40 protein-coding genes and 1 riboswitch (1 of these 41 only partly in view) are annotated in these 44,750 nt (G+C 63.6%); of the genes, 23 read left to right on the forward strand and 17 right to left on the reverse strand.

The genetic code is table 11. From position 1 onward, the window contains the following. The 3 genes in view from nadB to OK352_RS07325 are tightly spaced (at most 25 nt apart) and all read right to left on the reverse strand, a layout consistent with a single transcriptional unit that may run on beyond the window. On the reverse strand, positions 1-18 hold the beginning of the coding sequence (gene nadB / locus OK352_RS07315) for an L-aspartate oxidase (protein ID WP_265140783.1). Its footprint begins 1,689 nt before the window's first position; 18 of the gene's 1,707 nt are visible here — the first part of the coding sequence; its start codon is at positions 16-18; its stop codon lies off the left edge, out of view. Positions 19-20: 2 nt separating this feature from the next. After that, positions 21-1,301 carry a quinolinate synthase NadA gene (gene nadA, locus OK352_RS07320; RefSeq protein WP_265140784.1) on the reverse strand — a complete coding sequence of 427 codons (1,281 nt, stop codon included), beginning with the start codon at positions 1,299-1,301 and terminating at the stop codon, positions 21-23. A gap of 25 nt (positions 1,302-1,326) precedes the next feature. After that, complete coding sequence (locus OK352_RS07325) at positions 1,327-2,022, reverse strand: NUDIX hydrolase (protein WP_265140785.1); 696 nt, start codon at positions 2,020-2,022, stop codon at positions 1,327-1,329. A 310-nt stretch (positions 2,023-2,332) separates the two neighbouring features. After that, positions 2,333-2,420: riboswitch (glycine riboswitch) on the forward strand. A gap of 137 nt (positions 2,421-2,557) precedes the next feature. Between OK352_RS07325 and gcvT the strand changes: the two genes are divergently transcribed. From gcvT to gcvP, 3 genes are all read left to right on the forward strand, one after another. Next, positions 2,558-3,691, forward strand: a complete 1,134-nt coding sequence (gene gcvT, locus OK352_RS07330) for a glycine cleavage system aminomethyltransferase GcvT (RefSeq protein WP_265140786.1) — start codon at positions 2,558-2,560, stop codon at positions 3,689-3,691. 5 nt (positions 3,692-3,696) lie between these two features. Then, entirely contained in the window at positions 3,697-4,071 is a 375-nt protein-coding gene (gene gcvH, locus OK352_RS07335; RefSeq protein WP_265140787.1) for a glycine cleavage system protein GcvH, read from the forward strand. A 65-nt stretch (positions 4,072-4,136) separates the two neighbouring features. Next, a complete protein-coding gene (gcvP, locus tag OK352_RS07340) occupies positions 4,137-6,986 on the forward strand; it encodes an aminomethyl-transferring glycine dehydrogenase (protein ID WP_372338086.1) in 2,850 nt (949 codons plus the stop codon). A gap of 53 nt (positions 6,987-7,039) precedes the next feature. On the opposite strand, the gene OK352_RS07345 is transcribed toward gcvP, so the two are convergent. The 3 genes from OK352_RS07345 to OK352_RS07355 form a co-directional block, all read right to left on the reverse strand. Continuing rightward, on the reverse strand, positions 7,040-8,653 hold the full coding sequence (locus OK352_RS07345; RefSeq protein WP_265140788.1) for a solute symporter family protein: 1,614 nt from the start codon (positions 8,651-8,653) through the stop codon (positions 7,040-7,042). After that, the gene (locus tag OK352_RS07350; RefSeq protein ID WP_265140789.1) at positions 8,650-9,021 is read right to left on the reverse strand and encodes a DUF485 domain-containing protein; all 372 of its coding nucleotides are present in this window, start codon (positions 9,019-9,021) and stop codon (positions 8,650-8,652) included. Before OK352_RS07350 ends, OK352_RS07345 begins: the two co-directional genes overlap by 4 nt. A 112-nt stretch (positions 9,022-9,133) precedes the next feature. Beyond that, positions 9,134-9,910: a CPBP family intramembrane glutamic endopeptidase gene (locus OK352_RS07355; RefSeq protein WP_265140790.1), complete on the reverse strand. Its 777-nt coding sequence runs from the start codon at positions 9,908-9,910 to the stop codon at positions 9,134-9,136. 64 nt (positions 9,911-9,974) lie between these two features. On the opposite strand from OK352_RS07355, the gene OK352_RS07360 reads away from it, so the two are divergent. The 5 genes from OK352_RS07360 (at position 9,975) to OK352_RS07380 (ending at position 17,437) form a co-directional block, all read left to right on the forward strand. After that, positions 9,975-11,759 carry an ABC transporter family substrate-binding protein gene (locus OK352_RS07360; RefSeq protein WP_265140791.1) on the forward strand — a complete coding sequence of 595 codons (1,785 nt, stop codon included), beginning with the start codon at positions 9,975-9,977 and terminating at the stop codon, positions 11,757-11,759. 372 nt (positions 11,760-12,131) lie between these two features. Continuing rightward, entirely contained in the window at positions 12,132-13,739 is a 1,608-nt protein-coding gene (locus tag OK352_RS07365) for a peptide ABC transporter substrate-binding protein (protein ID WP_265140850.1), read from the forward strand. 131 nt (positions 13,740-13,870) lie between these two features. Beyond that, positions 13,871-14,797 (forward strand): ABC transporter permease, encoded by a 927-nt coding sequence (locus tag OK352_RS07370; RefSeq protein WP_265140792.1) that lies wholly within the window; start codon positions 13,871-13,873, stop codon positions 14,795-14,797. Next, on the forward strand, positions 14,790-15,728 hold the full coding sequence (locus OK352_RS07375) for an ABC transporter permease (RefSeq protein ID WP_265140793.1): 939 nt from the start codon (positions 14,790-14,792) through the stop codon (positions 15,726-15,728). Before OK352_RS07370 ends, OK352_RS07375 begins: the two co-directional genes overlap by 8 nt. Further along, complete coding sequence (locus OK352_RS07380) at positions 15,725-17,437, forward strand: dipeptide ABC transporter ATP-binding protein (RefSeq protein WP_265140794.1); 1,713 nt, start codon at positions 15,725-15,727, stop codon at positions 17,435-17,437. Before OK352_RS07375 ends, OK352_RS07380 begins: the two co-directional genes overlap by 4 nt. 46 nt (positions 17,438-17,483) lie before the next feature. On the opposite strand, the gene OK352_RS07385 is transcribed toward OK352_RS07380, so the two are convergent. From OK352_RS07385 to OK352_RS07405, 5 genes are all read right to left on the reverse strand, one after another. After that, positions 17,484-18,002: a PH domain-containing protein gene (locus OK352_RS07385; RefSeq protein ID WP_265140795.1), complete on the reverse strand. Its 519-nt coding sequence runs from the start codon at positions 18,000-18,002 to the stop codon at positions 17,484-17,486. Positions 18,003-18,219: 217 nt separating this feature from the next. Continuing rightward, a complete protein-coding gene (locus OK352_RS07390; protein ID WP_265140796.1) occupies positions 18,220-19,935 on the reverse strand; it encodes an ABC transporter family substrate-binding protein in 1,716 nt (571 codons plus the stop codon). A 109-nt stretch (positions 19,936-20,044) separates the two neighbouring features. Further along, positions 20,045-22,105 carry an ABC transporter ATP-binding protein gene (locus OK352_RS07395; protein WP_265140797.1) on the reverse strand — a complete coding sequence of 687 codons (2,061 nt, stop codon included), beginning with the start codon at positions 22,103-22,105 and terminating at the stop codon, positions 20,045-20,047. Beyond that, positions 22,102-23,022, reverse strand: a complete 921-nt coding sequence (locus OK352_RS07400; protein WP_265140798.1) for an ABC transporter permease — start codon at positions 23,020-23,022, stop codon at positions 22,102-22,104. The genes OK352_RS07395 and OK352_RS07400 overlap by 4 nt, the downstream gene beginning before the upstream one ends. Before the next feature lies 1 nt (position 23,023). Next, positions 23,024-24,007 (reverse strand): ABC transporter permease, encoded by a 984-nt coding sequence (locus OK352_RS07405; protein WP_265140799.1) that lies wholly within the window; start codon positions 24,005-24,007, stop codon positions 23,024-23,026. 501 nt (positions 24,008-24,508) lie between these two features. Between OK352_RS07405 and typA the strand changes: the two genes are divergently transcribed. The 8 genes from typA (at position 24,509) to OK352_RS07445 (ending at position 31,391) form a co-directional block, all read left to right on the forward strand. Then, complete coding sequence (gene typA, locus OK352_RS07410) at positions 24,509-26,416, forward strand: translational GTPase TypA (RefSeq protein WP_265140800.1); 1,908 nt, start codon at positions 24,509-24,511, stop codon at positions 26,414-26,416. Between the two features lie 53 nt (positions 26,417-26,469). Beyond that, a complete protein-coding gene (locus OK352_RS07415) occupies positions 26,470-26,910 on the forward strand; it encodes a hypothetical protein (protein WP_265140801.1) in 441 nt (146 codons plus the stop codon). A gap of 1 nt (position 26,911) precedes the next feature. Next, positions 26,912-27,646: an AzlC family ABC transporter permease gene (locus OK352_RS07420; RefSeq protein WP_265140802.1), complete on the forward strand. Its 735-nt coding sequence runs from the start codon at positions 26,912-26,914 to the stop codon at positions 27,644-27,646. After that, positions 27,643-27,954, forward strand: coding sequence for an AzlD domain-containing protein (locus OK352_RS07425; RefSeq protein WP_265140803.1), 312 nt, complete (start codon positions 27,643-27,645; stop codon positions 27,952-27,954). Before OK352_RS07420 ends, OK352_RS07425 begins: the two co-directional genes overlap by 4 nt. Before the next feature lie 41 nt (positions 27,955-27,995). After that, on the forward strand, positions 27,996-28,454 hold the full coding sequence (locus tag OK352_RS07430; protein WP_265140804.1) for a DUF6113 family protein: 459 nt from the start codon (positions 27,996-27,998) through the stop codon (positions 28,452-28,454). A 35-nt stretch (positions 28,455-28,489) separates the two neighbouring features. After that, positions 28,490-28,813, forward strand: a complete 324-nt coding sequence (fdxA, locus tag OK352_RS07435) for a ferredoxin (protein ID WP_265140805.1) — start codon at positions 28,490-28,492, stop codon at positions 28,811-28,813. A gap of 7 nt (positions 28,814-28,820) precedes the next feature. After that, positions 28,821-29,945, forward strand: coding sequence for a succinyldiaminopimelate transaminase (gene dapC / locus OK352_RS07440; RefSeq protein ID WP_265140806.1), 1,125 nt, complete (start codon positions 28,821-28,823; stop codon positions 29,943-29,945). Positions 29,946-30,083: 138 nt separating this feature from the next. After that, a complete protein-coding gene (locus OK352_RS07445) occupies positions 30,084-31,391 on the forward strand; it encodes a citrate synthase (protein WP_372338084.1) in 1,308 nt (435 codons plus the stop codon). A 326-nt stretch (positions 31,392-31,717) separates the two neighbouring features. Here the strand turns inward: OK352_RS07445 and OK352_RS07450 are convergent, their stop codons facing one another. Next, a complete protein-coding gene (locus tag OK352_RS07450; protein ID WP_265140807.1) occupies positions 31,718-34,273 on the reverse strand; it encodes a penicillin acylase family protein in 2,556 nt (851 codons plus the stop codon). 42 nt (positions 34,274-34,315) lie between these two features. Continuing rightward, positions 34,316-35,278 carry a 2,3,4,5-tetrahydropyridine-2,6-dicarboxylate N-succinyltransferase gene (dapD, locus tag OK352_RS07455; RefSeq protein WP_265140808.1) on the reverse strand — a complete coding sequence of 321 codons (963 nt, stop codon included), beginning with the start codon at positions 35,276-35,278 and terminating at the stop codon, positions 34,316-34,318. 72 nt (positions 35,279-35,350) lie between these two features. On the opposite strand from dapD, the gene dapE reads away from it, so the two are divergent. From dapE to OK352_RS07470, 3 genes are all read left to right on the forward strand, one after another. Then, positions 35,351-36,433 carry a succinyl-diaminopimelate desuccinylase gene (gene dapE, locus OK352_RS07460; protein WP_265140809.1) on the forward strand — a complete coding sequence of 361 codons (1,083 nt, stop codon included), beginning with the start codon at positions 35,351-35,353 and terminating at the stop codon, positions 36,431-36,433. Positions 36,434-36,440: 7 nt separating this feature from the next. After that, complete coding sequence (locus OK352_RS07465; RefSeq protein WP_265140810.1) at positions 36,441-37,643, forward strand: hypothetical protein; 1,203 nt, start codon at positions 36,441-36,443, stop codon at positions 37,641-37,643. 82 nt (positions 37,644-37,725) lie between these two features. Further along, on the forward strand, positions 37,726-37,896 hold the full coding sequence (locus OK352_RS07470; protein ID WP_166989201.1) for a DUF3117 domain-containing protein: 171 nt from the start codon (positions 37,726-37,728) through the stop codon (positions 37,894-37,896). A gap of 90 nt (positions 37,897-37,986) precedes the next feature. On the opposite strand, the gene OK352_RS07475 is transcribed toward OK352_RS07470, so the two are convergent. Continuing rightward, positions 37,987-38,616, reverse strand: a complete 630-nt coding sequence (locus OK352_RS07475) for an O-methyltransferase (RefSeq protein ID WP_265140811.1) — start codon at positions 38,614-38,616, stop codon at positions 37,987-37,989. Positions 38,617-38,699: 83 nt separating this feature from the next. On the opposite strand from OK352_RS07475, the gene OK352_RS07480 reads away from it, so the two are divergent. From OK352_RS07480 to OK352_RS07490, 3 genes are read left to right on the forward strand one after another with little or no spacing between them, the layout of a single operon-like run. Continuing rightward, positions 38,700-39,074 carry a twin-arginine translocase TatA/TatE family subunit gene (locus tag OK352_RS07480; protein ID WP_265140812.1) on the forward strand — a complete coding sequence of 125 codons (375 nt, stop codon included), beginning with the start codon at positions 38,700-38,702 and terminating at the stop codon, positions 39,072-39,074. A gap of 37 nt (positions 39,075-39,111) precedes the next feature. Continuing rightward, positions 39,112-40,341 (forward strand): MFS transporter, encoded by a 1,230-nt coding sequence (locus OK352_RS07485; RefSeq protein ID WP_265140813.1) that lies wholly within the window; start codon positions 39,112-39,114, stop codon positions 40,339-40,341. A 9-nt stretch (positions 40,342-40,350) separates the two neighbouring features. Continuing rightward, positions 40,351-40,950 (forward strand): class I SAM-dependent methyltransferase, encoded by a 600-nt coding sequence (locus OK352_RS07490; RefSeq protein WP_265140814.1) that lies wholly within the window; start codon positions 40,351-40,353, stop codon positions 40,948-40,950. Between the two features lie 4 nt (positions 40,951-40,954). Here OK352_RS07490 and OK352_RS07495 read toward each other — a convergent pair whose 3' ends face one another. Genes OK352_RS07495 through OK352_RS07505 form a run of 3 tightly spaced genes read right to left on the reverse strand, consistent with a single transcriptional unit; the run spans position 40,955 to position 43,902 of the window. Beyond that, a complete protein-coding gene (locus OK352_RS07495; protein WP_265140815.1) occupies positions 40,955-42,124 on the reverse strand; it encodes an Mrp/NBP35 family ATP-binding protein in 1,170 nt (389 codons plus the stop codon). Beyond that, complete coding sequence (locus OK352_RS07500; RefSeq protein WP_265140816.1) at positions 42,105-42,632, reverse strand: DUF1003 domain-containing protein; 528 nt, start codon at positions 42,630-42,632, stop codon at positions 42,105-42,107. The genes OK352_RS07495 and OK352_RS07500 overlap by 20 nt, the downstream gene beginning before the upstream one ends. Then, positions 42,625-43,902, reverse strand: coding sequence for a magnesium transporter MgtE N-terminal domain-containing protein (locus OK352_RS07505; RefSeq protein ID WP_265140817.1), 1,278 nt, complete (start codon positions 43,900-43,902; stop codon positions 42,625-42,627). The genes OK352_RS07500 and OK352_RS07505 overlap by 8 nt, the downstream gene beginning before the upstream one ends. 76 nt (positions 43,903-43,978) lie before the next feature. Here OK352_RS07505 and OK352_RS07510 point away from each other — a divergent pair, with 76 nt between their 5' ends. Continuing rightward, entirely contained in the window at positions 43,979-44,473 is a 495-nt protein-coding gene (locus tag OK352_RS07510) for a YflT domain-containing protein (protein ID WP_265140818.1), read from the forward strand. Positions 44,474-44,750: the final 277 nt, after the last annotated feature.

Below are 44,750 nucleotides of genomic sequence, written 5' to 3' on the forward strand. Positions count from 1 at the left end.
GACGATCACGTGCGACATTGTCAGGCCTTCGGCTTCGCGGCCAGCATCCGTTCGAGGGCGAGCCGAGCTGGCTCCGCGACATCGTCCGACACCTGAATGCGGTTCTCGACGACGCCGGCGACGAGCTGCTCGAGCACCCACGCGATGTAACCCGGGTGAATGCGGTACATCGTCGAGCAGGGGCACACGATGGGGTCGAGGCAGGAGATGCGGTGTTGCGGATACTCGGCGGCCAAGCGCTGCACCAGGTTGATCTCGGTTCCAATCGCGAACGTCGTGGGCTCGGTGGCACCCGCGATGGCCTTGGTGATGTAGTCGGTCGAGCCGTACTCATCTGCGGCATCGACGACCTCCATCGGACATTCGGGATGCACGATGACGCGGACGTTCGGGTCGTCCCGCCGGGCTTCTTCGATCTGGGCGACGGTGAATCGCTTGTGCACTGAGCAGAAGCCCTGCCAGAGAATCACGCGTGCGTCGTCGAGCTGCTGCTCTGTGTTGCCGCCGAGCGGGCGCGCCGGGTTCCACAGCGGCATCTGCTCAAGGTCGACGCCCATGTGCTTCGCCGTGTTGCGTCCCAGGTGCTGATCGGGAAAGAACAGCACACGCTGCCCGCGCTCGAATGCCCACTCGAGGACGGTCTCGGCGTTTGAGGATGTGCAGACGATGCCGCCGTTGCGTCCGCAGAAGCCCTTGATCGCCGCCGACGAGTTCATGTACGTGACGGGAATCACCGGGACTCGGCCCTCGGCGTCTGGCTCGGTGCCGTAGACCTCGGCGAGCTGCTCCCAGCATTCTTCTACCTGGTCGATCGATGCCATGTCGGCCATGGAACAGCCGGCGGCAAGGTTAGGCAGGATCACGCGTTGGTCTGCGCCCGAGAGCAGATCGGCAGTCTCGGCCATGAAATGCACTCCGCAGAACACGATGGCCTCGGCATCCTGTCGCGCTTTTGCCGCATTCGCGAGCTGAAAGGAATCGCCCACGTAGTCCGCGTATTGAACAACCTCATCGCGCTGATAGAAGTGGCCGAGAACGACGACGCGGTCACCGAGGGTCTGCTTGGCAGCGCGGATCCTGCCGTCGAGCTCGGCATCGCTTGCATCACGGTATTCCTGCGGAAGCTCGCCCTGGCGCGGCGCGGTCGTGGGGATCGTGTCGTCCATGGATGCGCCGGGCCCGTAGCCGGGTGAGGTGTCAACGTCCCACGGCGCGGTCAGCAGGTCAGTCGTGCAGACCGAATCGGGGGAGTCCGCCGTAATGTCGCGGATCGTGAGGTCGACGGATGCTGTTGTCGTCATGACTGTGTCCTTCAGTGTGCGGCCGTCATCGGCCAGTCAAGGGCCCGTTGTCGGCGAGCTCGATGGAGTGGTTGTGGCGGTACAGCCTCGCGGGTCTGTGTCGGCGTCCCGTGCGAAACTCGTCTGTCGCCACAACTTGTCCTGTTGCCTCGATCTGACGGCGGAAGTTCGCGGGGTCGAGCGTGCGCTCGAGGACGACCTCGTGCACTTCGCGTAACTCCGAGAGCGTGAACGTTTCGCCGAGCAGGGCGGCAGCGATGCGGGAGTATTCCATCTTGTTCCGCAGGCGCCACAGAGCGTATTCGATGATCTGGTTGTGGTCGAAAGCGAGGTCCGGAACGTCATCGGCGGGAAACCACCGGACGTTGTCAGACTCGACGCCTGCACTTGCGACATCCGCATGCACGAGTGCCCAGTAGACGATCGACACGGTGCGATCGTCGGGCATCGTCTGGTCATGCGAGCGGTCTGGCCGGCCGAAGGCGTAGAGCTGTTCGAGGTAGCGCGGGGTCAGCTGCGTCGTCTCGTGGAGGTTGCGGCGGGCGGATGCTGCGAGATCCTCGGTGGTTCCGAGGGGGCCGCCGGGCAGTGCCCAGAGTCCCTTGTGGGGTGAACGCACGCGTCTCACGAGAGGCAGCCAGAGAACCGGATGCTGTGACTCGGGGTGCGGGCGCAGGGCGAAGATCACCGTAGAAACGGCCAGCGTGATGGATTCTCCCACGGTCACCTCCTGTTTGAGTCAATATGACCTTTACTTGACAATCATCTTAGTGTCATTTCGACCTGAACGAGAAACTCGTGTGACCGAGGCGACGTAACATTGCCGACAGCTGGGCAGCAATAGCGCCGGTGAGAACGGATATCACGCCTCCTGCAAATTTCGTGCTGAGGTGGCCGTCGCTCACCACCCCAGATCGTCCACGAATGCACATCAACGCCGATCGCGTTGGATTCCACGCCTGCCTGCCGCTCATGATCGAGTTTCAGAAGCCGGCAGGATAAGCTATGCGTGCAACCGAATACTGGGCCGTACGCACGATGCGGGAGAGCTCGACACGTCGAGCACCGAAGGAGCAAGCCTCCCCGCCAATCTCTCAGGTTTCATACCGCATCGATCTGGCCACTCTGAAAAGCGGAGCCTCGGCTCCCGCCCATGGTGAAAGCCGCTCGACAGCGGCGAAGCTCTCAGGCCTACGACAGAGGGGGAGTTCCCACACACCATTGCGCATCACGCGCACGGCGACATTGGAGAGCTCGTGCCCGACAAGAATCAGACCGACTCACACGCGGAGTCCCCGCGTCCCAGCCCGTTGCATGCCACCCACGAAAAACTCGGCGCCACATTCACCGACTTTGCCGGCTGGCAGATGCCGGTCCGCTACTCAAGCGACCTCGCTGAGCACAAGGCAGTGCGCGCTTCCGCCGGAATCTTCGACATCTCTCACATGGCCGAATTCACCGTCACTGGAACAGAAGCGGGAGAGTTTCTCGACGTCGCTCTGGCCGGCCGACTCTCGGCACTCAAAGTCGGACGGGCAAAGTACTCGCTCCTTCTGACAGAGACGGGCGGCGTCATCGACGACGTCATCGTCTACCGCCTGCGCGACGACGAGTACCTGATCATCTCGAATGCGGCAAACAGGGATGCTGCCCGCTCGGCGCTGCAGGATCGGACGCAGGAATTCGACGTCGGCGTGTCAGACGTCAGTGACGACTACGCTCTCATCGCGGTCCAGGGCCCTCACGCTGAGAAGATCCTGTCGTCGACGTCAGGCATCACCGATCTCACCACGCCCTGGGACGAACAGCGATACTTCGCCTGGGCCTCTGCCTCGTTCGATGGTGCCCCGCTTCTGCTCGCCCGCACCGGATACACAGGCGAAGACGGATTCGAACTGCTCGTTCCCGCAGCCAGAGCGACCGCTTTGTGGGCCGCCGTCTCGACAGCCGGCGACCCATACGAGCTTGTTCCCGCCGGCCTCGCCGCCCGCGATTCGCTGCGCCTCGAGGCCGGTATGCCACTGTACGGACACGAACTGTCTCGCGACACGAAACCAGCGCAAGCGGGACTCGGCCGTGTTGTCGTGACGGCGAAAGAGCGGTTCGTGGGCCAGCGGCACGTCGAGCCCGCTGCCGACGCCCGCGTTCTCGTCGGCCTCACCTCTGAAGGGCGTCGCGCCGGTCGCGCCGGTTACCCCGTGATCGCGGGTGACTCCGAGGTGGGCACGGTGACAAGCGGCATCCTGTCTCCGACGCTCGGGCACCCGATCGCGATGGCGTTCGTGGATCCGACGCACTCCGATCCCGGCACCGAACTCGACATCGACGTGCGCGGCAAGCGCATCCCCGCAACAGTGACCACCCTGCCTTTTTACTCACGGAAGAAGTGACAACCATGACCGACACCAGCGCACTGTCCTACACCGACGACCACGAGTGGCTCAAGATCGAAGGATCTTCCGTCACCGTCGGCATCACCGATTACGCCGCCGAGCAGCTGGGCGACGTGGTGTTCGTGGAACTCCCCGAGGTCGGAGACGACGTCGAAGCCGGCACCGTCGTCGGTGAGATAGAGTCGACGAAGTCCGTCGGCGAGCTCTTCGCCCCCGTCACCGGCACCGTCACAGCCGTCAATGACGCCGTTGTCGATGACCCGGCACTCGTCAATTCCAGCCCTTTCGACGATGGATGGATGCTGACGATCGAGGCTCCCGAGCTGCCCGAGGGCCTGCTCGACGCCGACGCTTACGCAAAGCTGGTGAGCGAGTGACGCACATCAGCGGCGATGTATTCGCCGACCGCCATATCGGACTCGACGAGACGGCTCGTCAGCGGATGCTGTCGGCACTGGGCTTTGAGAGCATCGACGACCTGGTCAGCTCGGCGATCCCGCCCGGCATCCGGGTCGACGAGAGCCTCACCAGTCTGATTCCGGATGCTGCAAGCGAGCAGGAGGCCCTCGCAGAGCTTCGTTCCCTTGCGGGCAAGAACACGGTGCGCACCAGCCTGATCGGTCAGGGGTACTACGACACGATCACCCCGGCGGTCATCACGCGCAACGTGCTTGAGGACCCCTCGTGGTACACCGCATACACGCCGTATCAGCCGGAGATCTCACAGGGGCGGCTTGAGGCGCTCATCAACTTCCAGACGATGGTGAGTGACCTCACCGGGCTCGACACCGCGAATGCATCGATGCTCGACGAGGGAACCTCGGTCGTCGAGGGGATGCTGCTGGCCCGCCGTGCGTCCAAATCGAAGTCAAACGTCTTCGTTGTCGACACCGACGCCTTCCCGCAGACACTCGCACTGCTGCGTGCCCGCGCGGCGGCCGTCGGCATCGACCTCGTCGAAGCCGACCTGCGCACGGAAGCAGAGGTGCCAGAGCACTTCGGCATCTTCATGCAGTATCCGGGCGCATCCGGAGAGCTCTGGAACCCGGCATCCGTCATCGAAGCCACGCACGCGCAGAAGGGCATCGCCGTCGTCGCCGCGGATCTGCTTGCCCTGGCGCTTGTCACCTCGCCTGGAGAGCTGGGCGCCGACGTCGCCGTGGGAACCACGCAGCGTTTCGGCGTTCCGATGGGCTTCGGCGGCCCGCACGCCGGGTACATGGCGGTGCGCAAAGGGCTCGAACGCCAGCTGCCCGGCCGTCTCGTGGGCGTCAGCAAGGATGCCGCGGGCCAGCCCGGGTATCGCCTCAGCCTGCAGACGCGAGAGCAGCACATTCGCCGTGAGAAGGCGACGTCGAACATCTGCACGGCGCAGGTCTTGCTTGCGGTCATGGCCGCGATGTACGCCGTCTATCACGGTCCCCGCGGCATTCGCGGCATCGCGCAGTCGGTTCACGCGAAGGCTGTTGTGGCGCAGCGTGCGCTGCTCGAACATGGCGTTCGGGTGTTGACCGAGCACTACTTCGACACGCTCACCATCAGCGTGCGCGACGCGGATGCGGTTGTCGTCCGCGCCTCCGGTGACGGCCTGCTGCTGTATAAGGTCGACGCCAAAACCGTGCGCGTGAGCTTCGATGAGGTGACAGCGCAGGACGACCGGATTATCGCGTCCATTGTCGAGGTGTTCTCCTCTGAATACGGCGACCCTCTCCCGGTCCCCGAGCAGTCGGGAGCCCGACAGGGCACCGAGACGGCCCGCGGCATCGCGCCCACCGGGTTCGTGCAGTACCCGGATGAGCTGACCCGCACGAGCGAGTACCTGACGCACCCGGTCTTCAGCTCGTACCACTCCGAGACCGCGATGATGCGCTACCTGAAGCGTCTCGCCGACCGTGACTACGCGCTCGATCGCGGCATGATCCCGTTGGGCAGCTGCACGATGAAGCTCAACGCGGCAACCGAGATGGATGCTGTCACGTGGCCCGAATTCGCGGGTCTGCACCCGTTCGCTCCGGCCGCCGATGCCGCTGGTTCGCTCGAGCTGATCGCGCAGCTCGAAGGCTGGCTCGCCGACGTCACCGGATACGACACCGTTTCGCTGCAGCCCAACGCCGGAAGCCAGGGCGAGCTCGCCGGTCTTCTCGCGATCACGGGTTACCACCAGGCGAACGGCGACGCGCAGCGGACGGTGTGCCTCATCCCCTCGAGCGCACACGGCACGAATGCAGCATCCGCCGTTCTTGCCGGCATGACCGTCGTTGTCGTCGCGTGCGACGACAACGGCAACGTCGACCTGGAGGATCTGCGGGCAAAGATCGCGACACACGCCGACAAGCTCGCGGCGCTGATGATCACGTACCCGTCAACACACGGCGTGTACGAGCATGACGTCGTGCGCATTACGCAGGCCGTGCACGACGCGGGCGGGCAGGTGTACATCGACGGTGCAAACCTCAACGCTCTGCTCGGCTACGCTCGCTTCGGCGACTTCGGCGGAGACGTCTCGCACCTCAACCTGCATAAGACGTTCTGCATCCCGCACGGCGGAGGTGGCCCCGGCGTCGGCCCCGTCGCAGCCAAGGCCCACCTCGCCCCCTACCTGCCCGGGCATCCGATGGCACAGACCAACGACCACTCGGGCCTGACGCACGACGGCGGGCCGGTGTCTGCTGCGCCGTTCGGCAGCCCGAGCATCCTGCCGATCACGTGGGCGTACATCCGCATGATGGGACTCGAAGGCCTCACTCGCGCCACGCGGGCTGCTGTGCTCAGTGCCAACTACATCGCGGCGCGGCTGCGCGACCATTTCCCGGTGCTGTACACGGGAGACAACGGGCTCGTCGCGCACGAGTGCATCCTCGACCTGCGCCCCCTCACCAAGCAGACAGGCATCACCGTCGACGACGTCGCGAAGCGGCTCATCGACTACGGATTCCACGCGCCGACCATGTCATTTCCCGTCCCGGGCACTCTGATGGTCGAACCGACCGAGAGCGAAGACATCGACGAGCTCGACAGGTTCATCGAGGCGATGATCGGCATCAAAGCCGAGGCGGATGCTGTCGCCGCGGGGGAGTACCCCGCAGACGACAACGTGCTCGTCGGTGCGCCACACACGGCAGAGGCCATCGCGGCTGCCGACTGGCAGCATCCATATTCACGCGAGCAGGCCGTGTATCCGGTGCGCTCGCTGGTGCGCACGAAGTATTGGCCGCCCGTGCGGCGTATTGACCAGGCGTACGGCGACCGCAACCTCATGTGCGCGTGCCCGCCCGTCGAGGCATTCGCCTAAGAGACGTGTGGCCGGCGAAACGTTGTTTCGCCGGCCACGTACGCGGAGTCGAGTCAGTGCTCGACAGCCTTCTCTGCACCATGTCCGGTGAGAGAGCGCACCTCCATCTCTGCGGCGATCCGCGGCTCCTCCGCCGTCTTCGACGTGATTGTGCCGAGCCAGCCGAGAGCGAACCCGAGCGGAATCGAGACGATCCCGGGGTTCTGCAGCGGGAAGATCGCGAAGTTCGCGTCGGCGAACACCGCGGTCTCGGTTCCTGAGAACACGGGAGAGAGAACGATCAGCAGCAGAGCGGACCCGAGACCTCCGTACATGCTCCACAGCGCGCCACGCGTCGTGAAGCGCTTCCAGAACAGCGAGTAGAGGATTGTCGGCAGGTTCGCACTCGCGGCAATGGCAAACGCTAGTGCGACGAGGAATGCGATGTTCTGCCCCTGCACGCCGATGCCGCCGATGATCGCCAGAACCCCGATCACCACGACGGTGATCCGCGCAACGCGGACCTCCTTGCCCTGCGACGTCTTGCCGCGCTTGATCACGTTCGTGTAGATGTCATGCGCGAAGGATGTCGCCGCGGTGATCGTCAGCCCCGCCACGACGGCGAGGATCGTTGCAAACGCCACGGCGGCGATGATGCCGAGCAGCCACGCGCCGCCAAGCTCGAAGGCCAGCATCGGCGCCGCTGAGTTCACACCGCCCGGTGCCGCAAGGATCCGATCGGCGCCCACGAGGGTCACAGCACCGTAGCCGAGCACCAGCGTGAACAGGTAGAACAGCCCGATGAGCCAGATCGCCCAGACGACGCTTCGGCGGGCTTCCTTGGCGGTCGGAACCGTGTAAAAGCGCATCAGCACGTGGGGGAGTCCGGCGGTCCCCAAGACGAGCGCCAGAGCGAGCGAGACGAAATCGAGCTTCGACGTCTCCGTGACGCCGTACTTCATGCCGGGCTCCAGGATCTCCGGACCGGCAACAGCTGCCGCGTTGCCCAGAAGTTCAGAGAGGTTGAAGCCGTTGAGCGCGAGAACCCAGACCGTCATGACGGCGGCTCCGGCGATCAGCAGAGCGCCCTTGATGATCTGCACCCACGTGGTGCCCTTCATTCCACCGATCAGTACGTACAGGATCATGAGGGTGCCGACAACGGCGATCACGATCGACTGGCCGACTTCCTCGTGGATTCCGAGAAGCAGCGAGACCAGACCGCCGGCTCCGGCCATCTGCGCCAACAGGTAGAACAGACATACGGCGAGCGTCGAAAGGGCGGCGGCCATGCGCACGGGACGCTGCTTGAGGCGGAAGCTCAGCACGTCGGCCATCGTGAACTTCCCCGTATTGCGGAGCAGCTCGGCGACGAGCAGCAGGGCGACGAGCCAGGCCACGAGGAACCCGATGGAGTACAGGAAACCGTCGTACCCGTTCACCGCGATAGCGCCGCAGATTCCGAGGAAGGACGCTGCCGAGAGATAGTCGCCCGCGATTGCCGTGCCGTTCTGGCCGCCGGAGAATGACCGCCCGCCTGCGTAGTAGTCGGCCGCTGTCTTGTTGTTGCGGCTGGCACGCAGCACAACGATGAGCGTGATGGCGACGAATGCGGCGAAGATGCCGATATTGAGAAGGGGCTCACCAATGGTTTCGGTGTCTGCTGCTGCTCGTACGAGAACACTCATGAGTGCGCCTCCTCGTGCTCGCCGGAGTCCGCGCCCTCGATGTCAGAGCGGATGCTCGTCGCCAGGGGATCGAGCTTCCGGTTGGCGTAGCTGACGTACCACATGGTGATCCCGAACGTCGTTACGAACTGCGCGAGCCCGAGGATGACTCCCATGTTGATATGGCCAATCACGGGTGTCGACATGAAGTCGTGCGCGTAGTCGGCGAGAAGTACGTACGCGAAATACCAGACGAGAAAGGCGACGGCGAGGGGAAAGGCGAAGCTGCGATGACGTGACCGCAGCGTCCTGAATTCTTCGGATGCCTGAATTGCCTGGTAATCGATCGTCGCCTGCGTATCGCGTGGCGGGTCGGTTGCTGGAACCATGATCCTCCTTGATCATGTGCACCCGTTTGTCGGGCGGCACAACAATGTGTCGTCCACGGAGACTATCGAACCCCCCGTTCGGGGGGAAGACCCAATTTCGAGATCGATCAGATCAGAACACACCAGGAAAAAGTGCCACGGCGATCGGGTATCCAATGAACGAGACGAGATCGAGCAGGAAATGCGCGACGACGAGCGGGGCTACACGACCGAAGCGCGTGTACATCCAGCCGAAGACGATACCCATTGCAACGTTCCCGACGAACGGCCCGAACCCCTGATACAGGTGATAGCTGCCACGCAGCACTGCGGCAGCGCCGATGATCACCCAACGATTCCAGCCCAGCTGCCTCAACCGAGTGAAGAGATATCCGATCACGATCACCTCCTCGACGAGCGCCGCGCGCAACGCCGAGAGCACGAGAACGGGGATGCTCCACCAGTAGTCACCGAGTCCGGATGCCTGGACGGCCACAGTCACGCCCAAGAGACGCCCCGCCGCATACAGGGCGATTCCGGGGATTCCGATCGCCGCGAAGAGTGCAACACCCCAGCCGATGTCCCGGCCGGGACGGCTCACGTCGAGCCCGACGCGTGCGAACGCGGATGCCTGTGGCCGCCACAGCAGATAGAGGGCGAGCGCGACGGGGGCGACGCCGAGGGCGATCCCGACGATCTGGTACGTGAGGTCGACCCATTCGTCGGTGCTCTGCGACGTGTTGAGCGCCGCTGACTGGTCGGCGAGTGCTGCCTCGGCAGCGACCCGCCTGATGATCGTGAGGACCGAATAGATGGCGGATGCTCCCACAGAGAGCGCGAGAACGATAACGATCTCCCACCACAGCTGCGAGCGAGTCTGGTCGGGAGAATCCAGTGAGGGAGTGGTCATTCCGTAAGCGTCCATCCAGGGTCGTGGGCTGGCGCCAGTGTAGCGTTTTCAGCAGGGAGGACGAATGCGACGACACCGTTCGATTGCAGCATGCGCGATGCTGATCGCTGCCGCCATCAGCGTCTCTGGGTGCGCTCCAACCGGGCCGGACAGCGCGTCGTCAGTCACGATCGGAACGACTGATCGATTTTCGTCATACAACACCACGACGTCGGCGGGATCAGCATCCGGAAACGCCGACGTGACGGCGATGACACTGTCGAATTTCACAGCGTACGACGAGAGCCTCGAAATCGTCGAGGATCCCTCATTCGGCAGCATTCGAAAGATCAACGACGACCCTCTCGTCGTGCAGTACTCACTCAGCGACTCGGCGTCGTGGTCAGACGGAACGCCCGTCGACGTCGCCGATCTGCTCCTCGACTGGGCGGCGCACTCCGGAGCGCTCAACACGGAGGGCTTCGACCCGGCCGATTACCACTCAGCGCTCTCAGACGACAGCTCGGCGAGTCTTCCGGATGACACGGTGTACTTCGACTCCGGGACGAGACCGGACTCAGGGCTCGGGCGCGCTCCTGGCCTCCCGCAGATCAGCGATGACGGCCGATCGATGACCATCACGTACGACGAGCCGATCACCGACTGGCGCATCGCGCTCCCCGCGCCGCTTCCCGCTCACGTCGTCGCGCAGAGCGCGCTCGGCGCCGAATCCGCCGAGGCAGGAAAGAGCGCGATCGTCGACGCCATCACGAACGACGACACGGCTGCGCTCTCACGGGTGTCGTCATTCTGGAACACCGGCTTCGCCCTCGACAACGTCGAGTCGCCCGAGGACGTATATCTGTCGAGTGGTCCGTATGTCATCGACTCGATCGACGCGGAGACCGGCGTCACGCTGTCGGCGAATCCGCAGTACGACGGCGATCGCACTCCCTCGATCGCGGCCGTCACGATGCGGTATCTCGACGGACCCGCCGACGAAGTCACCGCGCTCGAGAACGGCGATGTCGATGTGATCTCACCGCAGGCGACGCCCGACGTCGCCGATCAGCTGGGGGACGTGGGTGGAATCACCACGCTGACGGGCGTCGTGGCGAGCTTTGAGCATATCGATCTGCAGTTCGGATCGTCAGCACACGACACATTCGATGACCCACTCGTGCGCGAGGCCTTTCTCATGACGCTTCCCCGTGACGCCATCGTCGACGATCTCATTCGCCCCATCGTCGGCTCGCGCGCGACAACGCGGGACTCGTTTGTCTTCACGCCGGGAGAGCCCGGGGCTGATGTCTCGAGTGAGGGAACCGCTTTCGAGCAGGTGGACATCTCGGGTGCGAAAGCGCTCCTCGCTGAGGCGGGGGTGTCGGAGCCCGAGGTGTGCATTCTCTATGCGGCGAACAATCCACGTCGTGCCGCGGAGTTCTCTCTCATTCAGGCGTCAGCGGGCAAAGCGGGATTCCGTGTGTCCGACTGCGGAACAGAGAAGTGGCGCGACCTTCTCGGTGTGCCGGGAAAATACGATGCCGCGATCTTCGCGTGGGAGTCATCGAGCGTCGGTGTCGTCGACTCCGAGAGCCGGTACGCGACAGGTGCGCGCAATAACCTCAACGGCTACTCCAACGACACCGTCGACGAGCTTTACGCGCGGCTCGCCACGACGGCGGATGCTGCTGAACGCATCGAGCTTCTCAGCGACGTCGATGAGCAGCTGAGCTCCGACTTCTACGGGGCTCCGCTGTACCAGTTCCCCTCCATCACGGCATTCGATCCTGACCGGGTAGCGGGCGTTGAACCGCGCGTGATCGCGCCGCAGCTCACGTGGAATATCTGGGAGTGGCAGACGCCGTGACCTGGCGGTGAGCGACCACTGGCCCGCATGGGCGGGCATGATGCGCTGGAAGTCATTTGGAGATGACACACCGGCCGATTCGGACACGAGCGTGCTCTCGGCCAGCTTGCCACGGGAGCATGGAGGTCATTCGCGTGAGGTCCGTTTCCGAACGAAACATCTTCGGGCACTCCCGCCAGACAAGCAACGAACCTGCATGAGACACAAAATTCTTTCAAATTCATGGAAGAGGGGTAACATTCCCGTCGGTGCGCGTTGTGCGCACCTGTCTGTAGCGCCTAGTGTCGTGCTCGTACCTTGCGGCAGTGCGGCCAAAATGCGCTGCGGCATTCACCCTGCACAGGAGGAAACGTGAGAAATACGACGTCGCGGATGCGTCGCCTGCTCACCGCTACAGCGGTGGCCAGCGTCGCAGCGCTCGCGCTCGCCGGCTGCTCAAATGGCGGCGGCGAAGGCGGAGGATCGAGCGATGACGCTGCGATCATCACAGTTAACAGCACTGAGCCCCAGAAACCACTCATTCCTACCAATACGAATGAAGTCGGTGGCGGCAAGATTCTTGACTCCATCTTCGCCGGGCTGATTTACTACGATGTCGACGGTGCCGTGCACAATGAGGTTGCCAAATCGATTGAGACCGACGACAGCGTTGTGTGGGACATCACGCTCAATGAGGGCTGGACATTTACAAACGGCGAAGAGGTTACGTCAAAATCGTTCGTTGACGCCTGGAACTACGGTGCTCTTCTCAGTAACGAGCAGCTGTCGTCCTACTTCTTCGAAGACATCGAGGGCTTCAGCTGGGAAGAAGACAGTGAGCTCACCGGACTGAAGATTATCGACGACTACCATTTCACTGTGACTCTGAGTCACCCGGCGTCTGACTTCGGTCAGAGGCTCGGCTACTCGGCGTTCTATCCGCTTCCGTCCGTGGCATTCGACGATATGAAGGCGTTCGGCGAGAACCCGATCGGCAACGGTGTCTACAAGCTCGCAGGCGACGATGCATGGCAGCACGACGTCAAAATCGACCTTGTGAAGAATGAGGATTATAAGGGCGATCGGGAGGCACAAAACGGCGGCATCACCATGAAGTTCTATGCGAACATGGACGCAGCCTACGCGGACCTGCTGTCGGATCAACTGGATGTGCTCGATGAGATTCCAGCCTCATCATTCGGAACCTACGAGAGCGACCTCGGGGACCGCGCCGTCAACCAGCCGTCGGCAGTCTTCGAGTCATTTACGATCGGCCAGTTCCTCGATCACTTTAAGGGTGAAGAGGGCAAACTTCGTCGACAGGCACTGTCGATGTCGATCAATCGCGATGAGATCACCGACGTGATCTTCGAGGGCACGCGCACGCCAGCTAGCGACTTCACGTCGCCGACGATCGATGGCTGGAGTGACTCGCTCGACGGCGCCGAGGTTCTCGAGTTCAACGAGAAGAAGGCGCAGGAACTCTGGGCACAGGCCGATGAGATCAGCCCGTGGGAAGGCACCTTCAAGATTGCGTACAACGCCGACGACAACCACCAGGCGTGGGTTGACGCTGTGTGCAACAGCATCTCGAATGTTCTGGGCATCGACGCTGCTGGCGACGCCTACCCGACGTTCTCTGAGATGCGCACGAAGATCACCGATCGCGAGATCACGACAGCGCACCGCAGCGGGTGGCAGGCCGACTACCCCGGCCTTTACAACTTCCTCGGTCCGCTCTATGGCACGGGGGCCGGGTCTAATGACGGTGACTATTCGAGCGAAGAGTTCGACTCGCTGATCAAGGAAGGCATCAGCTCAACTGATCCAGAGGTCGCAAACGAGAAGTTCCAGGAAGCACAGGAAGTTCTTCTGGAGGACCTTCCTGCGATCCCGCTCTGGTATGAGAACGTCGTCGCCGGGTACTCGACTCTCGTCGACAACGTCGAGTTCGGCTGGAACTCCGTTCCGCTCTACTACCAGATCACCAAGAAGGCATAACACCACCTGACAACGTGTGGGGTGGCGCAGCACGGTCTGCGCCACCCCACACGCAAGCCGACTACGACAAATCCTTCGAAACGGCAGTTAAAAACCAATGACCCTACAGCGAACGGCAGAGTGAGCGCAGCATGCTCAGATACATCCTGTTGCGAATCCTTCAAGCCGTCCCCGTGTTTTTCGGAACGACGTTCCTCATCTACTTCATGGTCTTCGCGATGCCCGGGGATCCCATCCTGGCAATGTTCGGCGACAAGACCCCGAATCCCGCAGTGCTTGAGGCTCTCAGAGCTCAATACAACTTAGATAAGCCGTTCATCGTGCAGTACCTGCTGTACATCGGTGACATCTTCCAGGGCAACTTTGGCATCAGCTATTCTGGGCGCGAGGTCTCTGAGATCCTCGTCAGGACGTTCCCCGTCACGCTCAAGCTCGCTGTCATGGCTGTTGTACTTGAGCTGATTCTCTCGATATCGATCGGCCTTTTCAGCGGCATCCGCAAAGGGAAGTTCTTCGACAACGCGATGCTCATCATCAGCCTCGTGCTGATGTCTCTGCCGATCTTTGTCATCGCTTTTCTTGCGCAGTTCTTTGTGGCAATTCAATGGGGGTGGGCGAGCCCGACTGTCGGAGGAAACACAGCGTGGTGGAACATGCTGCTTCCCGCGATCGTGCTGGCGTTGAGCCTGTACGCAACGAGCATGCGCCTGATGCGGGGATCGACAGTGGAGACGCTCGGCAACGACTTCGTGCGTACGGCATATTCCAAGGGCCTCGGCCGCAGGCGGGTGATTCCCGTGCACGTGCTGCGTAACTCGCTCATTCCTGTCGTCACGAACTCGGCGACGAACTTCGGCATTCTGATCGTCGGGGCTACCGTGACTGAGGGGATCTTCAACGTTCCCGGCGTCGGGAACACGCTCTTCCAGGCGATCGTGCGCGGGGAGCGTCCGACCGTCGTATCATTCGTCACCGTTCTCGTGATCTTCTATGTATTTCTCAACATTCTCGTAGACCTTCTCTACGCGGTGCTCGACCCGAGGATTCGCTATGTCTAAGCAAATACCGCACTTCGTCGCTCCCGTCGACTCGACTCCCGTCGCCGAGGTCGACTCCGTGAAGCTTGGCGATAAGCCGGGCAGTCTCTGGCGAGACGCCTGGCGCTCTATGCGCCGACGTCCGCTCTTCTACGCCTCAGCCGTGATCGCCCTCGTCTTCATCGTGATGGCGGTGTTTCCAACACTGTTCACCCAGGTGTCTCCGACACAGGGATGCTCGCTGCAGTACAGCAATGCGGGGCCGCAGGGCGATCACATTCTCGGCTTCACGCGACAAGGTTGTGACATCTGGGCGCGCATTGTTTGGGGAGCGCAGACCTCGCTTGCCGTCGGAATCATCTCGACGGTGCTGGGCAGCTTCCTCGGAGTGCTCTTCGGCATCTTCGCCGGGTTCTACGGCGGCTGGATCGATTCTGTACTCTCGCGGGTCGGCGACATCTTCTTCTCGATTCCTTACATTCTGGCCGCAGTCGTCGTGATGTCTGTGCTCTCCGAGCACCGAAATGTCTGGACGATTTCCCTGGCGATCGGCGGTTTCGCGTGGGCATCTGTCGCGCGCATCCTTCGCTCGGAAGTTCTGCGCGTGAAAAACCAGGATTACGTGATGGCGGCGATCGCTCTGGGACGTTCGCGTTTCACCACGATGATGTCGCATGTGCTGCCTAACTCGCTCATGCCGGTCATCGTCGTGACAACACTGAACCTCGGACTTGCCATGGTCGGTGAGGCGACACTGTCGTTCCTCGGTGTGGGCATGGACGCGTCTGTCATGTCATGGGGCAACGACATCAGTGATGCCCAGACGACGCTGCGGACCGCCCCAATGGCACTGATCTACCCGTCGATCGCTCTGACCGTCGCTGTGCTGGCATTCATCATGCTGGGCGAAGTCCTGCGCGACGCCCTCGACCCGAAAGCGAGGACGCGATGACCGCCTCAGAACCCCTCCTCAGCATCCGCGATCTCACGATCGGATTTTCGACGCAGAACGGCTTCGCTGAGGCCCTTCACGGAGTGTCATTCGACGTGATGCCCGGTGAGACCGTCGCGATTGTCGGCGAATCCGGGTCGGGGAAGTCCACGACCGCCCACGGCATCATCAATCTGCTTCCCGAGAACGGGAAAGTCACGGGCGGGGAGGTGCTCTTCGAAGGATGCGACCTCGTGAAGCTGTCGAGGAACGAGATCGAGAGCGTTCGCGGGCGTGAAATCGGCTTCGTTCCCCAGGATCCGATGTCAAACCTCAATCCGGTGTGGTCGATCGGCTTCCAAGTGAAGGAGACGATCCGGGCAAACGGCATCGCGACGTCGAAGCGCGACGTCGAGAAGCACGCGATCGATGTTCTCAAGCAGGCCGGTCTCGATGATGCCGAACGGCGGCTCGGTCAGTTCCCGCACCAGTTCTCCGGCGGAATGCGTCAGCGCGTGCTCATCGGCATGGGGCTTTCCGCCACTCCGAAGCTGCTGATCGCCGACGAGCCCACGTCAGCACTTGACGTGACCGTACAGCGGGTGATTCTCGATAACCTCGCCGAACTCACCATGCTGAACAACACGGCAGTGCTCTTCATCACCCACGATCTCGGTCTTGCGGCCGAGCGTGCCGAAAAGCTCATCGTGATGTACAAGGGCAACATCGTTGAAGCGGGAGACAGCCGCGAGATTCTGCAGAATCCGCAGCATCCGTACACCAGGCGACTCGTCGCCGCGGCGCCCAGCCTGGCTTCACAGCGTATTCAGGCTGCCGTTGAGCACAAGACCGTGGACGAGCCCGGTGGCGAGTTCGACCTCGCGCTCGCGGCCGAAGAACGAGTACACGAGATTGACGCCGAGAAACACGACAGCACCCCGGTCATCGAGGTGACGAACCTAACGAAGACATTCAAGATTCGACGGGGAAACTTCAGATCCGAGAACTTCACGGCGGTGAACAACGTCAGCTTCTCCGTCGCGAAGGGCACGACGACGGCGCTCGTGGGGGAGTCCGGCTCGGGCAAGTCGACGATCGCGAAGATGGCACTCGGCCTCGAATCGATTACGAGCGGAAGCATCTCGATCGAGGGCGCCGACCTCGCGTCAATGAAACGTTCGGGGTTGATGACACTGCGCCGCCGGATGCAGCCGGTGTTCCAAGACCCGTACGGCTCACTCGACCCAATGCGGAATATTGGCGACATCATTGGTGAACCACTGCGGGTACACAAGTTCGGAACGGCCTCAGAACGCTCTCAGCGCGTACGCGAGCTGCTCGACCAGGTGGCATTGCCTCAGGAGCTTTTCAACCGGTACCCGAACGAGTTGTCGGGCGGCCAGCGCCAGCGCATCGCCATTGCACGTGCTCTCGCGCTCAAGCCAGACATCGTGGTTCTTGACGAGGCGGTCTCGGCACTTGACGTCTTGGTGCAGGCGCAGATTCTTCAGCTGCTCGCCGAGCTGCAGTCTGAGCTGGGGCTCACGTATCTGTTCATTACGCACGACCTCGCCGTCGTGCGTGTGATCGCCGATAACGTCGTCGTCATGCAGAAGGGTGAGATCGTCGAGACAGGGCCGACAGACGAGGTGTTCGGCAACCCCCGCGAGGCGTACACCCAGAATCTGCTCGATGCGATTCCGGGTGCGAACATCGAACTCGCTGTGTGACTGATTCCGCGTCCGGACTCTCTTTCCGGCGCCGTGCCAGGGACCATCAGAGAATGAGGGATGCTGCGACAGCGGCGATGATCGCCACAGCAACGATGGCCAACCCGCGGACGTGAACGCGATGCGAGATCGTTTCGTCCGGGGCACTGTGGCCTTCCCAGTCGCGCCGGATCGCTTCGATCTCGTCGCTGAGGTCCGTTGACTGTGCCGCACGCATCCCCATCGGCCGGCTCGGCACAGAGAACAGGGTGATGACGTTGCCCTCGGTGGTCTCGACGAGCAAGAGTCGTCGCGTGCGAATAACCTCGACCTTGCTCCACGGGATCACCCAGGTGGTGAAGGGACCGACGCAGGTGAGACCTGAGTGATCGGCGGTCAGCCGGGGGAGTGCCAGGCACAGAGCGAGGGGAGCAACGATGGCGATTGACCAGAGGACCGTCAGCAGGGCGATTCCCCAGAAGCCGCGCACCGCGGCATCCACGGTGAGAAAAGCGGCGAGAATCGCGACGACGATGACGAGGCCGATGCTGAACGATGATCGATACGTGACTGAGCGTTGCGGCATCCGACCAGGTTATCGCGCTCGCCGCCCTGTGCGCTGTGAGAGGCGTCTCGCCGTGCGGCGTGGCATCTTCTCTTTCTTGCCGTAAAGGGGAAGCGCTGCCACAGGGTCGGCAGCGGACTGTGCACGAGGCTTCCGCCAGAGTGTGCGCAGTGAGCACACGCGAAAGCGGGGCCGGTGGTTTATCCACCGGCCCCGCCTTTCTCAGTGCGAGACGTGCCTACTTCTCCCAGCCCACGTTCTCAACGGGTGTGACGCCGAAGAGGTCGAGGCCCACATAGGGCTCGGGGGTCAGGTTGGCAAGGCCCTCGGTTGCTGCGGTGATCGTCGGACCGTTGTAGAGCGGGAAGATTCCCCAGGTCTCAGACATGATCTCTGATTCCATCTCCATGGCCTTCTTGGTCTGCTCCTCGGAATCCGTGATCGACTCAAGGTCCTCGTGGATCTTGGTGTCGATCTCTTCGGTTCCGGTCGCCGACAGGTTCAGGCCGCTGTCTGAGCAGTACATCTGGCAGAACCAGGCGGCACCGAACGGGTCAGACGAGGTGAAGCGCAGCGACATGATGTCCCAGTTCTTCGATGTATAGTCCGTCGAGAAGTCCTGAGGCGAACGGACGTCAATGTTGATCTCGAAGCCGATCTCCTTCATCGACTGCTGGATCGACTGCGCGAGTGCCTTCTGCGTCGGGTCGTCGCTGAAGATCGGGTAGGTGACCGACAGCTCAACGCCGTCCTTTGCACGCACACCGTCATCGTTCAGCTCCCAGCCGGCCTCGTCGAGGATCTTGTTCGCCTCGTCGGGGTTGTACTCCCAGCCAGCATCCACAACAGAGTTGGTGAAGTGCGGCTGGAACGAGTACAGAATGAACGAGCCGCCCGGCTCCTCTTCGTAGCCGAGACCGTTCCACGCGATCTTCATCTGCTGCTCGACGTTGAGGCCCATGTAGAAGGCCTTGCGAACCTCAAGATCCTTGAACTGCGGCTTCTCAGAATCGACCTCGAGGAGGGTGTTCGCCGTCTGCTGGGCGCGGTAGATCTCGATGCCGTCCATGTCCTGCACCTGCTCGAGGCGGTCCTTCGTGGCGACGCCGACTGTGTCGATCTCGCCGTTCTTGAACGCGTTGATCGATGCCGAAGCGTCAAGGCCGCGGAAGGTCACCTCGTCGAGAAGAGGCTCATTGCCCCACCAGTTCTCGTTCGGAACAAACGAGACAACCTGCCCCTTGGAGTCGAACTTGTCGATCTTGTACGGGCCAGCGCCCCACTCAGCGTGCGGCTCTTCGATGAAGCCTTCGTTGAAGATCTCCGGCGTGTTGACGTGCGGGTTGAGAATTCCGGTGAGGAAGACCATCTGCGGCCAGGCGAACTCGCCGTCGAACGTCACGACGACGTCCTTTTCGGTCTCGCCCTGCTCTACCGACTTGATCTCCTTATAGCCGTCCGTCGCGTTGGGTGCGTAGCCCTCTTCGGAGGAACGGTTGGCGATCCACGTCGTCTCGAACGCCGTCCAGTCGATCGGCGAACCGTCGTTCCACACGGCATCTTCATTGATTGTGCCGTTGATGACGGTGTTGCCGCCCTCTTCACCGATCTCCCACGAGTCGAGGTACGAGGGGTTGGGGTGAGGGGTGCCGTCTGGGTCCATCAGGAAGACCTGCGGTGTGTACCACGAGGCAAGACGCGTCGTATCTGCGCTCGCGTCGCCGTGGAAGGGGTTCATCTGGGGCGTGATCTCGTTGATCGCGAAAGTGACGTCCCCACCCTTCTTGAGGTTCTCGCGAGGCTGCGGATTGTAGTCCGCCTGCGAGGTCTCGACCTTCTTCTCGTTGCCTCCGGTGTTGTCTCCACCGGTGTCGCCCGACGCACAACCGCTCATGACGAGTGCGAGGGCGCCGCTGACGGCAGCGATGCTCATCAGCTTCTGGTGCCTTTTCATGGTGCTCCTTTGTTGCCTTTCGGCTCTTTCAGGGTTGAGTGCAGACTATATCCAGTTAGGGGTCATAAACTGCAGACCCTGCTGAAATCGCGAAAATGTGTCGTAACTGTTATCGCCAGTGGCAGGCGTTGACGTGCACACCTTCGGTGCCTGTTAGCTGTGGCTGCTCAGTTTCGCATCGGCGCTGACCCTCGGGGGTGAGCGTTTGATACAGCGGGCACCGAGAGACGAAGGCACAGCCTTCGCGCCACTCAGTGGGGCTGGGAAGGTCGCCCTCGAGGACGATGCGTTCGCGGGTGCGCTCGATGTCGGGATCGGGAACGGGAATCGCAGAGAGCAGAGCCTGCGTGTACGGATGCTGTGGGTTCTCGAAGACCTCGTCGACGTCACCGTGCTCCACGAATGCGCCGAGGTACATCACAGCGACACGATCGGCAATATGCCGCACGACCGAGAGATCATGCGCGACGAACAGGTACGACAGTCCGAGCTTTCCCTTGAGCTCGTCGAGCAGATTGATCACACCGGCCTGGATCGAAACGTCAAGCGCGGAGACCGGCTCATCGAGGACGACAACCTGCGGATTCGTCGCGAGAGCACGGGCAATGCCGATGCGCTGGCGCTGACCACCCGAGAACGCGGACGGGAAGCGGGCGCTGTGCGATGGATCGAGCCCGACGAGGTCCATGAGCTCATCGACCCGGGCATCGGATTCCGCTCGCGAGCGTCCGATGGCGCGCAAAGGCTCGGCAATCACATCCGCAACGGTCATGCGCGGATCGAGAGCGCCCATCGGGTCCTGGAACACGATTTGAATGTCGCGACGCAGCTCGCGCTCCTGCCGGCCACCGCGGATCTCGGAGACCTTCGTACCGCCGATCGTGATCTCGCCCTGTGACTGCTTGACGAGATCCATGATCTGCAGAAGTGTCGTCGTCTTGCCGCATCCGGACTCACCGACGATGGCCATCGTCTCGCCCTTGCGGATGTCGAACGAGATTCCGCGCACGGCGTGCACGTCACCGACGCGTCGCTTGAGGAACGAGCCCTTGAGGAGGGGGAACGTCTTCGTGAGATTCTCGACCTCGAGTGTGACGTCGCGCTTCTCGCGCGGAACGCGATCGAGTGCGCTTTCCGGGATCGACGGTGCGGGGTATACGGGCTCTCCGTCGATCAGACCGTCGTCGTCGATCTCGTCCGCGCGAATGCAGGCGACCTTGTGACGGTCTTCGGCTTCGGTGTTTGCCGGACGCAGCGGTGGCTCGCCGTTGACGCAGGCATCGACAGCGATAGGGCAACGCGGAGCGAACGGACATGCGTCCGGAAGGTTGACAAGCAGCGGCGGATTTCCCTTGATCGGGATCAACGGCTGCTTCTCGCGCTTGTCGACGCGCGGGATAGCCCCGAGAAGACCGATCGAATACGGCATCCGTGTGCGGTGGAACAGTTCGCCGACGGGAGCCTGTTCGACGGGCTTTCCCGCATACATGACGAGAACATCGTCAGCGGTCTTCGCGACGACGCCCATGTCGTGCGTGATCATGACGACGGCGGCACCCGTCTCACGCTGTGCTGTGCCGATGAGGTCGAGAATTTGCGCCTGAATCGTGACGTCAAGTGCCGTTGTCGGCTCGTCGGCGATGATGAGTTTCGGGTTATTCGCCATCGCCATAGCGATGACGACACGCTGACGCATGCCCCCGGAGAATTCGTGCGGGAACGACTTCATCCGACGCTCGGGCGTCGGGATCCCCACGAGCTTCAGCAGCTCGATTCCGCGCTCCCACGCCTCGCGCTGAGACTTCTTCTGGTGCGTGACCAGTGCCTCGACGATCTGGTCTCCCACGGTGAACACCGGGGTGAGCGCCGCGAGCGGGTCCTGGAAGATCATCGCGATCTCATTGCCACGAATGGTGGAGAGCTGCTTGTCCGTTTGGCCGAGAAGTTCCTGGCCGTCGAATGAGATGGATCCGGTGACCTTGGCGTTGTCGTCGAGAAGACCCATGATCGCCATCGACGTGACCGACTTTCCGGAGCCGGACTCACCGACGATGCCGAGAGTGCGGCCCGGCTCGAGATCGAATGTGACACCGCGCACGGCGTTGACGACTCCGGATTCGGACGGGAAGCTGACCTGCAGGTCGCGAACGGAGAGAAGCGGGGCGGTCATGCTTGTCCTCCTGCCGCCGAGGTGGGATCAAGAGCATCACGCAGACCGTCGGCGACGAGCGCCATCGAGACGGTTAAGAGGGTGAGAGCCCCGGCGGGGAAATAGAAGAGCCACGGTGCGCTCGTGATCGTGTTCGCGCCGTAGCCGATCAGCGATCCCAGCGAAACATCGGGGATCTTCACACCGAACCCGAGGAATGACAGCCCGGTCTCGGCCATGACGGCCGTGACGACGCCGAGAGCGAAGTTGATGACGAGTAGCGAGCCGATGTTCGGAATCAGATGGCGCATGACAATCTTCATTCCGGGAACGCCCATGTAACGTGCGGCATTGACATATTCGCTCTCTCGAAGGGGAAGAGCCATTGTCCAGATCACACGGGCGGGGAAGAACCAGCCTGTCAGGATCAGAATCAGCGAGATCACTCGCCAGTCGCCACCGGCATCGTTTGAGATCAGTGCAAGGATCAGGAATGTTGGGATCACCATGAGGAAGTGAATCACCAGCAGAATGCCGCGCTCGATAAGCCCGCCGAAGTACGCGGCCGCAGTTCCCACGATCGCCGACAGGATCGTCGTGCCGACGGACACCGAGACGGCGATCATGAGCGAGCGCTGCAGACCGATGGCGACCTGTGCGAACGTATCGTTTCCCGCGCTTGTCGTCCCGAACCAGTGCTCGCTCGAGGGTGGGCTGCTGAGGTTGAGGAAGTCGAGCTCGATGTGATCGTACTTTGCGAAGAAGGGTGCGATGACCGAGAACAGTACGAGAAGGATGAAGATGAAGATTCCGGCAACGGCGGGCCGGTTGCGGACGAACCGACGGGTGTAGAGGCTCCACAGTGACATGCGCTTGCGTGGAATGCGCGCTGCTGTCGTGTCTGGGCCGACCGGCGGCTGAATCTGGTCAGTGGACATGTCAGCTCACTCTCACTCTCGGGTCGAGTGCAACGATGGCGATGTCGGAAAGGATCGCTCCGACCGCCGTCAACACGGCGCCGAACGCCGCAATTGCGACAACGCCGTGCACATCGTTCTTGCCGATGGTGTCGAGAAAGTACCGCCCCATGCCGTTCCAGCCGAAAATTCGCTCCGTCAGGATGGCCCCGGTGAAGATCGTGGGAATCGTGAAGGCAACCTGGGTGGCAACCGGAATGAGCGACGTGCGCAGGGCGTGCTTGCGGATTGCCTGTTGCTTGGTCAAGCCCTTCGCTCTAGCGGTTCTGACGTAATCGGCGTTGATGTTGTCGAGAAGCAGTGTGCGCTGCAGCAGGTGGTACTGGGCGTAGCCCACAAGGACAAGAGCGAGAGTGGGAAGCGTCAGATGCTGAAGGGCGTCGAGGACGATGGGGAAGAAACCTGTGACATCTTGGCTGTGCGAACCGGTGACGAAGAAGACACGAGCGCCGACGAGGTCGTTGAAACCAATCGCCAGAAGCACAATGCCGAGCGCTGCCACCACGATGTTGATGTTCATCGTGACGACTGACGTTGCCTGGCCGATCCGGTCTGCGAGCTTGTACTGCCGGGACGCCGTGTAGACACCGAGCGCGATTCCGAGGATCGCCGTGATGATCGTTGCACCCAGGACGAGCTCGGCACTGATCCACATGCGGTAGGCGACCTGAGAATTCACCGACTCGCCGACGGCACTGACACCCCAGTCCCAGTGGAAGATGATGTCGCTGAACCAGCCCCACCAGCGCTGAACGAGAGGAACAGTGTCGCTGAGGTTGCGGGGTTCCAGGAGCTGGGTGACCTCGTCTCGCGAGAGAGGAGGACGGCGCCCAATGTAGTTGCTACGGGGATCGAGGAAGGCCCACGCAAGGAAGTACGTGACATTCGTCGCTACCACGATCATCAGCAACCAGCCCATAAAGCGGCGGAGCAGGTACTTGATCAAGTTGGTGTTCTTTCTCTCTAACAGGCGCCGTTTTCGGCGACCGACACAACGCTGGGTCGAACTGTTATTCACTCTCCCGGAATGCTCACGAATGAGCAACCCGGGATCCCTGTCGTGTTTGGCGAGGCCCCCGGCGAACATTGGTCGATGTGCGTAGGGAGCCGCTTCGACCTCGACACATTATCACTGAATTCTTTTGCCTACGCATCGGACTCGCGTCATTCAGACCTGCCTGTGCGGATTGTGAATGTGAGCTTTGCGCGGAGCGAGCAAGCGGTGAATGCACGGCGGTCCGACCCGGTGTTCCGCATCGTCGCTACCACGTTCTAGGCGGTCCGCTCAGCCTCTGCCGAGTTGAGGGAGTAGAATGAACCGTTGGGTTTCCAGAATCCACCGAATTTTCCATCAGCGCCCACCGGCGCAGGCACCCGCCCGCCGGACCTCACGTCGACACCGTCGCACGGCGCACGAACCGCACACTCTGCAGGACAGGACACAGCCATGGCAATCGCCACGCGTGAAACCCTCCGCAACGTCGCCATCGTTGCGCACGTTGACCACGGCAAGACAACACTCGTCGACGCCATGCTCCGTCAAACCCACTCGTTCTCTGACCACGAGCACGTCGAAGACCGCGCCATGGACTCCAACGAACTCGAGCGAGAAAAGGGAATCACGATTCTCGCGAAGAACACGGCGATCTCATACAACGGTGAGCACGCCGCCCACGGTCCCGTGACGATCAACGTGATCGACACCCCGGGGCACGCCGACTTCGGGGGAGAGGTCGAGCGAGGCCTGTCGATGGTCGACGGCGTCGTTTTACTTGTCGACGCGAGCGAGGGGCCTCTGCCTCAGACGCGCTTCGTGCTGCGCAAGGCGCTCGAAGCTCAGCTTCCCGTGATCCTCCTCGTGAACAAGACCGATCGCGGCGACGCGCGCATCGACGCCGTCGTCGCCGAGAGCCAGGACCTCCTTCTCGGCTTGGCAAGCGACATCGCCGACGACGTCCCCGACCTCGATATCGATGCCATTCTCGACGTCCCCGTCGTCTACGCCTCGGGCAAGGCAGGTCGGGCCTCTCTGACAAAGCCCGACGACGGCACGCTGCCCGACAGCGAGAACCTCGAGCCGCTGTTCGAAGCGATCCTCGAGCACATCCCCGCACCGACATATGACGACGAGCACCCGCTGCAGGCGCACGTCACCAACCTGGACGCCTCGCCCTTCCTCGGGCGTCTCGCATTGCTTCGCATCTTCCAGGGCACCATCACCAAGGGGCAGACGGTGGCCTGGGTGCGTCGCGACGGCTCGGTCTCGAACGTGCGCATCACCGAGCTCATGATGACGAAGGCCCTCGATCGTTTTCCTGCCGAAAGCGCGGGGCCCGGCGACATCGTTGCCGTCGCGGGGTTCCCCGACATCATGATCGGTGAGACCCTGTGCGACCCCGACGATGTCCGCCCGCTGCCGACGATTCACATCGACGACCCGGCAATCTCAATGACGATCGGCACCAACACGTCGCCGCTTATGGGTAAGGTCAAAGGCCACAAGCTGACGGCGCGCATGGTGAAGGACCGCCTTGACCGCGAGCTCGTCGGCAACGTGTCGCTCAAGGTTCTGGACATCGGACGCCCGGACGCGTGGGAGGTTCAGGGTCGCGGAGAACTCGCTCTCGCGATCCTCGTCGAGCAGATGCGCCGCGAGGGGTATGAGCTGACCGTCGGCAAGCCCCAGGTCGTCACACGCACGGTCGACGGCAAGATCCATGAGCCTTACGAAGAACTCACGATCGACACGCCGGAGGAGCACCTCGGCGCGATCACGCAGCTTCTCGCCGCACGCAAGGGTCGCATGGAGGGCATGACGAACCACGGGACCGGTTGGATCCGCATGCAGTTCATCGTCCCGAGTCGCGGACTCATCGGCTTCCGCTCCGAGTTCATGACGACCACGCGCGGAACCGGCATCGCCAACACGTTCTCGCACGGGTACGACGAGTGGGCGGGAACCATCGCGACCCGCAGCAACGGCTCAATCGTCGCCGACCGTACCGGCGTTGTCACGCCGTTCGCGATCATCAACCTCCAAGAGCGCATGACGTTCTTCGTCAACCCGACGGAAGAGGTGTACGAGGGCATGGTCATCGGCGAGAATTCCCGCGCCGATGACATGGACGTCAACATCACCAAAGAGAAGAAACTGACGAACATGCGCTCGTCGACGGCCGATTCGTTCGAGTCGATGACGCCATCACGGCAGCTGTCGCTCGAGGAGTGCCTGGAGTTCGCCCGCGAGGACGAATGCGTGGAAGTCACGCCCGATGCCGTGCGCATTCGCAAGGTGATCCTCGACGCCCACGAGCGCGGCCGCGCAACGGCCCGACTCAAGCGCCAGGACGCCTGAGTTTCGGCTGAGCTTTCGGGTTCGACTCAGCATCCCGCGGTTACCCTGGTCGGGTGAGTCTTCGCCGCCGCGTCCGCGTATCCCTGATTGCTCTCGCCGTCCTCGCCCTCCCGGCACTGACTGGTTGCAGCTTCGTTGAGCAGACGATGAACCAAACGGTTCAGGATGCTGTCCGCGAAGCCACGGGCGGTGACGTTGAGCTGTCCGAGGGCGTTCCCGAGGGCTTCCCGACAGACGCTGTCCCGCTCATCGACGGTTCTGTGCGCGGGGCGACGCAGACGAAGGACGAGACCACGCATTGGGTGGTTCTCGTCAGCGGCGACGTGTCGGCCGATGAGGCAGAGCAGGCGCTGACAGATGCCGGCTTCGCCGTCGATGACGAAGTGTCGACGGCTGATCTCGGAAGTGTCATGACCCTGTCAAGCGACGAGTACGACGTCACCGTGGTGGGCGCGTCTGACAGCGTTCTGTACACGGTCACGACACGGAGCTGATGTGTCGTCCGCGCGCAGCGCAGCGCAGCGGTCTGCGCTCAGGCAGGGCCTCGCCGTCGGCGCCGCGACCGCGGCGTACGGTGTGTCGTTTGGCGCCCTCGCCGTCGCGTCGGGCCTCGACATCTGGCAGACCTGCGTCCTGAGCCTGCTCATGTTCACCGGGGGCTCGCAGTTCGCCCTCGTCGGCGTACTCGCCTCGGGCGGAGCATCGGCCGGCGGGGCGGCGATCGCCAGTGCGGCGCTCCTCGGTGTGCGCAACACCGCGTACGGCATCCGCATGAAGCCGATCGTTGGCGGCGGATTTCTCCGAACCGTGGCGGCCGCCTGGGTAACGATCGACGAATCGACGGCCGTCTCGCTCGCGCAGTCCGAGCCCCGGGCCCGCAGAACAGGATTCTGGGTGACCGGCATCGCTGTGTTCATCGGCTGGAACCTCACAACGCTGATCGGGGCGCTCATCGGCGACGTGCTGGGCGACACGCGGATGTACGGTCTCGACGCCGCGGCGGCAGCGGCATTCCTCGGCCTGCTCTGGCCCCGACTGACCCGACTGCAACCGGTCGCCGTGGCGTGTGGAGCGGCGATTCTCGCTGGCATCCTCACCCCGGCTCTCGCCCCGGGGCTCCCGGTGATTCTCGCGGCCATCGTCGCGATTCTGGTCGGCGTCTTCAATTGGTTCTCGCACACGCGTGACGATGCGCCCGGGCAGGCTCACGGGCAGGAGGGCGAACGATGACACTCTGGCACATCGTGCTCGCAGCATCCATCATCTGTGCGGCCCTCAAGCTCGCGGGCTACTCGATTCCCCCGCGGGTGTTAGAGAAGCCGTCGGTCTCTCGCGTCGCCGACCTCATGACCGTTGCCATGCTCGCGGCGCTGATCACCGTGCAGACGCTCGGCGAGGGTCAGGCCATCGTCATCGACGCGCGTCTTCCCGCCCTCGGCGTCGCTGCCGTGCTTCTCGCATTACGCACCCCGTTTCTCGTCGTCGTGGTGGCGGCAGCCGTCGTCGCGGCGCTCCTGCGCCTCGCGGGGATGCCGTGATGCGCGACGCACCGCACAGCTCGGGCCGCTACGATTCTCAGGTGAGCACAGAACCGCAGTGGGAGATTCCCGACAACGCCGAGACCCCGGATGCCGCGATGCGCGACGAGCCGAGCACGGCCTCCCGCATCATCACCGCCGTCATCACACTGGTGCTTGGCGTTGTCTATGGCACCGTCGGAACGGTCGCACATACGTTGAGCGTGTCGCCCTTCGGCTTCCCTCTGCCGTACGGGCTGGTGCTCGGCCTGCTCGGCGTTCTCGCGCTGCTGGTCGGCCTTCGCCTCGTGATCGCCGAGCGCCTGCCGTCTGTTGCCGCGGGAATCGGCGTCGTCGGGATCGTCGCCCTGTTCTCGTTCTCGAGTCCCGGAGGCTCCGTGCTGATCACCCAGGGCATCGTGGGGCTCGTGTGGCTATTCGGCGTGCCGCTTCTCGCCGCCGGCGTTCTCGCCTGGCCGCGCCTTCCCGAGCGCAGCTCTCGCCGGGGTTCCGCGGCGTAGACTGGCAGAACCCAGCGAGAAGGAGTTCCACCACAGTGACATATGTGATCGCTCTTCCGTGCGTCGACGTGAAAGACCGTGCGTGCGTCGATGAGTGCCCTGTCGACTGCATTTACGAGGGGGATCGGATGCTCTACATCCACCCCGATGAATGCGTCGACTGCGGTGCCTGCGAGCCGGTGTGCCCCGTCGAGGCGATTTACTACGAAGACGACCTTCCCGACGAATGGTCCGACTACTACACGGCGAACGTCGCATTCTTTGACGAGATCGGTTCGCCCGGCGGTGCGGCGAAGGTCGGCGTGATCCACCACGATCACCCCGTCGTCGCTGCCCTTCCTCCGCAAGTCACCGAGTGACGCTCGCGTGACTCGATCCCTGCCCGACTACCCCTGGGACACCCTCGTTCCGTTCCGGGAGAAAGCCGCCCAGCATCCGGACGGCGTCGTTGATCTCTCCATCGGGTCTCCCGTGGACCCGACGCCGCCGATCGTGCGTGAGGCACTGACCGCCGCGACTGATGCGCATGCCTACCCGACGACAGTGGGGACCCTCGAGCTGCGTCAGGCCATCGTCGATTGGTATGCACGGCGCCGGAACGTGCCCGATCTTGAGCATCGCAACGTTCTGCCCACGATCGGCTCGAAAGAGCTCGTCGCGCTGCTGCCGTTCCTTCTCGGTCTCGGGCCCGGCGACGTGGTCGTGCACCCCACTGCCGCGTATCCGAGTTACGCAATCGGTGCAGAGCTGTGCGGGGCACACGCGTGCGCGTCGGACGATCCGGATGCTTGGCCGGACGGCACGCGGCTGATCTGGCTGAACTCGCCGGGCAACCCCGACGGACGCGTCCACGACATCGACGCCCTCCGCCGGGCCGTTGCCCGTGCCCGTCAGCTGGACGCCGTGATCGTGAACGACGAATGCTACGCGGAGCTCGGCTGGGAAGAGCCCTGGGCCGACGCACCGACGCCGTGCATTCTCGATCCGCGTGTGACGGGTGGCGATCGCCGCGGCATCCTCTCGATCTACTCGCTCAGCAAGCAGTCGAACATGGCGGGCTACCGGGCGGCCTTCGCGGCAGGCTGCGGGGGAGTGATCGCGTCTCTGACGAACGTGCGCAAGCATGCGGGACTGATGGTGCCCGCGCCACTGCAGCATGCCATGACCGTCGCGCTGAGTGACGACGCGCACGTTGCAGCCCAGAAGCAGCTGTACCGCAGGCGCCGCGACGTGCTCGTGCCCGCCCTCACTGCGGCGGGATTCCGCATCGAGCACAGCGAGGCCGGCCTCTACCTCTGGGTCACCGAGGGGCGCGACGCCTGGCAGAGCATCGATCGTCTCGCCTCGCTCGGCATCATCGGTGGCCCCGGACATTTTTATGGCGAGCACTACCCGGAATTCGTGCGACTGTCGCTCACAGCGGCAGATGAACGCGTGGATGCGGGGGCTGCACGGCTGCGTGCCGCAGCATCCGGTGGAGAAACCCTCTAAGACGCACCGTGAACCATTGTCGATTGTGACAGAAGCCCTCCGGCGCGATTAGGCTGTAGGAGGGTGCTGCGCGCCGCCATCATGTGTGCGCTGGGATCCTTCACACAAGACGTGACTGATAGGTACAGAGGAGGCGCCGTGGGCGACGTCGGACAGCAGACGGGTGACGAGGCACGCAAGGCGACGCTGGCGTTTCCGGGCGGCACGGCAGAATTGCCGCTGCTCGAGGCAACGAGCGGGGCATCGAGTCTCGACGTCTCGGCACTGACGAAGCAATCGGGCCTCACAACACTCGACTACGGGTTTGTGAACACCGCGTCGACGACGTCGCGGATCACATACATTGACGGCGACCAGGGGATCCTCCGATACCGCGGTTACCCGATCGATCAGCTCGCGTCGAACTCGACGTACCTCGAGGTCGCGTGGCTGCTGATCCATGGCGAGCTGCCCACGGCCGACGAGCTCGCTGACTTCGACGACCGCGTGCGTCGCCACACGCTGCTGCACGAGGACCTCAAGCACTTCTTCTCGGCGCTGCCGCACACCGCGCACCCGATGTCTGTGCTGTCGAGCGCGCTGAGCGCGCTGTCCACGTACTACGAGAACGGACTCGACCCGAAGGACCCGGAGCACGTCGAGATGACGACGATCCGGCTTCTCGCGAAGCTGCCCGTCATCGCCGCCTACGCGCACAAGAAATCGCAGGGGCAGGCGTTCCTGTACCCCGACAACAACCTGAGCTTTGTCGACAACTTCTTGCGTCTCAACTTCGGCAACATGGCTGAGGAATACCAGGTGAACCCGGTGCTCTCGCAGGCACTTGAGCGCCTCTTGATTCTGCACGAGGACCACGAGCAGAACGCCTCGACGTCAACGGTGCGCCTCGTCGGGTCAACGGGCGCCAACCTTTACGCGTCGATCTCTGCCGGGATCAACGCGCTCTCGGGCCCGCTGCACGGTGGTGCCAACGAGGCTGTGCTCGAAATGCTGGGGCAGATCCAGGAGTCGGGTGAGGGCGTGCGCCGCTTCGTCGAGCGGGTGAAGAACAAGGAAGACGGCGTGAAGCTCATGGGCTTCGGACACCGCGTCTACAAGAATTACGACCCGCGGGCGCGCATCGTCAAGGAATCGGCGAACGCCGTTCTCGACTCGCTCGGGATCACGGACCCCCTGCTCGACCTGGCGCAGGAACTCGAGCAGATTGCCCTGGAGGACGACTACTTCAAGGAGCGACGCCTGTACCCGAACGTCGACTTCTACACCGGCGTCATCTACAAGGCGATGGGCTTCCCCACCCGCATGTTCACCGTGCTGTTCGCGATCGGCCGCCTGCCTGGCTGGATCGCGCACTGGCGCGAGATGAGCCTCGATCCGCAGACGAAGATCGGCCGCCCGCAGCAGCTGTACATCGGTGAGGGCGAGCGGCAGTACCCGCAGCGCTGAGCCCGCAGTGGTTCCCGTGCGGCAGAGGCGAGCCCGCAGCGCTGAGCCTGAAGCGGTTCCCGCAGCGCTGAGACCGGGGCGGATTTCGCGGCGGTGAGGGCGGTGGCAGTTCCTGCAATGCTGAGTCCACGGTGGTTCTCATGGTGCTGAGCGCGCAGGAGCAACTGGGGCCATAGCGTTTCCTGCACAGTAGCGGCGACGACGGCTGCTCGTCGTCGCTGGTCGGCGTTTGCCCTCGTGTGGGGCACCTGTTCCAGGGCGGCTGCGCGTGTGAGACCCCACGATCGGCCCCTCATTCCTCGAGAATTGGGGCCGATCGTGGCATCTCACTTCTGCGGGGGCTTCAGCGTGAGCGTGTGCTCGGCAGCATCCGCCCTGGCCTCGCTCGTGTACGCCCAGGGGAGCGTCTCGTGCGCAGCCCAGAGTGGTGCCTGATCGACGTAGTTCGGGTGGAAGGCATGCCCCGATGCTCCCGTGAGATTGATCCACGTGGACGCGTCGAAATCAGACAGATCAATGACCTGACGCATCGAGGGCACCCAGTTGACCTCATAGCCGACCGCCGCATCCCACCCATTGGCGTTCACCACGCTGGACCCGCCCCCAACGCTGTACGGGCCGCGATTGAAGAGCTTCTCGACGAGATCGATTCCGGATTCGCCGAGACTCGCATTACGGATCGTGAGCGTATGGATATCGCCCCAGCTCCACTCGGCGGGATCCTCGCCCATGAGATCGACGGCTTCAGCCCACGCGGAGTCCATCGCGCGGGCCAGCGCCTCGTCTCGGGACGCTACATCGTCGTCCGTCCACCACGCCGAGTGGTCGAGCGGGAGAAGGTTCGTCACGACCTGGAACCACCGCGCGCTTCCCTGCGGCGCCTGCGATTCCGGAAGCTTGGGCGCGAAAGACTCCTGCAGAAGGTTCTTCCAGACGATGTTGAAGTACGCCGATGCGGCGCTGTCGGCGTCATCGTTGAAGTCCCAATCTTCGAGCAGGTTCCGTGCACGAAGCGTGTGCTCGCTCGGCGTCGCCTCGAGAAGATACGGGACGAGCTCTTCGGCAATCGCGTTGTGGTTGTCGGCCTGAATGCTCGACATGTCGTCCGCCGTGATCGGCGTTCCCTCGTCGATCAGCCCCGTGAGGCGTTCGGTGATCTGCTCCGCCCGGTACCCGGCGTCCCAGTCCGCCGTGATGAACTCAGGGTAGTCGGGCCCGACGGCAGCGTTGTTCGCCGTGACGATGTACCCCTGCGGAGGGTTGTATGTTCTCGGCAGATCATCGAAGTCGACGTATCCGCTCCAGGAGTTCTCGCTCGTCCACCCCGGCAGCGGCGTCGTCCCGTCGCCTGTCGTGCGCACGGGGACTCGACCGGGAGCCTGGTAGCCGATGTTCCCCTCCGTGTCGGCATAGATGAGATTCTGGCTGGGAACATCGAAGAGTCGCGCGGCGTCCCGGAAGGAATCCCAATCGGTCGCCGAGTTCATGGCGAAGACCGCACGAGCCGTGTTGCCCGGCGTCAGTGCCGTCCATTGCAGCGAGACACCGAGGCTCTCACCCTCGACAGTCTCGATGTTCTGCGAGGCGTCATTGGCGATGGCCGTGTAATCACCCGTGAGGCCGCTCACAAGCGGCCCGCGCTTCGTGGAGCGGATCGTGATCTCGACGTCATCCCCACCGGCGACTGTGATGGTCTCGGTGTGCACGTCGAGCGGAACATCCTTGCCGTCGAGACGGTACGTTCCCTCCTGCGTGTCGAGCTTCTCGATGAACAGGTCTGCGACGTCGGGGCCGAGATTCGTGAATCCCCACGCGATGCTCTGGTTATGGCCGATGACGACGCCGGGAAGGCCCGAGAACGTGTACCCGGCGACGTCGAACGGGCAGTCCTCCGAGACCGTGGAACAGTGCAGTCCCATCTGGTACCAGACGGACGGCATCACAGGGCCGAGGTGTGGGTCATTGGCGAGGAGCGGCTCGCCCGTCGCCGTGTGCTCGCCCGAGACCACCCAGGAGTTCGAGCCGATGTCGCTGCCGGCCTCTCCGAGGAGCGTCGGCATGCCGTGCAGAAGATCAGAGAGCTTCTCGAGCTGAGGAGCGACGGCGCTCAACATCGACGGGTCGGCCGCAGCATCCGGAGTCGTGTCGGCGTCGTCAGGCAGAGCCTGCGTGCTGGGCTCCGACACGATCGTGGGGTGCGTGTCGTATGGGTAGGGCGGAAACAGCTTGGCGATCTGCCGTGAGCTCAACGTTGTCGAGAGCACGGCCCTGTCGATCTCCTGCTCGAGATTCGAGCGAAGATCCCAGGCCATGGCCTTGAGCCAGGCGACACTGTCTGCAGGCGACCACGGTTCGGGGGAGTACTCGGGGTTCTGGAACCCCAGGACGGCGTATTCGAGCGAGGCGTCGGCACCCGAGTGCGTGTTGAGGTACGCGTTGACGCCGTCAGAGTACGCCTCGTAATAGGCACGTGACGTGTCGTCGAGCTCCGCTACCTCCTGCTCGGCGACATCGCGCCAGCCGAGCGTCCGGATGAAGGTGTCTGTGCCGACCTGAGCTTCACCGAACATCTCGCTGAGCCTGCCGGAGGTCACGTGGCGACGAAAGTCCATCTCCCAGAAGCGATCCTGCGCCTGGACGAAGCCCTGAGCGAGGAAGAGGTCGTGGGCAGAATCGGCGGTGATCTGGGGGATGCCGTGGGCATCGCGGGTGACCGTCACCTCGTGCTCGAGGCCCGGAATATCGATCGTTCCCTCCGTCGTCGGGAACGAGCGCTGTACGGTCCAGAACGCCAGGCCGGCACCGACGAGCCCGATGACGAGGAGAGCGACGACGATCCAGAGGACGACACGGCCGATGCGCCGTGAGAGAGAGTGAGCCACGTTGCTCCTTCGAGTGTGCCGGCGCGATGCGCTCAGGGTGGGTCAGACGTGCAGAGCTTCGTTGAGGACAGGGCCCGAACCAGGGCGCGGAAGAACTTCCACGGCACCCGAGACGGAATTGCGCCGGAACAGCAGACCGGGGACGTCACTCAGTTCGACGGCCTTCACCGAGCGGCTCTCCGCCGAAGCCGGGTCGATGACCGTCACTTTCGTGCCCGCTGTCACATAGAGACCGGCTTCGACGACCGAATCGTCGCCGATCGAGATGCCGATGCCGGAATTGGCGCCGAGCAGTGCGCGCTCGCCGATCGTGATCCGCTGTGAGCCGCCACCCGATAGTGTCCCCATGATCGAGGCGCCGCCGCCGATGTCGCTGCCGTCACCGACGATGACCCCCTGAGACACACGCCCCTCGACCATGGACGCGCCGAGGGTCCCCGCGTTGTAGTTGACGAAGCCCTCGTGCATCACCGTCGTGCCGGGTGCGAGGTGCGCGCCGAGCCGTACACGTGACGCGTCGCCGATGCGCACACGTTCGGGGAGCACATAGTCGGTGAGGCGCGGGAACTTATCGAGGCTCACTGCGTGGATGCCCTGGCGCAGCAGCGCGGGACGCATGCGCTCGAAATCGCTCGGCAGCACCGGGCCAGCGTTCGTCCACGCCACGATCGGCAGATGCGCGAAGATCCCCTCGAGCGAGATCATATTGGGGCGCACGAGCAGGTGCGAGAGCAAGTGGAGGCGCAGATACGCGTCTGAGGTGCTGGTGACGGACCCCGTAAGATCGGCCTCGACAGTGACGATATCGACGGTGACGGCTCGGCGCGGGTCGGGCACAGCGAGTTGCTCGATGTCTGCCGGCGCAATCCACTTCTCGCGTCCCGCCGGGATCGGCCCTAGCTGAGGGGAGGGGAACCAGGTGTCAAGAACGGTTCCATCGCTGGCAACGGTTGCGAGACCGTAACCCCAGGCCTTCGTGTGCGGTTCGTGAGAAGTGCTGGTCATAGTCACCAGGTTACCCAACGCCAGCACCGTGCGACGCCGGTGCACGCAGCACTGCGCCTCTAGACTGGAGCAATGCCTCGCCCTGCCCTCGACCCGCGCGCATCGTCCACCGAGCTGACGCGGGCGCTGTGCGATATACCCTCCGAATCCGGCGATGAAACGCAGATCGCGGATGCTGTCGAAGCAGCCGTCCGGTCGGCCGCCCATCTCGAGGTCATCCGGGACGGCGATACCGTGATCGCCCGCACGAATCTGGGGAGAGCTCAGCGTGTCGTCATTGCCGGACACCTCGATACCGTGCCGATTAAGGACAACGTGCCGACGCGGTTCGAGACGCGCGAGGGGCGAGAGTACCTGTGGGGGCGCGGCACCGTCGATATGAAGGCGGGCGTCGCCGTCCAACTGAAGCTTGCCGTCGAGCTTGACGAGCCCGAGGTCGACGTGACGTGGATCTGGTACGACCACGAAGAGGTGGCGGCAGAGCTCAACAGTCTGGGTCGTATCGCGCGCACTCGGCCCGAGCTGCTCGCGGGGGACTTCGCGATTCTCGGTGAGCCGACGAGCGCGCAGGTGGAAGGAGGCTGCAACGGAAGTCTTCGTGTCGAGGTACGGGCCTTCGGGACCCGTGCTCACTCGGGACGGTCGTGGGTCGGCGAAAACGCCATCCATAAGCTGGCGCCCGCTCTGGCGGCGCTCGCCGCGTATGAGCCGGAGACCATCGACGTCGACGGCCTCGCGTATCGCGAGGGCCTCAACGCCGTCGGGATCACGGGCGGCATCGCCGGAAATGTGATCCCGGACGAGGGCATGATCCACGTCAACTACCGCTTCGCGCCGGACAAGACACTCGACGAGGCGTTGGCACACGTGCACTCGGTTTTCGACGGATACGAGATCACCGTCGTGGATCGAGCCGAGTCGGCACGGCCAGGTCTCGATGCTCCGCTCGCCCAGCATTTTCTTCACGCGGTCGGGGGAGAGGCGAAGCCCAAGTACGGATGGACCGACGTCGCACGCTTCTCGGCACTCGGTGTGCCCGCCGTCAATTACGGGCCGGGCGATGCGCTGAAGGCACACGCCGACGACGAATGCTGTGCGACTGACGAGATTATCGCGTGCGAGCAGGGGCTTCGGCGCTGGCTTCTCGGCGGGTGAGCCGCCGGTGATCACATCGCCGCTCGTCGCCCGATGGGCTCGCTTTCCCGACTGGGGCCGCGTGCTGCTGATTTACGGGGCCGCTCGCGTGGTCACTACGCTGATGATGCTGTGGTTCGCCTCGAATCAGCGTGCAAATGCGTGGACGGGTGACGCGCCAGGCTACGCGGCGTTCGCCTCGATTTGGGACGGACGCTGGTACCAGATCGTCGCGTTCTCGGGCTATCCGAGTGAGCTTCCCCTCACGGACGACGGCCACGTGGGCGAGAACGCGTGGGCCTTCATGCCCGTGTATCCGGGACTCGTGCGCATCATCATGGGGATCACCCAGCTTCCCTGGGAGATCGCGGCTCTCGCCGTCTCTGTGCCGTGTGGTTTCGCGGCCGCCGTGGTGTTCTTCCGGCTGATGCGCGAGGTGCTCGATCGCCAAACGGCGCTCTTCGCCGTCGTGCTGTTCTCTGTCGCGCCCGTCTCGCCGATCCTGCAGGTGGCGTATGCAGAATCGTTGTATCTCCTACTGCTGGGCCTCGCCCTTCTGTTGGTGATGAAGCACCGCTACCTCACGGCGATCCCGATCATTGCGGTAATGGCGCTCACGCGACCGAGTGGTCTCGCGTTCGCGCTGTTCCTTTTACTGCACCTCGTGCATCGCATCTGGACGCGCTCACAGCATCCATTCTCGCTCTCAGCGTTCGTCCGCCTGTGCGTCACGGGCTTGGTGAGTGCCGTCATGGGGGTGGCGTGGCTGCTGATCGCCTGGGCGGTGACCGGCTCGATGTCCGCGTACACCGATACCGAGTTGGCGTGGCGGTCGTCGTACGTCGGCTACGGACCGCTCGTGCCGTTCGAGCCGTGGATCTCCGGAGCGAACTGGTGGGCGCACCGCTGGTTCGGCGCCGACATCGGCCTTGTCGTGCTGGTGCCGCTGCTCGTCCTCGTCGTCATCAGCTTGCTGAGCAGGCCCGCGCGCCGGCTCGGGGTGACGCTGAGGCTCTGGGTCGTCTCATATCTGGTGTACCTGCTGGCCGTATTCTTCCCACAATCCAGCACATTCCGACTGCTCGCTCCCGCCTTCCCGTTCGCCGGGGCATTTGCCGTGCCGCGCTCGCGCACGTACCGAATCGTTGCCGTCGCCGTGAGTCTCGTGCTGCAGTGGGCATGGCTGTCTGCGTGCTGGAAGGTGAGCGGATATGACTGGACGCCGCCGTAATATCCGTCACGATGACGGAGGGATTGGCACGGATTCCGAATTCACGGGATAATAGGGTCACACTGCACGAAAGGGGAGCCGAATGGCAGCAATGAAGCCGAGGACCGGAGATGGGCCTATGGAGGCTGTAAAGGAAGGTCGGCTGATCATTGTCCGTGTGCCGTTGGAAGGGGGCGGACGACTCGTCGTATCTGTGAACGACGATGAAGCCAAAGAGCTCCACGATGCCCTGGCGGGTGTCGTCGCCGGCTGACACCGGCAGGCAACGTCACGGGCGCGCGATCGATGAAGGATCGCGCGCCCGTGGCGTTTTTCTGGAATGAGGTGTGCTGGGTACGGCGAATCAGCCGAGCTTCACCAGCTGGAGCAGGCCGTCGCCGACCGGGCTGAGCGCGCTGACGACGGCGGCGGAGGTTGCGACCTCCTGAATGACCGAGCGGAGAGCACTCGTCACGTCATCGCGCTGAGCAGGATCTGCGACGCGCCCTCTGTTGAGTGCGTGCGGAACGAGGACGGTCCCACCGGTCCGGGCAAGCCGGAGCGCGTGCTCGACGTTCTCGATCACATCGGACGGGTCAGCGTCGACGAGCACGAGATCGTAGGAGTCTTCGTTCATGCGCGGCAGAACATCGCGGGCCTTTCCCGTGATGAGGCGTGTGCGTGCCGAGCCGATCCCGGCGTCGGAGAATGCGCTTCGCGCGGCACCGAGGTGCTCGGACTCCGAATCGATCGTCGTCAGGATGCTGCGAGGCTGCGCCGACAGCATCCACAGCCCTGAGACTCCGCACCCGGTTCCGATTTCCATGATGTTTCGGGCGGAGCTCGCTGCCGCGATCACGGCGAGCTGAGCGCCGGTTGCCGGAGACACGGGTGCGACACCGAGCTCAAGCGACTGAGCTCGTGCTGCCCGGACAGCCTCGGACTCGTCGACGGCATCATCGACGTACTTCCAGTTCGACTCTTGTGTGGACACGGCGGCTCCTGAATCTGCTCGAATGCCAGTGTATGCGGCTGTCGGGGTGCTCGCTGTGAGGCGCGACACGGTAGTCTGAATTGGTGTTCGGTTTGACGGCAGACAAGATCCTCATCATCGCTGTCATTGCCGTGTTCCTGCTCGGTCCCGAGCGCGTGCCCATGTACGCGGCAAAACTCGCGCAGCTGGTCAAGAACGTGCGCAATATGGCGAGGGACGCTAAGTCGCGCATGAAAGATGAGATGGGCGAGGACTTCGACGATGTCGATTGGCAGAAGCTTGACCCACGGCAGTACGACCCGCGCCGGATCATTCGTGAGGCGCTTCTCGAAGATGACGACTCACCGCAGTCGGTGATCGCTCCGGCGACGAAAGAGCCGAATCCCGAGTCACGGCAGCAGCTGCTCGAGGCGGGCAAAGAGGTGATGGACCCTCCCTTTGACCCGGAGGCGACCTAATCACCGGCCGGTTTGCCGGAGTGCGACGGTGTCGGTCGTGAAGGCGACGGATCCGTGGCGCGGGCACGCGCGTGAAACTCCCGCGTACCGTCGTGTGCTGTTCGGGCTGTTCCTCGCCGGCGTCGCCACGTTCGCTCAGCTCTACTCTCCACAGGCTGTTCTTCCGCTCATCGCCCATGATCTCGCCGTCAGCGAGGCAACGAGTGCGCTTGTCGTGTCTGCAGCGACCCTTGGTCTTGCGTGCGGCGTGCTTCCCTGGTCGCTCGTCGCCGACCGTGTGGGGCGGGTGCGCGCCATGATCGTTGCCGTATGCGGGGCGACAGCCGTTGGCTTTGCCGTGCCGTTCGCGCCGAACCTTGAGCTCATGCTCGCCGGCCGCGTCGTCGAAGGTCTTCTCATCGCGGGCGTTCCCGCCGTGGCGGTCGCCTACCTCACGGAGGAGGTCACCCGGGAGCACTCGGCCCGGGCCGCGGGCACGTATATCGCGGGGACCACGATCGGCGGGTTGAGCGGGCGGATCATCGCCGGGCCCATCGCCGCGGTCACGACGTGGCAGATCGGTGTCATCGTCGTTGCTGTTCTGTGCGCCGTGTGTGCCGTCGGCTTCGCGCTGATCGTACCCATCCCACGCGGCTTCGTGCCCCTGCGCCTGCGCACCCAGAAGGGTCCACCTGCCCACGAACGCATCCGTGCGGCGCTGCGATCGCCACAGCTTCTCGCTCTGTACGCGCAGGCATTTCTACTGATGGGCGGGTTCGTGGCCGTCTATAACTTTCTCGCGTTCCGGCTCATGGCGGAACCCTTCTTCGTCGCTCCCGCACTCGTCAGCTTCATCTTCGTCGCGTACCTCGCGGGAACCTGGTCGTCGGGGCGGGCCGGTGCGCTCGCGGCGCGCTTTGGTCGTCTCCCCGTGCTTGTGAGCAGCATCAGCGTCATGATCGTCGGCGTCGCCGCCACACTGAGCACCGTGCTCGTCGTTGTGCTCGCCGGGCTCGTGGTGATGACAGCGGGCTTCTTCGCCGCCCACGCGATCGCGTCCGGCTGGACAGGAGCTGCCGCGACAGTGGGGCGCGCGCAGGCCTCATCGCTGTACAACCTGGCCTACTACGGCGGTTCGAGCGTGTTCGGCTGGCTGGGCGGCGTCTTTCTCGCCTCCGATGGCTGGTTCGGCACGGCGCTCATGGTGATCGCACTGGCCGGCATCGCGGTTGTCGTCGCCCTGACGCTACTGAGGAGCTCGCAGGCACGGCGGTCTGCCAGCGGATAGGATCGCTCCATGGCACCGAGGTCTGCGAGGTCAGCGCCGCGCGAGCGATGGACGGAGTTCGACGCAGTGCGGGGGCGCGCCGTCGCGACAGCATCCGGGACCGTTCTGGAGATCGGTGCGGGGACGGGCGGCAACTTCGAGGACTTCGCTCGGGGAATCACCTGGATCGGGCTGGAACCGCACGCCCCGTCACGCGCGACGCTGCAGCAAAAGGCCCGAGCTCAGGGGCACCTGCGCGACGTGCTCGCCGCGCGAAGCGAGAGGATTCCGCTCGAGGCGAGGAGCGTCGACAGCGTTGTGGGAACATTCGTGATGTGCTCGGTCGACGACGTCGCCGCGACACTCGCAGAATGCCGACGCGTTCTGGCTCCCGGCGGTCGTCTCGTGCTCGTCGACCACCTCGCAGCGGCGCCGGGAACGGGTACGCGCAGACTGCAGAATCTGATCACACCTCTCTCGCGTCGGATCGACAAGGGCTGTCGCTACAACCGCGAGATCACAGACGAGATCACGGCAGCGGGCTTTTCGGAGGTCACGGCAGACTGGCATCGCGTGGCGGTCTTCCCCGGCGTGGCGATCCCCTGCGCCGTGCACACGGCCCGCGCCTGACAGGTCAGCGCGGGGAGAGCCCGAGCTTGCGCCCTGCCAGACCTCTGCCCTTGCGAACGAGGGCATCTGCTGCCTGCTCGATGGCGCGGCTGGCGGGGTCAGCGTCGTCTGAGAGCACGATCGGATGCCCCGTGTCACCGCCATCGCGCAAGGCGATGCTGAGTGGCACGGAGGCGAGGAGCGGAACGGGGGAGTCCTCTCCCTCGGACAGCCGCCGTGCCACCTCGGCGCCGCCGCCTGACCCAAAGATGTCGAGGACGCTGCCGTCCGCCTGAGGAAGTCCCGCCATATTCTCGATCACGCCCACGACGGACTGCCCCGTCTGCCGCGCCACCCGTCCGGACCTCTCGGCAACGTCGGCGGCCGCGGGTTGCGGGGTCGTGACGACGACGACCTCGGCATGGGGGAGCAGCTGTCCGACTGAGATCGCGATGTCACCGGTGCCGGGTGGCAGGTCGAGCAGCAGCACGTCGAGGTCGCCGAAGTAGACGTCGGTGAGGAACTGCCCGAGCGTCCGGTGCAACATGGGGCCGCGCCATGCGACGGCTGTCTGGGTGTCATCGACGAACATGCCGATCGAGATCACCTTCACACCGTGAGCGATGGGCGGCAGAATCATGTCGCCCACCCGTGTCGGCGTCACGATGAGGGGTTCGCCCTCCTCATCGACGGCGCCGGGCACGAGTCCGAGCAGACCGGGGATTGAAAACCCGTGCACATCGGCGTCGACGAGGCCGACGGTCAGGCCGCGCCGAGCGAGAGAGACGGCGAGATTCGCGGTGATCGTCGACTTGCCGACGCCGCCCTTGCCGCTCGTGATTGTGATGACGCGGGTCATCGAATCGGGTGTGAACGGCATTTCACGCTTTGCCCCGCGCAGGCGCTCGATCAGCGCGGTGCGCTCGGCCGGCGTCATCACGCCGACATCGATGCTCACCTGTTCAACCCCGGGCACGGCTTCGGCCGTGCGGCGCACATCGTTCTCGATCGCGCTGGCGGCCGGGCATCCCACGATCGTCAGGGCGATCGCGATCGAGACGGAGCCCGAGCCGTTCGAGTCCACCGAGCGCACCATATCCAGCTCGGTGATGGGCTTGCGGATCTCCGGATCGATGACGCGGCTCAGTGCACGGCGCACCGATTCGGCCAGATCGTCAGGAGTCTCGAGTGACATCGATATCGGTTGTCTCCTTCTTCTCGTCGAGCTCATCGAGCAGCGCACGAAGCTCTTGTCTGATGAAGTCTTTCGAGGCCATATCGCGCATCGCGAGCCTCAGGGCAACGACTTCGCGTGCGAGGTATTCAGTGTCGGCCAGGTTCCGCTCCGAGCGCTGTCTGTCCTGCTCGATCTGCACTCGGTCACGGTCGTCTTGCCGATTCTGCGCGAGCAGGATCAGCGGTGCCGCGTAGGACGCCTGCAGCGAGAGCATCAGAGTGAGTGCGGTGAAGCCGAGGGCGACCGAATCAAAGCGGATGCTGGTGGGCCCCCACGTGTTCCACACCATCCACGTGACGCAGAACACCGTGAGGGCGAGCAGGAACGTAGGAGTGCCCATCGCCCGCGCCACCCATTCGGTGAAACGACCGAATCTGTCGCGATCGGTGACTTTGCGCGCGAACAGCGGCGTGCGCACTCCGCGGGGTGCGTCGAGTCGCTTGTCGTCTTTGGGGGATCTAGCCATTCGACGACCTCCTCACGGTTTCTTCCCTCACGGGCTCGTCATCGTCGTGACTGCGCCAATCATCGGGCAGCAGATAGTCGAGAATGTCGTCAACGGTCACCACCCCGACAAGCCTGTCGGCGTCATCGACGACCGGAACGGACACCAGATCGTAGCTGGCGAGAATGCGTGTCACCTCAGCGGCAGACGCCTGAGCGCTCACTGGCTCGATGCTCTGGTCGAGGATCGCACCGAGCCTCTCATGCGGTGGGTGTCGCAGCATCCGCTGATAGTGCACCATGCCGAGGAGCCGGCCCGTCGGCGGTTCGTACGGAGGAAGGGTGATACAGACGGCCGCGCCGAGCGCCGGCGGCAGATCGGCCCTGCGAATCAGCGCGAGGCCCTCGGCGACGGATGAGTCGGCAGACAGGATCACGGGCTCCGTCGTCATGAGGCCGCCCGCGGTGTCCGGCTCGTACTCGAGCAGCATCCGCACGTCGTCGGCCTCTTCCGGCTCCATCAGCCCGAGCAGCTGCTCCTGGCGGTCATCGGGAAGCTGGGCGACGAGGTCGGCGGCGTCGTCCGGCTGCATCTGGTCGAGAACGGATGCTGCCCGCTCATCGTCGAGCTGCAGCAGCAGAGACACCTGATCATCCGTCTGCATCTCTTCGAGCGCATCGGCGAGCCTGTCATCAGGCAGTTCGGCCGCGACCTCGAGGATGCGCTCCTGCGGCAGCTCGAGCACGGTGCTGGCGAGGTCGGCGGGCTTGAGATCGCTGAGGCTGGCCACCAGATGTTCGGCCGACTGCGCCTCGGTCGAAATCCGCTCGCGGATCTCGCGCCACGTGGCGAACGCCGTGGGCCCTTTGGCGAAGGGGGAGGCCGATGTCTTCGGCCGGCGCACGAAGTACTGGCTGACGTTCCAATCGCCCTGCCGCTTCTCATCGATCGCGACGTCCTCAATGGTCGCCTCGCCTGAGCCGTCGGCAAAATCGACCTTCCGGCCGAGGATCTCTGCGATCACGCGGATCTCTCCGCCTCGCTGTTCGAAACGGCGCAGGTTGATCAGCCCTGTCGTGATGACCTGGCCCGGCGCGATCGACGTCACCCGGCCGATCGGAACGAACACACGCCGTTTTCCGGGGATCTCGACGATCAGCCCGACGACGCGCGGCGGATCGTTCGTGCGGTTGACGACAAGAGCATCACGAACCTTGCCGACCCGGTCACCTGCTGGGTCGAACACTGTACAACCCGCGAGGCGGGCGACGAAGACTCTCGTGGTACTCACACCACTAACTTAGACTCCTCGCGACAGCTCTGCTCGCATCGCACACGTGCCCGGTCGAACGTGGGACAATGGCAGTGTGAGTTATCAACAGTCGTCGGGACGAGGGCGGATGTCCGTTCAGGGCATTCCGCAGGGAGACACCGTCGCATCGTACGATTCGTATCCCGAGGCGCAGCGCGCCGTCGACAAGCTCGCCGCCGCCGAATTCCCCGTCAAGAAGGTGTCGATCATCGGCAACGGCCTGACGAGCGTCGAGCGCATCACGGGCAAGCTGAGCTACGGGCGGGCCGCTGCCAACGGGGCACTGAGCGGTGCCTGGCTCGGGCTGTTCTTCGGGTTGCTGCTCATTCTCATCAACCCGCAGTCCGATCTCGTCTTCGTCGGCGCTGCGGTGCTGATCGGCGCGGGCTTCGGCATGTGCTTCACGATGTTCAACTACGCGATCAACCGCAAGCGGCGCGACTTCAGCTCCGTTGCGCAGATCGTCGCGAGCTCGTACTCGGTGATCGTCGAGCCCGAGCTGGCGAACAAGGCACGGCACGAGCTGGGCGTCGAACAGCCGCCGCTCTGACCCGTAGGGTCTGAGCCCGGGTTCCCCGCGCCACAACGCCGGTCAGCCCAGGGCGCTGCTGCTGGACTGACACATGCTGCTCGACCGACAAAGGCTGCCCTGCTGAGAGCCTGCTTGATTGACGCGTGCGCTGACTGACGACTGCTGTCAGGGAGCGTGCGAACAGCGACGGGAGGTTGCCCGCAACAGCATCCGCCCATTCGTGCTGACGGTTCCGCCCGTGACGGTTGACCCGGGCGACACGTCGACGGGTACCGGCTCACCCGTCATCATGCTG

Source organism: Microbacterium sp. MPKO10 (genome assembly GCF_026107415.2).
Lineage (GTDB): Bacteria > Actinomycetota > Actinomycetes > Actinomycetales > Microbacteriaceae > Paramicrobacterium.

Coding starts and splice junctions, on each gene's coding strand:
- nadA (WP_265140784.1), bottom strand. CDS start 1,301: ATGACGACAACAGCATCCGTCGACCTCACGATCCGCGACATTACGGCG.
- gcvH (WP_265140787.1), top strand. CDS start 3,697: ATGACCGACACCAGCGCACTGTCCTACACCGACGACCACGAGTGGCTC.
- gcvP (WP_372338086.1), top strand. CDS start 4,137: ATGCTGTCGGCACTGGGCTTTGAGAGCATCGACGACCTGGTCAGCTCG.
- OK352_RS07345 (WP_265140788.1), bottom strand. CDS start 8,653: ATGAGTGTTCTCGTACGAGCAGCAGCAGACACCGAAACCATTGGTGAG.
- OK352_RS07350 (WP_265140789.1), bottom strand. CDS start 9,021: ATGGTTCCAGCAACCGACCCGCCACGCGATACGCAGGCGACGATCGAT.
- OK352_RS07355 (WP_265140790.1), bottom strand. CDS start 9,910: ATGACCACTCCCTCACTGGATTCTCCCGACCAGACTCGCTCGCAGCTG.
- OK352_RS07360 (WP_265140791.1), top strand. CDS start 9,975: ATGCGACGACACCGTTCGATTGCAGCATGCGCGATGCTGATCGCTGCC.
- OK352_RS07365 (WP_265140850.1), top strand. CDS start 12,132: ATGCGTCGCCTGCTCACCGCTACAGCGGTGGCCAGCGTCGCAGCGCTC.
- OK352_RS07370 (WP_265140792.1), top strand. CDS start 13,871: ATGCTCAGATACATCCTGTTGCGAATCCTTCAAGCCGTCCCCGTGTTT.
- OK352_RS07375 (WP_265140793.1), top strand. CDS start 14,790: ATGTCTAAGCAAATACCGCACTTCGTCGCTCCCGTCGACTCGACTCCC.
- OK352_RS07380 (WP_265140794.1), top strand. CDS start 15,725: ATGACCGCCTCAGAACCCCTCCTCAGCATCCGCGATCTCACGATCGGA.
- OK352_RS07385 (WP_265140795.1), bottom strand. CDS start 18,002: ATGCCGCAACGCTCAGTCACGTATCGATCATCGTTCAGCATCGGCCTC.
- OK352_RS07390 (WP_265140796.1), bottom strand. CDS start 19,935: ATGAAAAGGCACCAGAAGCTGATGAGCATCGCTGCCGTCAGCGGCGCC.
- OK352_RS07395 (WP_265140797.1), bottom strand. CDS start 22,105: ATGACCGCCCCGCTTCTCTCCGTTCGCGACCTGCAGGTCAGCTTCCCG.
- OK352_RS07400 (WP_265140798.1), bottom strand. CDS start 23,022: ATGTCCACTGACCAGATTCAGCCGCCGGTCGGCCCAGACACGACAGCA.
- typA (WP_265140800.1), top strand. CDS start 24,509: ATGGCAATCGCCACGCGTGAAACCCTCCGCAACGTCGCCATCGTTGCG.
- OK352_RS07425 (WP_265140803.1), top strand. CDS start 27,643: ATGACACTCTGGCACATCGTGCTCGCAGCATCCATCATCTGTGCGGCC.
- dapD (WP_265140808.1), bottom strand. CDS start 35,278: ATGACCAGCACTTCTCACGAACCGCACACGAAGGCCTGGGGTTACGGT.
- dapE (WP_265140809.1), top strand. CDS start 35,351: ATGCCTCGCCCTGCCCTCGACCCGCGCGCATCGTCCACCGAGCTGACG.
- OK352_RS07470 (WP_166989201.1), top strand. CDS start 37,726: ATGGCAGCAATGAAGCCGAGGACCGGAGATGGGCCTATGGAGGCTGTA.
- OK352_RS07490 (WP_265140814.1), top strand. CDS start 40,351: ATGGCACCGAGGTCTGCGAGGTCAGCGCCGCGCGAGCGATGGACGGAG.
- OK352_RS07495 (WP_265140815.1), bottom strand. CDS start 42,124: ATGTCACTCGAGACTCCTGACGATCTGGCCGAATCGGTGCGCCGTGCA.
- OK352_RS07500 (WP_265140816.1), bottom strand. CDS start 42,632: ATGGCTAGATCCCCCAAAGACGACAAGCGACTCGACGCACCCCGCGGA.